62 protein-coding genes and 2 pseudogenes (1 of these 64 cut by a window edge) are annotated in these 55,055 nt (G+C 60.7%); 22 read left to right on the forward strand and 42 right to left on the reverse strand.

Translation table 11 applies throughout. The features are described 5' to 3' along the window. The 4 genes from ACFOSU_RS02900 to ACFOSU_RS02915 all read left to right on the forward strand — a co-directional run. On the forward strand, positions 1-276 hold the 3' end of the coding sequence (locus ACFOSU_RS02900) for an MFS transporter (RefSeq protein WP_380686276.1). 1,047 nt of this gene lie to the left of the window's left edge; the window shows 276 of its 1,323 coding nt (coding positions 1,048-1,323); the start codon falls outside the window, past its left edge; its stop codon occupies positions 274-276. A gap of 46 nt (positions 277-322) precedes the next feature. Beyond that, positions 323-1,222, forward strand: a complete 900-nt coding sequence (locus ACFOSU_RS02905) for a polysaccharide deacetylase family protein (RefSeq protein WP_380686278.1) — start codon at positions 323-325, stop codon at positions 1,220-1,222. A 78-nt stretch (positions 1,223-1,300) separates the two neighbouring features. Next, positions 1,301-2,434, forward strand: coding sequence for a M20 family metallopeptidase (locus ACFOSU_RS02910; RefSeq protein WP_380686280.1), 1,134 nt, complete (start codon positions 1,301-1,303; stop codon positions 2,432-2,434). 331 nt (positions 2,435-2,765) lie between these two features. Then, positions 2,766-3,011, forward strand: coding sequence for an asparaginase domain-containing protein (locus ACFOSU_RS02915; RefSeq protein ID WP_380686457.1), 246 nt, complete (start codon positions 2,766-2,768; stop codon positions 3,009-3,011). A 422-nt stretch (positions 3,012-3,433) separates the two neighbouring features. Here ACFOSU_RS02915 and ACFOSU_RS21025 read toward each other — a convergent pair. From ACFOSU_RS21025 to ACFOSU_RS03015, 20 genes and pseudogenes are all read right to left on the reverse strand, one after another. Beyond that, positions 3,434-3,690: pseudogene (locus ACFOSU_RS21025) on the reverse strand (Tn3 family transposase); the annotation flags it as partial. 51 nt (positions 3,691-3,741) lie between these two features. Further along, positions 3,742-3,939 (reverse strand): hypothetical protein, encoded by a 198-nt coding sequence (locus tag ACFOSU_RS02925; protein ID WP_348762101.1) that lies wholly within the window; start codon positions 3,937-3,939, stop codon positions 3,742-3,744. Between the two features lie 46 nt (positions 3,940-3,985). Next, positions 3,986-4,114 (reverse strand): hypothetical protein, encoded by a 129-nt coding sequence (locus ACFOSU_RS02930; protein WP_281273033.1) that lies wholly within the window; start codon positions 4,112-4,114, stop codon positions 3,986-3,988. A gap of 244 nt (positions 4,115-4,358) precedes the next feature. After that, positions 4,359-4,928 (reverse strand): DNA starvation/stationary phase protection protein Dps, encoded by a 570-nt coding sequence (dps, locus tag ACFOSU_RS02935; protein ID WP_380686283.1) that lies wholly within the window; start codon positions 4,926-4,928, stop codon positions 4,359-4,361. Positions 4,929-5,147: 219 nt separating this feature from the next. After that, entirely contained in the window at positions 5,148-6,317 is a 1,170-nt protein-coding gene (locus tag ACFOSU_RS02940) for an oxidoreductase (protein ID WP_380686285.1), read from the reverse strand. Between the two features lie 71 nt (positions 6,318-6,388). Continuing rightward, positions 6,389-7,102 (reverse strand): type 1 glutamine amidotransferase domain-containing protein, encoded by a 714-nt coding sequence (locus ACFOSU_RS02945; RefSeq protein ID WP_353251221.1) that lies wholly within the window; start codon positions 7,100-7,102, stop codon positions 6,389-6,391. 117 nt (positions 7,103-7,219) lie between these two features. Next, positions 7,220-7,786, reverse strand: coding sequence for a type 1 glutamine amidotransferase domain-containing protein (locus ACFOSU_RS02950; RefSeq protein WP_380686287.1), 567 nt, complete (start codon positions 7,784-7,786; stop codon positions 7,220-7,222). A gap of 190 nt (positions 7,787-7,976) precedes the next feature. Then, positions 7,977-8,978 carry a formate/nitrite transporter family protein gene (locus ACFOSU_RS02955; protein WP_380686289.1) on the reverse strand — a complete coding sequence of 334 codons (1,002 nt, stop codon included), beginning with the start codon at positions 8,976-8,978 and terminating at the stop codon, positions 7,977-7,979. Between the two features lie 111 nt (positions 8,979-9,089). Next, positions 9,090-10,085 (reverse strand): zinc-dependent alcohol dehydrogenase family protein, encoded by a 996-nt coding sequence (locus tag ACFOSU_RS02960; RefSeq protein ID WP_380686291.1) that lies wholly within the window; start codon positions 10,083-10,085, stop codon positions 9,090-9,092. 46 nt (positions 10,086-10,131) lie between these two features. Further along, on the reverse strand, positions 10,132-10,566 hold the full coding sequence (locus ACFOSU_RS02965; RefSeq protein ID WP_380686293.1) for an alpha/beta fold hydrolase: 435 nt from the start codon (positions 10,564-10,566) through the stop codon (positions 10,132-10,134). A gap of 10 nt (positions 10,567-10,576) precedes the next feature. Beyond that, positions 10,577-10,987 (reverse strand): GlcG/HbpS family heme-binding protein, encoded by a 411-nt coding sequence (locus tag ACFOSU_RS02970; protein WP_380686295.1) that lies wholly within the window; start codon positions 10,985-10,987, stop codon positions 10,577-10,579. 38 nt (positions 10,988-11,025) lie between these two features. Then, positions 11,026-11,592: a type 1 glutamine amidotransferase domain-containing protein gene (locus ACFOSU_RS02975; RefSeq protein WP_380686297.1), complete on the reverse strand. Its 567-nt coding sequence runs from the start codon at positions 11,590-11,592 to the stop codon at positions 11,026-11,028. A gap of 44 nt (positions 11,593-11,636) precedes the next feature. Further along, positions 11,637-12,164 carry a DsbA family protein gene (locus ACFOSU_RS02980; protein WP_380686299.1) on the reverse strand — a complete coding sequence of 176 codons (528 nt, stop codon included), beginning with the start codon at positions 12,162-12,164 and terminating at the stop codon, positions 11,637-11,639. Further along, positions 12,161-12,679, reverse strand: a complete 519-nt coding sequence (locus ACFOSU_RS02985) for a redoxin domain-containing protein (RefSeq protein WP_380686302.1) — start codon at positions 12,677-12,679, stop codon at positions 12,161-12,163. The genes ACFOSU_RS02980 and ACFOSU_RS02985 overlap by 4 nt, the downstream gene beginning before the upstream one ends. 31 nt (positions 12,680-12,710) lie before the next feature. Continuing rightward, entirely contained in the window at positions 12,711-13,004 is a 294-nt protein-coding gene (locus ACFOSU_RS02990) for a putative quinol monooxygenase (RefSeq protein ID WP_380686304.1), read from the reverse strand. 81 nt (positions 13,005-13,085) lie between these two features. Continuing rightward, complete coding sequence (locus ACFOSU_RS02995; RefSeq protein WP_380686306.1) at positions 13,086-14,231, reverse strand: glutathione-independent formaldehyde dehydrogenase; 1,146 nt, start codon at positions 14,229-14,231, stop codon at positions 13,086-13,088. A 399-nt stretch (positions 14,232-14,630) separates the two neighbouring features. Further along, positions 14,631-16,187 carry a sigma-54 interaction domain-containing protein gene (locus ACFOSU_RS03000; RefSeq protein WP_380686308.1) on the reverse strand — a complete coding sequence of 519 codons (1,557 nt, stop codon included), beginning with the start codon at positions 16,185-16,187 and terminating at the stop codon, positions 14,631-14,633. 4 nt (positions 16,188-16,191) lie between these two features. Continuing rightward, positions 16,192-16,818: an MEDS domain-containing protein gene (locus tag ACFOSU_RS03005; RefSeq protein ID WP_380686310.1), complete on the reverse strand. Its 627-nt coding sequence runs from the start codon at positions 16,816-16,818 to the stop codon at positions 16,192-16,194. Between the two features lie 303 nt (positions 16,819-17,121). After that, a complete protein-coding gene (gene nhaA, locus ACFOSU_RS03010; RefSeq protein ID WP_380686312.1) occupies positions 17,122-18,948 on the reverse strand; it encodes a Na+/H+ antiporter NhaA in 1,827 nt (608 codons plus the stop codon). Positions 18,949-19,447: 499 nt separating this feature from the next. Next, positions 19,448-19,846, reverse strand: coding sequence for a hypothetical protein (locus tag ACFOSU_RS03015; RefSeq protein ID WP_148045612.1), 399 nt, complete (start codon positions 19,844-19,846; stop codon positions 19,448-19,450). Positions 19,847-20,004: 158 nt separating this feature from the next. Between ACFOSU_RS03015 and ACFOSU_RS03020 the strand changes: the two genes are divergently transcribed. Continuing rightward, positions 20,005-20,646 carry a tyrosine-type recombinase/integrase gene (locus tag ACFOSU_RS03020; RefSeq protein ID WP_380686315.1) on the forward strand — a complete coding sequence of 214 codons (642 nt, stop codon included), beginning with the start codon at positions 20,005-20,007 and terminating at the stop codon, positions 20,644-20,646. Positions 20,647-20,881: 235 nt separating this feature from the next. Here ACFOSU_RS03020 and hmpA read toward each other — a convergent pair whose 3' ends face one another. Further along, positions 20,882-22,108, reverse strand: coding sequence for an NO-inducible flavohemoprotein (hmpA, locus tag ACFOSU_RS03025; protein WP_380686317.1), 1,227 nt, complete (start codon positions 22,106-22,108; stop codon positions 20,882-20,884). Between the two features lie 78 nt (positions 22,109-22,186). Here hmpA and ACFOSU_RS03030 point away from each other — a divergent pair, with 78 nt between their 5' ends. From ACFOSU_RS03030 to sugE, 6 genes and pseudogenes are all read left to right on the forward strand, one after another. After that, entirely contained in the window at positions 22,187-22,618 is a 432-nt protein-coding gene (locus ACFOSU_RS03030; RefSeq protein WP_380686319.1) for an RrF2 family transcriptional regulator, read from the forward strand. 41 nt (positions 22,619-22,659) lie between these two features. Beyond that, positions 22,660-22,977 (forward strand): carboxymuconolactone decarboxylase family protein, encoded by a 318-nt coding sequence (locus ACFOSU_RS03035; protein ID WP_380686321.1) that lies wholly within the window; start codon positions 22,660-22,662, stop codon positions 22,975-22,977. Further along, positions 22,978-23,895, forward strand: a pseudogene (locus ACFOSU_RS03040) (NAD(P)H-dependent flavin oxidoreductase); the annotation flags it as partial. It lies immediately after the preceding gene. Between the two features lie 54 nt (positions 23,896-23,949). Beyond that, positions 23,950-24,162, forward strand: a complete 213-nt coding sequence (locus tag ACFOSU_RS03045) for a hypervirulence associated TUDOR domain-containing protein (RefSeq protein ID WP_380686459.1) — start codon at positions 23,950-23,952, stop codon at positions 24,160-24,162. Between the two features lie 9 nt (positions 24,163-24,171). Next, positions 24,172-24,711 carry a DUF488 domain-containing protein gene (locus ACFOSU_RS03050; RefSeq protein WP_380686323.1) on the forward strand — a complete coding sequence of 180 codons (540 nt, stop codon included), beginning with the start codon at positions 24,172-24,174 and terminating at the stop codon, positions 24,709-24,711. A gap of 192 nt (positions 24,712-24,903) precedes the next feature. Beyond that, positions 24,904-25,224 (forward strand): quaternary ammonium compound efflux SMR transporter SugE, encoded by a 321-nt coding sequence (gene sugE, locus ACFOSU_RS03055; protein ID WP_380686325.1) that lies wholly within the window; start codon positions 24,904-24,906, stop codon positions 25,222-25,224. Position 25,225: 1 nt separating this feature from the next. Here the strand turns inward: sugE and ACFOSU_RS03060 are convergent, their stop codons facing one another. The 4 genes from ACFOSU_RS03060 to ACFOSU_RS03075 all read right to left on the reverse strand — a co-directional run bounded on the left by ACFOSU_RS03060 (position 25,226) and on the right by ACFOSU_RS03075 (position 27,847). Further along, a complete protein-coding gene (locus tag ACFOSU_RS03060) occupies positions 25,226-25,444 on the reverse strand; it encodes an acetyltransferase (protein ID WP_380686327.1) in 219 nt (72 codons plus the stop codon). 26 nt (positions 25,445-25,470) lie between these two features. Further along, a complete protein-coding gene (gene rnk, locus ACFOSU_RS03065) occupies positions 25,471-25,869 on the reverse strand; it encodes a nucleoside diphosphate kinase regulator (RefSeq protein WP_380686329.1) in 399 nt (132 codons plus the stop codon). Between the two features lie 230 nt (positions 25,870-26,099). Then, a complete protein-coding gene (locus tag ACFOSU_RS03070) occupies positions 26,100-27,386 on the reverse strand; it encodes a chloride channel protein (protein ID WP_380686331.1) in 1,287 nt (428 codons plus the stop codon). After that, positions 27,320-27,847, reverse strand: coding sequence for a chloride channel protein (locus ACFOSU_RS03075; protein WP_380686334.1), 528 nt, complete (start codon positions 27,845-27,847; stop codon positions 27,320-27,322). Before ACFOSU_RS03075 ends, ACFOSU_RS03070 begins: the two co-directional genes overlap by 67 nt. 159 nt (positions 27,848-28,006) lie before the next feature. Between ACFOSU_RS03075 and ACFOSU_RS03080 the strand changes: the two genes are divergently transcribed. The 3 genes from ACFOSU_RS03080 (at position 28,007) to ACFOSU_RS03090 (ending at position 30,438) form a co-directional block, all read left to right on the forward strand. Further along, complete coding sequence (locus ACFOSU_RS03080; RefSeq protein ID WP_380686336.1) at positions 28,007-28,684, forward strand: FadR/GntR family transcriptional regulator; 678 nt, start codon at positions 28,007-28,009, stop codon at positions 28,682-28,684. A gap of 3 nt (positions 28,685-28,687) precedes the next feature. Further along, positions 28,688-29,677 (forward strand): bile acid:sodium symporter family protein, encoded by a 990-nt coding sequence (locus tag ACFOSU_RS03085; RefSeq protein WP_380686339.1) that lies wholly within the window; start codon positions 28,688-28,690, stop codon positions 29,675-29,677. Between the two features lie 119 nt (positions 29,678-29,796). Further along, a complete protein-coding gene (locus ACFOSU_RS03090; protein WP_380686341.1) occupies positions 29,797-30,438 on the forward strand; it encodes a tyrosine-type recombinase/integrase in 642 nt (213 codons plus the stop codon). Between the two features lie 261 nt (positions 30,439-30,699). On the opposite strand, the gene cydB is transcribed toward ACFOSU_RS03090, so the two are convergent. Both cydB and ACFOSU_RS03100 read right to left on the reverse strand, forming a co-directional pair. Then, positions 30,700-31,707: a cytochrome d ubiquinol oxidase subunit II gene (gene cydB, locus ACFOSU_RS03095; protein WP_280637646.1), complete on the reverse strand. Its 1,008-nt coding sequence runs from the start codon at positions 31,705-31,707 to the stop codon at positions 30,700-30,702. Then, positions 31,704-33,098, reverse strand: a complete 1,395-nt coding sequence (locus ACFOSU_RS03100; protein ID WP_209065025.1) for a cytochrome ubiquinol oxidase subunit I — start codon at positions 33,096-33,098, stop codon at positions 31,704-31,706. Before ACFOSU_RS03100 ends, cydB begins: the two co-directional genes overlap by 4 nt. Before the next feature lie 196 nt (positions 33,099-33,294). Here ACFOSU_RS03100 and ACFOSU_RS03105 point away from each other — a divergent pair, with 196 nt between their 5' ends. Further along, positions 33,295-33,597: a metal-sensing transcriptional repressor gene (locus ACFOSU_RS03105; protein WP_209065014.1), complete on the forward strand. Its 303-nt coding sequence runs from the start codon at positions 33,295-33,297 to the stop codon at positions 33,595-33,597. On the opposite strand, the gene ACFOSU_RS03110 is transcribed toward ACFOSU_RS03105, so the two are convergent. From ACFOSU_RS03110 to ACFOSU_RS03120, 3 genes are read right to left on the reverse strand one after another with little or no spacing between them, the layout of a single operon-like run. Then, on the reverse strand, positions 33,594-34,013 hold the full coding sequence (locus ACFOSU_RS03110) for a DUF6691 family protein (RefSeq protein ID WP_348523053.1): 420 nt from the start codon (positions 34,011-34,013) through the stop codon (positions 33,594-33,596). The two genes, ACFOSU_RS03105 and ACFOSU_RS03110, sit on opposite strands and share 4 nt — an antisense overlap. A gap of 4 nt (positions 34,014-34,017) precedes the next feature. After that, positions 34,018-34,452: a YeeE/YedE family protein gene (locus tag ACFOSU_RS03115; RefSeq protein ID WP_209065012.1), complete on the reverse strand. Its 435-nt coding sequence runs from the start codon at positions 34,450-34,452 to the stop codon at positions 34,018-34,020. Between the two features lie 4 nt (positions 34,453-34,456). Then, positions 34,457-35,686 carry an NAD(P)/FAD-dependent oxidoreductase gene (locus ACFOSU_RS03120; RefSeq protein ID WP_209065010.1) on the reverse strand — a complete coding sequence of 410 codons (1,230 nt, stop codon included), beginning with the start codon at positions 35,684-35,686 and terminating at the stop codon, positions 34,457-34,459. Between the two features lie 120 nt (positions 35,687-35,806). Between ACFOSU_RS03120 and ACFOSU_RS03125 the strand changes: the two genes are divergently transcribed. Both ACFOSU_RS03125 and ACFOSU_RS03130 read left to right on the forward strand, forming a co-directional pair. After that, positions 35,807-36,673, forward strand: coding sequence for an MBL fold metallo-hydrolase (locus ACFOSU_RS03125; protein ID WP_353225992.1), 867 nt, complete (start codon positions 35,807-35,809; stop codon positions 36,671-36,673). An 83-nt stretch (positions 36,674-36,756) separates the two neighbouring features. After that, positions 36,757-37,227 (forward strand): Dps family protein, encoded by a 471-nt coding sequence (locus ACFOSU_RS03130; protein ID WP_380686345.1) that lies wholly within the window; start codon positions 36,757-36,759, stop codon positions 37,225-37,227. Positions 37,228-37,245: 18 nt separating this feature from the next. On the opposite strand, the gene ACFOSU_RS03135 is transcribed toward ACFOSU_RS03130, so the two are convergent. From ACFOSU_RS03135 to ACFOSU_RS03165, 7 genes are all read right to left on the reverse strand, one after another. Continuing rightward, entirely contained in the window at positions 37,246-37,800 is a 555-nt protein-coding gene (locus ACFOSU_RS03135) for a DsrE family protein (RefSeq protein ID WP_380686347.1), read from the reverse strand. Between the two features lie 355 nt (positions 37,801-38,155). Then, on the reverse strand, positions 38,156-38,950 hold the full coding sequence (dsbG, locus tag ACFOSU_RS03140) for a thiol:disulfide interchange protein DsbG (RefSeq protein ID WP_380686349.1): 795 nt from the start codon (positions 38,948-38,950) through the stop codon (positions 38,156-38,158). Beyond that, a complete protein-coding gene (locus ACFOSU_RS03145) occupies positions 38,947-39,804 on the reverse strand; it encodes a TlpA disulfide reductase family protein (protein WP_348767894.1) in 858 nt (285 codons plus the stop codon). The genes dsbG and ACFOSU_RS03145 overlap by 4 nt, the downstream gene beginning before the upstream one ends. Then, a complete protein-coding gene (gene dsbD / locus ACFOSU_RS03150; protein ID WP_348767895.1) occupies positions 39,804-41,669 on the reverse strand; it encodes a protein-disulfide reductase DsbD in 1,866 nt (621 codons plus the stop codon). The genes ACFOSU_RS03145 and dsbD overlap by 1 nt, the downstream gene beginning before the upstream one ends. A gap of 56 nt (positions 41,670-41,725) precedes the next feature. Then, positions 41,726-42,613, reverse strand: coding sequence for a heme o synthase (gene cyoE, locus ACFOSU_RS03155; protein ID WP_348767896.1), 888 nt, complete (start codon positions 42,611-42,613; stop codon positions 41,726-41,728). Positions 42,614-42,650: 37 nt separating this feature from the next. Then, entirely contained in the window at positions 42,651-44,288 is a 1,638-nt protein-coding gene (ctaD, locus tag ACFOSU_RS03160) for a cytochrome c oxidase subunit I (RefSeq protein WP_380686352.1), read from the reverse strand. Between the two features lie 48 nt (positions 44,289-44,336). Continuing rightward, on the reverse strand, positions 44,337-44,897 hold the full coding sequence (locus tag ACFOSU_RS03165; RefSeq protein ID WP_209064993.1) for a DUF2244 domain-containing protein: 561 nt from the start codon (positions 44,895-44,897) through the stop codon (positions 44,337-44,339). 80 nt (positions 44,898-44,977) lie between these two features. Between ACFOSU_RS03165 and ACFOSU_RS03170 the strand changes: the two genes are divergently transcribed. The 3 genes from ACFOSU_RS03170 to ACFOSU_RS03180 all read left to right on the forward strand — a co-directional run bounded on the left by ACFOSU_RS03170 (position 44,978) and on the right by ACFOSU_RS03180 (position 47,954). Then, a complete protein-coding gene (locus tag ACFOSU_RS03170) occupies positions 44,978-45,664 on the forward strand; it encodes a response regulator (protein ID WP_348767504.1) in 687 nt (228 codons plus the stop codon). Further along, on the forward strand, positions 45,661-46,980 hold the full coding sequence (locus ACFOSU_RS03175; RefSeq protein WP_348767505.1) for a sensor histidine kinase: 1,320 nt from the start codon (positions 45,661-45,663) through the stop codon (positions 46,978-46,980). The genes ACFOSU_RS03170 and ACFOSU_RS03175 overlap by 4 nt, the downstream gene beginning before the upstream one ends. A 254-nt stretch (positions 46,981-47,234) precedes the next feature. Beyond that, positions 47,235-47,954, forward strand: coding sequence for an OBAP family protein (locus ACFOSU_RS03180; protein ID WP_380686461.1), 720 nt, complete (start codon positions 47,235-47,237; stop codon positions 47,952-47,954). Positions 47,955-48,101: 147 nt separating this feature from the next. Here the strand turns inward: ACFOSU_RS03180 and ACFOSU_RS03185 are convergent, their stop codons facing one another. Genes ACFOSU_RS03185 through ACFOSU_RS03200 form a run of 4 tightly spaced genes read right to left on the reverse strand, consistent with a single transcriptional unit; the run spans position 48,102 to position 50,953 of the window. Next, on the reverse strand, positions 48,102-48,728 hold the full coding sequence (locus tag ACFOSU_RS03185; protein ID WP_348767506.1) for a class I SAM-dependent methyltransferase: 627 nt from the start codon (positions 48,726-48,728) through the stop codon (positions 48,102-48,104). 9 nt (positions 48,729-48,737) lie between these two features. Beyond that, on the reverse strand, positions 48,738-49,184 hold the full coding sequence (locus ACFOSU_RS03190; protein WP_348767507.1) for a beta-lactamase hydrolase domain-containing protein: 447 nt from the start codon (positions 49,182-49,184) through the stop codon (positions 48,738-48,740). 31 nt (positions 49,185-49,215) lie between these two features. Continuing rightward, positions 49,216-50,298 carry a c-type cytochrome gene (locus ACFOSU_RS03195; RefSeq protein ID WP_380686356.1) on the reverse strand — a complete coding sequence of 361 codons (1,083 nt, stop codon included), beginning with the start codon at positions 50,296-50,298 and terminating at the stop codon, positions 49,216-49,218. Beyond that, complete coding sequence (locus tag ACFOSU_RS03200; RefSeq protein ID WP_348767509.1) at positions 50,291-50,953, reverse strand: c-type cytochrome; 663 nt, start codon at positions 50,951-50,953, stop codon at positions 50,291-50,293. Before ACFOSU_RS03200 ends, ACFOSU_RS03195 begins: the two co-directional genes overlap by 8 nt. 120 nt (positions 50,954-51,073) lie before the next feature. Between ACFOSU_RS03200 and ACFOSU_RS03205 the strand changes: the two genes are divergently transcribed. Then, positions 51,074-51,895, forward strand: a complete 822-nt coding sequence (locus ACFOSU_RS03205) for a sulfite exporter TauE/SafE family protein (RefSeq protein ID WP_348767510.1) — start codon at positions 51,074-51,076, stop codon at positions 51,893-51,895. 175 nt (positions 51,896-52,070) lie between these two features. Then, complete coding sequence (locus tag ACFOSU_RS03210) at positions 52,071-54,401, forward strand: YecA family protein (RefSeq protein ID WP_380686358.1); 2,331 nt, start codon at positions 52,071-52,073, stop codon at positions 54,399-54,401. A 52-nt stretch (positions 54,402-54,453) separates the two neighbouring features. On the opposite strand, the gene ACFOSU_RS03215 is transcribed toward ACFOSU_RS03210, so the two are convergent. Further along, on the reverse strand, positions 54,454-54,801 hold the full coding sequence (locus ACFOSU_RS03215) for a hypothetical protein (protein WP_380686360.1): 348 nt from the start codon (positions 54,799-54,801) through the stop codon (positions 54,454-54,456). Between the last annotated feature and the right edge of the window lie 254 nt (positions 54,802-55,055).

Raw genomic sequence — 55,055 nt, forward strand, 5'->3', positions numbered from 1 at the left:
CAGTGTCTGTTCGCTCTCATGATTGCAATGTTCTCTGGTCCGGGGCCGGCGGCCATTGCAGAAATGTTTCCCACCCGTTCTCGCTCGCTGTGGATGTCGACCGGCTATAGCTTGGCAGTAGCGGTGTTTGGTGGCTTCGCTCCGCTGATTGCGACTGTGCTGATCGACGGAACCGGGATGGTGACGTCGCCGACGTGGTATCTGATGGCTGCTGCGCTGCTCTCCGGCACGGTGGTACTGCAAATGAAAGAAACGGCCCGTAGCGAACTTCGATAAATGCGGCCGCCGAATGTGTTGAATGATCGGGCGAGGAGATCAATCGATGAGTCAGAATAGTGAAGAAGCGCCATGGCAATGGGAAGAATCGGTTTGGCGCGAAAAGGTAGCGCAGGTGCGCGCGGGCGAGAGACTTGTGCCAACGCACTGGCCCGATGGCGCACGCTGCGCAGTGGCGCTGTCATTTGATAGCGATCACGAAACCACCGAGCTGCGAGATGGTGGCAAGTCCATCGGGCGTATGAGCTGGGGGCAGTCGGCCCAGCGGGTGGGTATTCCCCGAATTCTGACGCTTTTGGCAGAGCACGACATTCCGGCCACGTTCTTCGTTCCGGCGGTGGTGGCAAAGTTGCATCCCGAAGAGCAGCGCGAGATCGTGCGTTGTGGCCACGAAATAGGCTTGCACGGGTGGATTCACGAACTAAACTCAGTGCTTGAATACGCCGACGAAAAGCGGCTGCTCACTGCATCATCGCAAGTGCTTAAAGAGATTACCGGCGTGAGACCGGTGGGCATGCGCACGCCGTCTTGGGATTACAGCCCCTACACCCTACGCATCGCCGAGGAAATGGGCCTGCTCTATGATTCGTCGCTCATGGCGGATGAGCACTGCCATCGATTGTTGCGCGCCGGGCAGGCCTCCAGCGTGCTGGAGTTGCCGGTGGAGTGGGTTCGCGACGATGCGGTCTACTTCATGATGAACCGGTTCTCGTCGCTGCGCCCCTATACGGCACCAACCGATGTCTTCGACATTTTCCGGCGAGAGTTTGACGGTGCTTGGGAAGACGGCGGTGTCTTCCAGTTGACCATGCACCCACACATCATCAGCTATCGCTCTCGAATCTGGATTCTCGAACAGCTGATAGACCACATGAACAGACGAGGCCAAGTCTGGTTCGCGACGCATCAGCAGGTAGTGGAGTGGTGCCGTGACCACGCTGTTTGAGAATGACTGTTACACCACGCGATCACGACGCGTCGCCGATACCGTGGACAGATCCGAGACCGGAGCAAGCACTGAGCAATGAGCCAACTGAAGAAATATTTGGATGCCCACGAGACGGATATTGTCGGCGGTATCGAGCAATTCGTGACTCGCGAAACGCCATCGACCGATAAGGCGCGACTCGACGCATTCGCGACTTTCCTTGCTAAGTATGCTGCCGAGATCAGTGGCGGCAAGAGTGAGGTCGTGCCCGCGGAAAACAGTGGAAATAACGTCATACTGCGCTGTGGCGAGACTGACGCTACATCACCCGTGATGTTGGTCGGCCACTACGACACTGTCTGGCCGGTCGGAACGCTGAATACGATGCCGTTCTCGATCGACGACTCGATTGCCCGTGGACCGGGAATTTTCGATATGAAGGCCGGTCTGGTTCAGGGGCTATGGGCAATTCGCGCGCTGCGTGCGACCGATACACCGCACCGGCCGATCGTTTTTGTTTTCAATTCGGATGAGGAGATTGGGAGCCCGGAGTCACGTCCTCTCATCGAGCGTCATGCACGCGATGCCCACGCAGCCTTGGTGCTGGAACCCAGTTTTGACGGCGCGCTCAAGACCGAGCGTAAGGGTGTCGGACGATACACGATCAGGGTTCGGGGGCGGGCAGCACATGCTGGATTGGATCCGAAAGGTGGTGTGAGCGCGATCGACGAGTTGGCGCGTCTCACTCTCGCGCTTCACGAGTCCACCGATCTGAGCCTCGGTACTACAGTGAATGTCGGCGTCGTACGCGGCGGCTCGCGGTTCAATGTGATCGCAGAGTTTGCGGAAGCCGAAATCGATCTTCGGATTGCCACGATGGATGAAGCACAACGCATGGATGCGCTGATCAAGGCGTTGGGGCCACACCACGCCGAAGCCGAAGTCACAGCAGAAGGAGGCATAGTCTGGCCGCCCATGAAGCGCAATGCCAGTATCGCCCATTTGTTTGACGTCGCGTCCAATATTGCGAGCCATGAACTCGATCTGACGCTCGATGAGGCGTCAGTTGGCGGCGCGAGCGACGGTTGCACCTGCGCGGCGCTGGGCATCCCGGTATTGGATGGTTTGGGTGCGGTAGGCGCCGGTGCCCACGCCGTCCACGAACATATAGATATCCGGCATGTGTCCGTGCGCTCAGCGCTGGTTGCGCATCTTCTTAGCGAATTATGAATGTCGCACTTATCCTGACTTTAAGGTAGGCGCGAAATGAACTCCAGGCCGTGCAACCTGCTCGCCGTCCGGTCGTGTAAGGGATTCGTACTAGACGCGATTTAATTGTTCGCTTTGACGCGAAAGGGCAGTGATATACGTACCGCCCTCATGGCGAATAGGGGTGGTTTGCAAGTTCAGATTCTCGCGCTCCGAGATTGACGCCGGAGGGGCGCGGGAAATCACTGAGGAAGACTACGGCGACGAGTAGACGATGCGCCACGGACCGCCCATCTATAGTCTGGTTTCCACCTCGGTTGAGTATCCGCCAATGGCTAAAAGCGACATCGCCATGACTGATAAGCAGGTCGTCGTCCTCAGCACCGGCGGCACGATTGCCTCTCGCTACGACCCTGAAACCGGGCGTACGCGGGTTCTGTCCTCAGGGCAGGATCTGATCGCTGCGATCCCTGCGCTACATGTTGTCACAGGGCGGGCTGGCCGGTCTTATGCCGGCGTCACAGACCCAATGCGTAGGGATCAGCGCGCTCAACTGCCAAGTATTACAGGCGCGTGGTCTCCAGGTCGTGCGCGCTGATTTTCTCGATTGGTCCGACAGTCTGTACGACCGCATCCGGCCAGAAGCAGACATTGCTGGCGAATCAAATTAATACTCCAAGAAAGTTCTTTTGCTATGCAGCATTCAGAGACGATTAGCCCCTAATTCGCACAATACTTATGCGCCTTCGCGTGTAGTCACGAAAGTATTTGTTCTCCTTTTACGATCATTTCATCTATCGACAACGACGCTTCCGCTCGCCCTTGGTGACGATTGGGGTCACGAAGGCTGGTTAAGAGTTCGGCCAGCGACTTGCCGATTTGAGCGGCGTGAGCCCGACTCCACCATGGATTTATAGCCTCTGCTATATCCTCCTCAAGAAATCCACCGTCCGATATCGCGAATAAAAGCGCGGCTAGATGGGGTAGACCCAACAGTCGTGTCACCGGCCGCCATCTGAGTCAAAGCAAAGCCAGTCGAACGTTCATATCAAGCTCGAACCGCCCATACGAATTAACGTGCTCCCATATCAAAGGCGTCAGTGCCTCGTAGTCTCGCGGCGTGAATCGTCCCTGCCAGTGCGGTTGAGCCAACACTTTTGGATCATCAGGGTATTGACGCAGACCATGCAGTTCTGGATCAGATGGAGCGCAAGCATGCTGACCTCGTGATCTTCGCGGCGATTGCTGGCCATGTCGCCGCGACGTGCGAAGAACACTCGTTTCGGCCAGCTTGTTGCCGACAAAGCGCACACGGGTATAAAACGACGTCATCGCGTCTTCCACCCACTGCCGAGTCCCTTGCGCGTTGCTCCCCGGGCGGCGCGCATGTCGCGCATGATGCGGGCGAAATCCACGTCAATAGTGGACGTATCGACGTTGATGCCGAACTGCGAAGTGTTTTTGATCGCATCCACAGCGCGTGCCGACTGGATTAGGGTTTTGATGAGGATGCAGCTGAAATTCACGCAGGTGCCGCCGATGGCGTCGTGCGAATCATGAACAGGCTCTGAGCTAAAGTGATTTGTGCAAAGGCTCGAAGATATTCGCCTGGTTGGTTTCCCAATCCGCCTGATTGTCGAGTGTGGCGAGCGGCTGGATCATGTCGGTATCGAATGCCTTCTGGGCGGTGTCTTCGGCCACGCGCTGTCGCCAGTTGGCATTTGGTAGCGCCCCGCGCGCGACGGTGGCCAGGCTCGCGCCGCCGGAAGCGAGCTGGGCTTCGGCCTTGTCGGGATCGTCCAGCTCGCCGTTGGCGATTACCGCAACACACCGGCACCGTGTGCAGCTACGCCTGAAGGACGCTCGACTCGCCGGCCGCGTGGGCGGGCGACGACCCGAGCTCACTCGCCAGCAACAACAGGAAATCATTAGCTTGGTCGCCGAATCAGCTTATATCGACTCGCTCGCCCTGCTGGTGCGCCTCTACGAACCAGAGCCACTGGTCCACGCCGCGTGTTATTTCGGTCAAAATATCCGAACTGACGGCATCCTCGAGTTCGTCCATTTCGTCGATGCCGAGCCGCGCAGTGCGGGCGAATGCGGCAATCGCCGTGGACAATGCATCGACATGCTCATCGCTCGTTTCCAGGACCAATGGGTAGACGTCCAGAGCGGAGCGCTCGGCCACGACGCGGGCCGTGCCTTCGGCGATGCCGCCCAACTGCGCGATGCGCTCGGCAATAAGGTCGACGTAGTCTTCGACCGAGTCGTTGATCTCGTCAAAAAGCTTGTGGAGCGCGATAAAGTTCGCGCCCTTCAGGTTCCAGTGGGCTTGTTTGCATTGGGTCTGGAGGTCAATACAGTCGGCGAGCCGTTGATTGAGCAAGTCCGCGACCTGAGCCCGGGTCGCCGGCGGCAGGTCATTCTTGGTGCGATAGAGCTTGGTGTTCGCGGGGGTGCGCTCGGAGGGTGTGGCACCACCCGTGCGTGTCGATGCCGCTGTTTTGGTCGTCATAACGTACTCCTTTTGATATAGACCATGAAGTTCTGGTTCAGGTAGAGCGCAAGCATGCTGATCTTGTGATCTTCCCGGCGATTGCTGGCCATGTCACCGCGTCGGGCGAAGCACACTCGGTTTCGGCCAGCTTGTCGCTGACACAGCCCACACCGGTATAGAACGATGACGACGACATCGAAACGCTTGGGCTTAGCCACGGGCGCCGCCGTCTTGAGCTCAATCTGATTCGTGCAAAGGCTCGAAGATATCCGCCTGATTGGCTTCCCAATCAGCCTGATTGTCGAGCGTGGCCAGCGGCGACAGCATGTCCGGATCGAAATCGTTCTGCTTGCGGCCCTCGGTCATGCGCCGGGGCCAGTCGGCGTTGACCAATGCCCCGCGCCCGACCGCGACCAGGCTGGCGCCGCCGGACACGAGTTGGTCTTCGGCCTTACCGCCGTCGTGTAGTTTGCCGTTGGCGATCACCGCGATGCCGCCGCCGTGTTCGGCGGCCAGTTCGGCCAAGCTCGGGCCGTCGTCGGAAAAAGCCGGATCGACCGCGCCGGCGCCGGTGACGTGGATATAACTCGCGCCGGCCTCGGCCATGGCACGAAAAATCACGGCGGCGTCGTCCGGACCGTCCCAGCGATAATTCATGTCGGCGATCTTGGTCTGCGATAGACGCACGCCGACTGCGAAGTCGCGGCCCACCGCGTCGCGCACGCTTTGCACCACGCGCCGGACCATGCGCACGCGGTTGCCGATATCGCCGCCGTACTCGTCGTCGCGTTGGTTGTGATAAGCGGTGATGAACTCATCGAGCAGATAACCGTTGGCGCCGTGAATTTCCACGCCGTCGAAGCCGGTTTGCATCGCGCGCTGGGCCGCGGCCACGAAACCGTCGATCACCTCGATGATGCCGGTTTCGGTCAGCGCTTCGGGCACCGGATACGGCTCGCCGTTGCCGTGGTAGATCGGATTGGTTTCGCCATAGGGTGCAACCGCCGACGGCCCGACGTTCACGTCGGCATAGTCGTTGTACTGCGACTGCGCGCCGGCGTGCATGAGCTGCATGACGAACCGTGCGCCGGCGTCGTGGACCGCGTCGACCACCGGCTGCCAGGCCGCGGCGTGCGCCTCCGTGGCAATCCCCGGCTGGCGATAATAGCCGCGGCTGTAGGCCGTATCGGTGAACGTGCCTTCGGTAATCACCAGGCCGAAACCGCCGCGGGCATAGCGGCGGTAATACTCGACCATCTGCTCGGTCGGTCGGCCGTCGGGATGGGCGCTGGTGCGGGTCATCGGGGCCACCGTGGCGCGATTGTCCAGTGCCAGTGAATCGATGCGAATCGGCGAAAACAGGGTGGGGTAGTGTTCGCTTCCGGGTAGGGGCTGGGTTTGTGTCATGTTGATTTCTCTTGAGGAATTGCTCGACGAACTGCTTTTTCGTGCCTACTGGCGCGGCGGCTCGTTGGAGATCATCGTGCAGGCGCGGTATCGCGAGAACCGACGCGCTGACGGATCTGCTCGAGCAGCGCCTGCGCCGCGTCCGCCGAGGACGCCGGATTCTGGCCGGTAATCAGGTTGTTTTCGGTGACGACGTGCGACGCCCAGTCTTCGCCCTTGGAATAACGACCGCCGTTGTCCTTGAGCGAATCCTCGACCAAAAACGGCACCACGTCGGTCAGGCCCGCGCCTTGTTCCTCGCTGTTGGTGAACCCGGTCACGGATTTGCCTTTGACCAGTGGCGCGCCGTCGGCGTCTTTGGTTTTACGCAGCACGCCAGGAGCGTGGCAAACCAGGGCTAGCGGCAGGCCGGCGGCGTGGGTGGTTTCGATCAGGGCTATGGAATCGCTGTCCTCGGCCAGATCCCAGAGCGGGCCGTGGCCGCCGGGATAGAACACGCCGTCGAAATCGTCTTCGGCCACATCAGCCAGCTTGGCGGTGTCCGCCAGCGCGGCTTGCGCGTCGCCGTCTTGCTTGAAGCGCCGGGTGGCCTCGGTCTGGGCGTCTTCGCTGTCGCTGGCCGGGTCGACCGGCGGCTGGCCGCCGGCCGGTGAAGCCAGCGCCACTTCGGCTCCGGCGTCGATGAAGACATAGTAGGGTGCGGCGAATTCCTCCAGCCAGAAGCCGGTGGGCTTGCCGGTATCGCCGAGTTGGTCGTGCGAGGTCAAAACCATGAGTATTTTCATAATATCCTCTCGGGTGAGTCGGGGGTTACACTCCGGCAGCTCGCGCGCGCCGGCCCATCATCAATCAGGTAAACAGAGATTTTCGATTGGAGGGCCGGCAAGCCGGATTGGCGATCACTAACCGGTGGTCGACGGGCGATGCTTGCCTTCGGCGAATTCCTCGACCATCTTGGCGTTGAACGCCGGGATATCGTCGGGGCTGCGGCTGGTGACCAGACCCTGGTCGACGACCACTTCTTCGTCCACCCAGTTCGCGCCGGCGTTTTTCAGATCGGTCTGCAGCGTGTGAAATGAGGTCATGCGCTTGCCGGCGACCTGCTGGGCGTCGATCAGCGTCCAGGGCGCATGGCAGATCGCGGCGACCGGCTTGCCGGCTTCAAAGAACGCGCGGACGAACGCCAGCGCGGATTCGTCGCGGCGCAGGCTGTCCGGATTCATCACGCCGCCGGGCAGCAATAGGGCGTCATAATCGCCCGCATCGGCGCTGTCCAGCGTCACGTCGACGTCAACGCTGTCGCCCCAATCGGTGAATTTCCAGCCCTTGATGGACCCGTCCTTGGGCGCGACCACCACGGTCTCGGCGCCGGCGTCGATGAGGGCCTGGCGCGGTTCGGTCAGCTCGACCTGTTCAAAGCCGTCGGTGGCCAGTATCGCGATTTTTCTGCCGTTGAGTTCGTTGGACATCGTATGCTCCTAACTGGATATCAATGTTTTCCCCCGTTAAGGGGGTATGAGTGCCATTCGGGTCTGACCCCTTTTACCTCGCCCCTTTTATCTTCGCTTTCAAGACACCTCCCGCTTACAAGCACCCAGCTGAGAGCCGCGTGATCAATGGGGCGGCGCCCTCACCTGCGGCCGCCGCGGGTCGACGCACCTAGGAGGTGTCTCTGTCTACCTCACCGGTGGATTGCTCGGTGTGCGGTGCCCGCGGGCGTGGTGTTCCGAAAGGCCGCCCGCCTTTCCAGCTGAACAACATATCCCTCAAGCTCAGCACGCGGACCTCTGGGTAGCGATGCTGTTCGGATTGCACATAGCCAACCAGCGAGAAGGCGACAACGCCGCCTATTGTGTTGCCCAGACCCACGGGGAGCAGAAATCCCCAGGCAGCGGCGCCGAGATCGATCCCGCTGCGGAAGTAGAGGAAGAACACCTCGCAGGTCGAAGAGATGATGTGGTAGAGACCCGTTGCGGTAATGGTGAAGAAGACGAAGTAGATGATCAGCACGCGCGAGATCGTGTCCCGTGCCGCGAAGCTGAGCCAGACGAGGCCGGCGACAAGCCAGCCAGCGAAAAAGGCCTTGAAGAACACCGACCACCAGCTCGTCGCCATGCTGTGCTCCAGCAAGGTCGCCGCCGCGTCGCCTCCGGCCTCAGAAACGACCTCCGCCTCGGCCAAGATGAAGGCGCCGCCTATGGCGCCGAGCATGTTGGCTACCAGCACAACCGCCCACAGCCTAAGCAACAGCGGCAGGCTCGCCAACCTCGTAAGCACCAGCTTGACGGGCGGCAGCGTGTTTTCTGTATAGAGCTCGTACCTCCCTAGAACGATATAGAGAAAGCCGATCGGATAAAGCAGCGAGCCCAAGAACGGGTTGTCCGGGAAGGCCGCCAATCCCGTGGTAAGGCCGAGAAATGTCAAGGTTATCGCGAACCCCGCGGTCAAGCCGCTGAAGAACAATATTCGGATTCTATGCGCGATTTCCTCATCGGCGCTCGCCAACAAGCGTTGATGGATTTCCTCCCAAGAGAACCGGTCACCTGTCGCCCACCCAGCGATAGGTGCGCCTGATGCCGCGCTGTCGCGCTCGCGCACTTCGATCGGCTGTTTTTCGGATCGTACCTTCGACGGGCGGTCAGAGTGTCGCGTGTCGGTCATGAGCTTACGATAATTATCCAGGCTTACAATCCGGCGACCGGCACGCGTGCCGGCCGATTTGGAAACCCCATCGCCGAGGTGCCCGCGGCGAGCCGCGGGGGATTGGTGAATTTAGCCGCCGACCGTGACAACGATCTTGCCGAATTGCTGGTTGGATTCCATATACTTGTGGGCTTCGACCATGTCCTCGAAGTCGAAAGTCTTGGACACCGTGGCCTTGAAATCGCCTTTTTCCAGGCCGTCGGTGACAAACTTCTTGCCGCGCTCGAAGCGGCCGGCGTCGCCGATGACCTCGAAAAGGGTATAGCCGCGCATGGTTAGCGCCTTGTTCATACCCGCGATCATCGGAAACGGCGTCGGCTTGCCGGCCAACGCGCCATAGATGAATACGATGCCGCCGGCGCCCATGGCGTCGACCAGCGTTTCGACCTGCGGGCCGGCCACCGGATCGAAGACCATGCGCGCGCCTTTGTTACCGGTGATACGCATAACTTCGGCGACAATGTCCTGTTCCTCGGTCGCCACGACATGGGCGGCGCCGGCTTTTTTCAGGTCGTCGGCTTTGCCCGAAGTGCGGGTTGCCGCGATCGACACCGCGCCGACGCTATTGGCGATCTGAATGGCGGCCAAACCAACACTGCTGGAAGCCGCCGGAATGATGACGGCGTCACCTTTGGTGAGCTGGCCCAATTCGATGAGTGCGCCGTAGGCGGTCAAAAACGGCATCCACACAGCCGATGCCTGGACGGCGTCGAGACCTTTCGGCCGTGATGTGACTGCGTGTGCCGGCACAATCGCCTGTTCGGCGTAGAAGCTGTAGTGGTTCATCGAAAACGCCGGGATCACCGACACCGCGTCGCCTTCGGCCAGGCCTTCGACGCCGTCGCCGACCGCCTCGACGGTGCCGGCGCCTTCGTAGCCGACGCCGGCGGGCAGCTTCGGGTCTTCCAGATAGGCGCCTTGGCGAAACATCGCCTCGGCGCGGTTCAAGCCGATGGCCTCGACGTTGATACAAACTTCGCCGCGGCCGGGCGCGCCGATTTCGATGTCTTCGTATTGCAGAACGTCCGGGCCGCCGGTCTCGTGGAAACGAATAGCTCGGGTCATACGTGACTCCTTGTTGGGGCCTTTGGTGCTTTGCACGGTGCTGTGTTCAACCGTTGAGAAAAGCCAATAGGTCTTTATTGAGTTGCTCGGCGTGGGTGACGATCAGCCCGTGCGGCGCGCCGTCGTACTCCTTGAGCTCGGCGTTGCTGCCGATCGCCTTGGCGGCGGCGCGGCCGGTGGCGTCAATGGGCACGGTGGCATCGCCGGTGCCGTGCACCACCAGGGTGGGCACATTGAAGGCATCCATATCGGGCCTGAGATCGGTGCGGCCGAAAGCGTCCACGCAATCCAGCGTGGCCTTGGGCGATGCCTGCATGGCCATCATCCAGCTCCAGCGCATGACGCCATCGCTGACCCCGCCAGCCTCGGTATCCTGACCGTAGACGTCTTGGATGGGCGGGCGCGGCTCGGGGGTGCGGGGGATCGCGGCGGCGGGTTGGATACAAACTTCATAGCGTGCCTCGTGGGTATGTCGGTACAAAACTCGGTATTTAAAAAGCCTGGGCCGCCACCTCGGCGACGCTTTGGTCCTGGTCCCCGCTGCCGCCGCTTACGCCGACCGCGCCCACCACGCGATCTACGCCTTGCAGCGGCACGCCGCCGGCAAAAGTCATGACGCGGCCGTGGTTGGACATCTGGATGCCGAAAAACTGCTCGCCCGGCTGCGCGTTCGCCCCCAGATCCTTGGTCGACAGATCGAAGGCGCGGCTGGTAAACGCCTTGTTGATGGCAATATCGACACTGCCGATCCAGGCGCCGTCCATCCGCGCATGGGCAACTAGGTTGCCGCCGGCGTCGACCACCGCGATATTTACCGGCTGGCCGATCTCCTGGGATTTTTCGATGCCGGCGCCGATGACCCGCTGCGCGTCTTCCAGCGAAACGCCGTTGGCTTGGTGCATGACAATTCCTCCGATTGGATAAGCGGGATAGGCAATCGCTAACCGGTGGCCGACGCGCGATGCTTGCTTTCGGCGAATTCCTCGACCATCTTGGCGTTGAACGCCGGGATATCGTCGGGGCTGCGGCTGGTGACCAGACCCTGGTCGACGACCACTTCTTCGTTGACCCAGTTCGAGCCGGCGTTTTTCAGGTCGGTCTGCAGCGTGTGAAACGAGGTCATGCGCTTGCCGGACACCTGCTGCGCGTCGATCAGCGTCCAGGGCGCATGGCAGATCGCTGCGACCGGCTTGCCGACTTCAAAGAACGCGCGGACGAACGCCAGCGCGGATTCGTCGCGGCGCAGGTTGTCCGGATTCATCACCCCGCCGGGCAGCAGCAGGCTGTCATAGTCGCCGGCATCGGCGTCGTCCAGGGTCACGTCGACGTCAACGGACTCGCCCCAGTCAGTGAATTTCCAGCCCTTGACGGACCCGTCCTTGGGCGCGACCACCACGGTCTCGGCGCCGGCGTCGATGAGGGCCTGGCGCGTTTCGGTCAGCTCGACCTGTTCAAAGCCGTCGGTGGCCAGTATCGCGATTTTTATGCCGTTGAGTTCGTCGGGCATCGTATTGCGCCTGATTGAATATCGAAGTTTCCCCCGCCAAGGGTTTATGCGCCTGCCTTTGTTATGGCCTGCGACAACGTATCGAAGTCGAAGTCGCCGTCGTGGCGTACGCCGTTGATGAAAAACGTCGGCGTGCCGTTGGCGCCGGCGCGCACGCCGCCCCGTAGATCGGCTTGCACACGCTTGTTATAGACCCGTTCGTCAAGTTCGCGCGCAAAGCGCTCGGTATCCAATGCCAAATCCTCGGCGTAGCCTTTCAGGTCTTCGTATTCGAGGGCGCGCTGGTGCTTGAACAGGGCAGCATGCATCGCCCAGAACGCATCCTGCGCGCCGGCCGCTTCCGCGGCCTGGGCGGCCTGCGCGGCGTGCGGGTGCACCTTGTTTAGTGGCAGGTGGCGAAAGGCGAAGCGCAAGTCATCGCCGTAGTCTCGTCTTAACCGCTCGACGATCGGGTAGGCCTGGCCGCAGAGGGGGCACTCAAAGTCGCCGTATTCGATCAGGGTGACCGGGGCGTCATCGGGGCCTTGGGTATGATCGGTTTCGTCGATCGGGGTGAGGGATGAAGCGTTCATCGGGTGACCTCCTGTTCATCCAAGTCTTCGAGCGCGGCCAGGATGCCGTCGGCGCCGGGATCGACATCGATGGGCGAGACAGCGCTCCAGCGGATGATCCCGTCGCCATCGAGGACGAACAGCGCTCTTTCGGTCACGCCGTCGCCGTCGCGATAGACGCCGTACGCCTCGGCGACCTCGCCCTTGGGCTGGAAATCGGACAGCAGATCGAAATCCAGATTCTTATCCTCGGCGAACGCCTTGTGGCACCAGACACCATCGACCGAGATGCCGAGCAAGCGCGCGTCGAAGCGTTGGAATTCTTCCAGGATCTCGTTGTACAGCGCCAATTGGCCACCGCATACCGGGCTCCAGTCGGCCGGGTAGAACACCAGTACCACCGGCTGACCGCGCAAATCGCCCAGCGACAGTGAGTCGTCGGGCGAGCGCGCCAAGTTGAAGTCCGGAGCGCGCTCGCCGGGCGATAACGCCGACTCGGCGCCCGGCGTCGTTTGCGTTGACTGACGCGTACTCATGACATGGGCCTCCTGAAAACCGGCGCGCCGGCTATTTCGCCGCCAGCACGTCGACCTTGTTGATTTGCGGCTGCTCGGCAAACAGGTCCGGGGCCTGGTTCATCAGCGCCTTGGCGACCTCGCCGGCCAGGTGGGCATCGCGGCCGGACTCGTTGTCAAACGTGTCGAAGATGCCGTAGGACGCCGGCCCCAGCTTGACGGCGTACCAGGTTTTGGTGCCGGGTTCGTTTTGGACCAGTTCAAGGCCGCTTTCGAGAAAAGCCTCGACATCGGCTTCCTTGCCGGGTTTGGCTTGCAGCGGAACCCAGAGTGCTTTGCTAATCATGTTATTTCTCCTAGTCCATCGGTTTGCCAGGCCGCACGGTTACAAGACCGGCCCGGCCTGGGTGTATTAACGGACGCTCGATCAGGCCGCCGGCTTGAGCAGAATCTTGGTGTAACCGTCCTCGTGGGCATCGAAACGGCGATAGCCCTCCGGCGCGTCGGCCAGCGGCATCTCGTGCGAGACGATGAACGAAGGCTTGGCGACGTCGCGGTGGATGAGATCGCGCAGCTGGCGGTTATAGCGTTTGACGTTGGCCTGCCCGCAGCCCATTTTCTGGCCCTTGAACCAGAACTTGCCCATATCGAACGCAATTTGACCCTGGCGATGCATTTCGCTGTCGGCGCCAGGGTCGTGCGGCAGGAAAATGCCCACGGTTCCGATCTTGCCGGTAAAGCGAACGCTAGCCACGAGGTTGTTCAAGGTTAGATTGGGCTGTTCCTGGCCGTGGTGGTTGCAGCATTGATAGCCCACGCACTCGCAGCCCTTGTCTGCACCCCGGCCGTCAGTGAGCTCGAGTATCTGGTTGACGCTGTCGCCTTTGGAGTCATCGATGGGGATCGCACCCATCTGCTTGGCAAGCTTCAGCCGATCGGGTTCGCGATCGACGAGCATGACCAGCGATGCGCTTTTCAGAATCGCCGAATAGGCGGCCATCAGCCCGACCGCGCCGCCGCCGTAAATCACCACCGATTCGCCCGGCTGCAGGTCGGCCATTTCGGTGGCGTGCCAGCCGGTGGGGAAGACATCGGAAACCAGCGCGTAGTCGTTTTGTTTTTCGCTCGCATCCTCGGGCAGACGCAGGCAGTTGAAGTCGGCGAACGGTACGCGCAGATATTCGGCCTGACCGCCGGCGAACGGCCCCATGCCCGCGAAGCCGTAGGCCGCGCCGGCCATGTCCGGGTCCGGGTGTACGGTCAGACAAAACGCGGTGTTGCCCGCCTCGCAGTTCCGGCAGAACCCACAGCCGATATTGAACGGTAGCGAGACATGGTCGCCGACACGTATGCGCTCGACGCCGCCACCGACCTCGACGACTTCACCCATGTTCTCGTGGCCGATCACGCTGCCGGTTGCTAGATCCGTGCGGCCTTCATACATATGCAGGTCGGAGCCGCAGATATTGGTGGTGGTGATTTTCACGAGCACATCGGTGGGGCGTTCGATCTTGGCGTCGGCGACCTCCTCGACGGCAACTTCGTTCGGCCCTTTATAGACAACTGCTTTCATGGCGTGTGCTCCTTTCTCGTGTGTCCGCAACGCCATCCGAAGCGGGATGGATGGCGTTGAACACATAAGCAGCAAAGGGCGTGCCATCACCTGCGCTAACGCGGCGTACTATTATATAAGTTCATGTTTTAAAGTAAAATACCGAGCATTGTGGCCGTTGGTTCGATTTGCAGATACGACCGTAGGAGTGCCGAAGTGCCAATCATTCGGCAGAGGTGCCGGCTATTCGTCAGGCACCATCAGCCTGAACGCATTGTGTTGATTTACCGATGTCTTCGCTTGCGGCGGGCGCTTCAGCGATGGGGTTTCCAAAGGGGCGGGGGAGGCGTCGGTTTTGTCTTTTGGTCGACCGCGCGGCGGAAAGGCATTTGATTCGCGGGCCTGATTTTCGTGGTTTGGTCAACCTGGAGTCTGTCGCTCTATACCCAGTTTGCGCATCCGGTATTGCAGCGTCGTACGTTTCATGTCCAGGCGCGCGGCGGCGCCTTGAGGGCCACCGACCGTCCCGTTGCAGGCTTGCAACGCGGCCAGGATATGGTCGCGTTCCACGTCCCTCAAAGTTTTATTATCGCGCTCATGGACCGGTGATTCGGACGGTTGTTCTAACGTGGAAGGAGGCGGGCCGAGTTCGCTCAGCGGCGCATCGAGCCCCGCGCCCGACGACAGGATCACGCTGCGCTCGATGAAATTTTGCAGCTCGCGGATATTGCCGGGCCAGGCGTAGGCACACAGGGCGCGTAGGGTCGCGTTGGAAATATGCTGAACGGGTTTGTCGAATTGATGCGCGTACAAACGCGTGAAATGCTCGACCAGCGCCGGGATATCGTCGCTGCGCTCACGCAGCGCCGGCACCCGGATCGGGAACACATTGAGCCGATAGTACAGGTCCTCGCGAAAGGCGCGCTCAGCCACCATCCGCGCCAGATCCCGATTGGAGGCGGCCACCAGCCGGACATCCACGCGCTGGGTGCGGGTACTGCCCAGGCGCTCGAACTCGCCTTCCTGGAGCACGCGCAGCAACTTGGCCTGGAGTTCCAACGGGATATCGCCGACCTCGTCCAGAAACAGCGTGCCGCCATCGGCGAGCTCGAAGCGACCCACGCGCTGGGCTACCGCGCCGGTGAACGCGCCTTTTTCGTGGCCGAACAGTTCGGCTTCCAGCAACCCGGTCGGGATCGCCGCGCAGTTGAGTTTGACGAAGGCCTCGTCGTCGCGGCCGCTGCCGGCATGTACCGCGCGCGCGACGAGTTCCTTGCCGGTGCCGGTCTCGCCTTCGATCAGCACACACGCGGACGTCGGCGCGACCTGCTCGACATGGGCGAGCACGCCGGCGAGCGCCGTACTCTCACCGATAATATCGCCGTGGCGCCTTTCGTCGTCGAGTTGCTCACGCAGGTAGATATTGCGGGCGACCAGCGTATCGCGGCGGCGCTCGCTGGCCTCGGCGCGCTTTCGCGCCGCAAGCACCTCGGCGTGTTGCAGTTCCACCGCGGCCTGATTGGTCGCGACCCGCAGCAGCAGTCGCTCGGTGTCGTCGGGGAAATCCGTATTGCGCGAGGCCACGACAAGACGCGTCGCATGACCCAGCGGCAGCCGTGCCAGCGCCAGATCGCCTTCGTCCAACGGATGCGCGATGATCGCTTGGGTTTGCGTAGACTCGCCGGTCAGCCAGGCGTCGAGTCCTTCGGCCAGCCGCGCCGCCTGACGGCGATAACGCCTCGCCGTCGCGAGACGATAGACATCGACCGGCTTGGCCCCATCGGCCGGGGTAAGACGCGCGTAGGCCAACTCCAAAGGCATCAGGCGCATGAGCGCATCGAGCAATATGGCGAGCACGCGCTCGGGGCTTTGGTTTTGCCAAACCGAGGGCAGCGCGAGCACGCCGAGCAGGTCGCTGAGACAACTTTGCAGCCGTTGGACTTCGGTCGCGGATTCGTCGCGTACGGATGCGGTCACCGCCTTATCGAGCCCGCAACTCGGCGAGCATCTGCTCCGGCGGCACGAAAAACGGGTTTTCCTGCAGGGTTTCGCCGATGACCATGATCGGGTGGACACGCATGACATCGATTATCACGTCGGCGCGGAACTTGGCCAGATCGTAGACGCAAACCACCGGATTGCCCGGGTTGGGCTCGAGGTTGAAACGGGTCTCGTATTCGAGCAGATCCTGCGTACCCGGATAATCCTCCAACGCCCAGTCCATGCGCGAGACCAGCCGCGTACGCGCATAACCCTCGTCACGCGCTTGCGTCATATGCGCCAGCATGGTGTCGAGTACGCGCTGGTAATCGAACGTGCCGTCGGCGAAATAGATCTCGTCCCAGGTGTGTAGATCGAGTTGGCCGCGCTCGCGCGCCGCATCGACCGCGATATCCGCGTCGCGCAGATGGCCCAGATGATGATCGCAGCCCGCCGCACTTACGATATGAAACGCTTTCTCGCCGGCCTCGATACCCTCGCGGATGAACGGCGTCAACACACGGCAACCTTCGACATCGCTGTTAAAAAACGCGCACGCATGCAACACATCGCCCATCGGCGCGCCCGCGAGCGTGATCGGATTGCTGGATGGGGTCTGGAAGGTCATGCAAAGGCTAAAGGATTTCTATGAAAATCGAGTAAACGCGAATGACCAGCGGCTGTCTAGCCGTTTTTCTCGGAGATAATCGGTTTCACCCAACGTAATGGCCGGCGTCCGATTCCGCTTCGGAACGGATGAATAGCGCGTTACAGCATACTGCGAGCGTCTTTCTTAGCGTGGATCGAAGCGAGACCGGCCGTCAACCGGGGTACGAATCGGCGTGCCAATCGATACCTTCGAGAACAAGCGCCACCCGGTTTTGCGCCGAGTCTGGGCCGGTTACGTGGCGGATCGTCTTGTCGGTCGGGTTCAAGCCGACGGCGAGGGCGCGCCGCGCAACAGCCACGAGCCGAGACCGGCTGCGAGCACGCAGGCGACCATGACGCTGACCTTGGCCAGCGCCAGCGGGCCGGAATCGGCGAACGCCGCGTCGGCGATAAAAATCGACATCGTAAAACCAATGCCGCACAGGGCGCCCGCACCCGCGACCTGGCGCCAGCTGAATTCAGTGGGTTGATCCGCTAGGCCCGCGCGCACCGCCAGCCAGGTCGCCAGCGTAATGCCCAACGGCTTGCCGATCACCAGGCCCACGATCACACCCAGGCTGACCGGCCGTAAAAAATCGAGGGTGCTCGGCGCCACCGCGATACCGGCGTTGGCGAGCGCGAACAGCGGTAGTATCAGATAGGAAGACCAGGGCCGCAGATCGCGTTCGAGCCGCTGGGCCGGTGAAAGCAGCCGCCCGACCAGGCTTTCCAGCGCGCGCACCGTGGCTTGGTAGCGGCTTTGATCGTTGCTCGCCACCGGCGGCGCTTGCAGACTATCAAACAACGCCGTGCTCTGGCTGTGCAGGCCCGGCGTATTCGGCGGGCTGTGGGTGGGAATGGCGAAAGCCAGCAACACGCCCGCCAGGGTGGTATGCACCCCCGAATACAGCACCGCCAACCACAGGCCGATGCCCACCAGCGAATAGGGCAGCGGCCGGTAGACCCGCGCGCGGTTGAGCGCCAGCGCCGCGGCAAAACACAGCGCCGCTAACACCAGCCCCGCCACCGCGATGTCGGTGGTATAAAACAACGCCAGCACCAGAATGGCACCCACATCATCGGCGATCGCCAGCGTGGCCACGAACACCTTGAGCGCCAGCGGCACCCTGGGCCCCAGCATCGCCATGATGCCCAGCGCAAAGGCGGTATCGGTGGCCATCGGCACGCCCCAGCCCATGGCGGCCGGCCCACCCCAGTTGAACAACAGATACAGCACGGCAGGCGCGACCATGCCGCCCGTCGCGGCCGCCAGCGGCAGCGCGGCGCGGCGTGGATCGCTCATCTCGCCGGCGGTGATCTCGCGCTTGATCTCCAGCGTAACGACGAAGAAGAAAAACACGATCAGGCCGTCGTTGATCCATTGATGCAACGACAGCGGCAGCACGAAACCACCCAGACGTACAGCCATCTCAGTATTCCAGAGCGCGGTGTAGCTGGCCGCCCACGGCGAGTTGGCCCAGATCAGCGCCACCACGGCGCCCAGCAGCATCAAAAAGCCTGCTGAGGCTGATAGACCAGCGAAATCCTCGGCAAACTGCCGGACCCGTCCGCCCAGCGGCCGGCGCATCGTATCCAGCACCGACTCGTCGTCCCAGGGGCCGTCATAACGGCGCCCGTCGATGAAAAACGTCGGCGTGACGTGGACGCCGCTGGCCTGCGCGTGATCCAGATCGGCGCGCACCCGCGGTGCGTGGATCTGGTCGTCGAGCTCGCGCGCGAAGCGTTGCTGATCCAGTCCCAGCGTGGCGGCGGCGTCGACAAGGCTGTCGCGGTCGAGCGCATCCTGATTCGCGAACATATAGTCGTGCATATCCCAGAACCGGCCTTGGGCGGCGGCCGCTTCGGCGGCTTCGGCGGCCCGCTGGGCGTCGGGATGCAGCCGGGTATTGGGCAAGTGCCGAAAAACATAGCGGACCTGGCCAGGCAGATGTTGCTCGCGTATCCGCCGGATGCCTGCGTGCGCCCGCTGGCAATAGCCGCACTGGTAATCGCCGTACTCCAGCAGGGTTACGCCGGGGTCATCCGGCCCGTCCATATGGTCGCGTGCGGGATCCACCGGCGGGCTTAGCTGGCTCGGCTGTTCGGGCATATAACGAAGCGTACCGGACCCCAGCCAAAGACGCACACAAAAGCCACCGACAGACCATGGCTTTCGCATAATAATCACGCGCCCTGATGTCATGTGTCTGATCATCAAGCAATCGTGTCCTTATCCGGAACGCCGTTTTCGTAAGGTTAAAAGCGCCGCAACCGGTTGAGCTTCGTTCGGCCGACGGCGCCGTCGCGCTCTAGCCTTCGGTGCCACTGATAACCGCACACACGCAGATCAACAGCATCTTTTTCAATCGATAGCGTCGGTTTTCTCGATGCGAATCGTCGATACGGCCAGGCTCTACAACACGGTCACCGTGCTGACCCTGAGCGGCGCCGTCGTGGTTTATTACGTGTGCCTTTTGGGTTTGTTCATTCTCGCCGTATCCATCATTGTGCCCTCCAGCTTGCTGGAAGCGCGGTTGGGACATCCGATCGGGCTAAGCAATTACATCGTGCGTGGACCCGGACAAGTCCAAATCATAGGCCAGAAGTGTCTAATGGACCCGGACAAGTCCAGGGGTGCGTAGCTTCTGCGCACCTAAGTAGGACAACAGCGACTCCAACTGGTAGTGCATAGCGCGCTCGTCCCCATCGACGAACGCACGAACCGCGTCAGACCCGTGATTATCGATCTCTTGAAATAAGACGGTTTCGACTTCGTCGTTGATCATCTCGCCAAAGCGAGTGACGTACAGTTCGCTTTCCCAAAAACAGGCCTTGGCGGGGCGCATCCGAGGAGCGAAGACAATCGGCGTACCGTCCGGGCGCAGCTGAGGCTCAGAGATGTCGAGCAGCCAGTTCTGGTTCTGACCTAACTGAAACCCGTTCTGATACCAAACCGGCACGTAGTGGTTTTTACACGAAGGTTTTGGGCGCTTCGGCTTAGATGGCATTAGGTCACGTTCTGCCGCTCAATTTTCGATGCGGGCTAGTTAAGTTATATCCCGATGCTCTCACGCGAATTAAACCGATAGCAGTCCGCTTTGGGTCGCTACCTGATCACCAGCGATCGGTCGGATATTGACGGTTCCGTTCAGCAAAAGGAATCGTCATGGAGTATATCGACCAATGGGAAGGCGCTCATTCTAAAGGCCCCATCATTCCGTGGAACAAAGGCCGCTTAGTCGGCCCGAAACCACCGCTAAAGCTCAAGGAAATCTGGGGCATTCGGGTACGGCTACAGCTTGCGACCCAGACGCGGGGTCTTGCACTGTTTAATCTCGCTATCGACAGCAAGCTACGCGGGTGTGATCTGGTTAGGCTGAAGGTTCAAGAGGTCGCACACGGTGGTCGCGTACTGTCCCGCACCGCGATTGTTCAGCAGAAAACGGGCCGACCTGTACAGTTCGAACTGACAGAGCAAACGCGTACCTCGATCGAAGCATGGATAAGCGCTGTCGCGCTGCGAGCCACTGATTATTTGTTTCCGAGCCGGGTGTCGAGTTCTCCACATCTATCCACGCGGCAATACGCGCGAGTCGTTAAATCGTGGGTTGAGAGTATCGGCCTCGATCCTCTCGAGTACGGCACGCACTCGATGCGTCGCACGAAAGCGACGCTGATATATAGGCGAACACGCAATTTACGCGCCGTGCAGCTCTTGCTGGGACATACGAAGCTGGAAAGCACGGTGCGCTATCTCGGCATCGAGGTCGATGACGCGCTCGAGATGTCGGAACAGACGGAGGTATGACGTTGGCGCCGAACGCGCCAACTGCGCGGCTCGTTCGGCCCTACACGTATCGGCCAGAAGCGGCCGTCGTGATATCAATTCGGGGAGTTTTCTATGACGCAGGAAACTCTAGATGGGTGCGTTGCTTGATAGCCGCGCATGGTCGAGGTGCCGCGGGGGGGGGGGTGCCCCCCGCTTCGCAAGCGAACAAAGCCTGTAGTCGCAGAACCAATCGATGACTACAAACATGTTCTCATCAGGCGGCGAGTTTTCCGCCGGGACCGAAGAACTCGTAATACACATCCCGTTCGGGTACGCCACGCTCGTGCAGCAAATTATGGATATGTTCGAGCATTGGTGTGGGACCGCAGAAGTAATAGGCCGCTTCCTGTTCGCCGACCATCTCGTCGAGTAGCGTTGCGTCGATCAGGCCCTCGCTGTCGTGCAGCCCAACGGCGCGATCGGCCTCGCGAGGCGCGTTGTAGCGCACATGGGCGCTCAGGTTCGGATGCTCGGTCTTCAGCGCCTTCAGTTCGTCCGAAAAGGCCTGGACGGCGCCGTTGAGCGCGCCTTGAATGAAGATGATCGGACGCGCGCTGTCCGAGTTTTCGAGAGCGGCGTGGAGCATCGAGATCAAGGGCGTTACCCCCACGCCACCCGCGATGAACACCAGCGCCTTATTATCGTTATCAGGCATTTCGAGCGTGAACTCGCCGCACGGCGGGCTGAGTTCTACTCGATCGCCGATATCGATGCGATCGTGCAGATAGTTCGAGAAGATACCGTTCGGTGCCTGCGCTGCGGCTGCGGGTTCGCGCTTGACGCTGATGCGGTAGTAATCGCTGCCAGGCGGATTCGAAAGGCTGTAATTGCGCATGACCGCCTGGCCATTCGCGAGAGTCGCACGAATAGTGATGTACTGCCCCGGCGCATGTGCAGCCAAGGGTTGGCCGTCCAGGGGCTTGAGATAGAACGACGTGATGTTGTCGCTGTTTTTCTCGCGCCGATCAACGACGAACGACTTGAAGCCATGCCAGCCGTATACGTTGTCCTGGGTGCTGTAGATCTGTTCTTCACGGACGATGAATATGTCCGCCAGCACGGCATAGGCCGCTGCCCAGGCGTCGATGATATCGTCGGTCGCGGCTTCGCCGAGTACTTCGCGAATCGAGGCCAGAAGATTGTCGCCGACGATCGGGTAGTGCTCGGGCTGTATGTTCAGCGACGCGTGCTTCTGTGCGATCAGTTCGACGGCGTCGCCGAGCACGGCCGGATTATCGATATGCTGCGCATACGCCAGAATCGCGCCGGCCAAGGCGCGTTGCTGGCTCCCCGAACGCTGGTGCGCCGGATTGAAATAGTCCCGCACCTCCGGATTGACGCGAAACATCCGTTCGTAGAAATGTCGTGTCAGCGCTTCTCCGTGCGCCTGCAACACCGGCACCGTCTGTTTGATGATCGTTTTTTGTTGGTCTGTAAGCACCGTTTTCTCCAAATAGGTAAGTGACATGCCGATTTATAATTGGTATGTTATTTACCGAATTAAAAAAGTCAAGCAGTCATGCAACTGACAACACATACGGACTACTCCCTGAGGCTGCTGATTTATCTGGCGGTTCGAAACGAGGGCATGCCGGCTACGGTTCAGGCCGCGGCCGATCGCTATCGTATTTCTGCGAACCATATGGCGAAGGTGGCCCAGACTCTTGTGCTATATGGCTATATCAACAGCCAAAGAGGCCGCGGTGGTGGGCTGTCGCTCGCACAACCGGCGAGCCAGATCAATATCGGTGCGGTGGTTCGCCGTACGGAAAATCTCAGGCTGCTTGAATGCTTTGGCCCGAACTCGACCTGCCCGATCGATCCCGCCTGCCGGTTGAAGAATATTCTGGGCCGCGCGCAGACCGCGTTTCTTGAGGTGCTCGATGAGTATTCGCTGGATGCCCTCGTAACCAACGAAGACGAATTACGGATGTTGCTCGGCGGCGCGTAGGCGCCACGACGGTTTCGATTCACACCAGGCAGGAGCAGACCATGAGCCAAACACCGGGACAAAAGCGCAAGGAATTGACACCGACTGCCGAGCAGGCGTGGCGAACGTTCAGCAAGGCGGTATTTGCCGAGGGCGAACTCGACGCCAAGACCAAGCAGCTGATCGCCGTCGCTGTGGCGCACGTTACGCAGTGCCCTTACTGTATCGAAGGGCATGTTCCGGCGGCCAAGCGAGCCGGCGCGACCCAGGGCCAGGTCATGGAAGCGATCTGGGTGGCCGCAGAGATGCGGGCCGGCGGCGCTGTCGCGCATTCACATCTTGCGCTGGATGCCTATGACAGCGCCCCGGGTAGCGCATAGATGTGCAGCGCCTTGAAAGAACTGTTCGGTATCGAACACCCGATCCTTCTGGCGCCCATGGGCAACGTCTCGGGCGGTGCGTTGGCGGCTGCGGTGAGCAACGCGGGCGGTCTTGGCCTGATCGGCGCGGGCTACGGCGATGCGGACTGGCTGGATCGCGAATTTCAGAACGCAGGCGAAGCGAGAATCGGTGTCGGCTTCATAACCTGGGCGCTGGCGCGCAATCCGGCCCTGCTTGATCTGGCGCTCGCCTACGAGCCCGAGGCGGTGATGTTCTCGTTCGGCGACTGCACGCCGTTTCTACCCGCGGTGCGCGAGGCCGGCGCGAAGATCATCTGTCAGGTCCAGACATTGGCGCAGGCGCGTGATGCTGCGGCCGCCGGTGCGGATCTGATCGTTGCCCAGGGCACCGAAGCGGGTGGGCACGGCGGAACACGGTCCACATTGACGTTGGTTCCGGCTGTCGTGGACGCCGTGGTGCCAACACCGGTCGTAGCTGCGGGCGGTATTGCCGACGGGCGCGGGCTGGCTGCCGTATGCATGCTCGGGGCTTCGGGTGCGCTGATTGGCACGCGGTTTTTTGCCAGCGAAGAGGCGCTGGGCCATGGCAACGCGAAACGCTGCATTGTCGCTAGCCAAGGCGATGCAACAGTAAGAACGCGCGTGTTCGATATTGTGCGCGGCTATCCTTGGCCGGTGCATATCACCGGTCGCGTACCGATCAACCGCTTCTCGGAGCAGTGGCATGGACGTGAAGATGCGTTGTCCGCCGACCTGGCCCGTCAGCAGATGCGCTACCGCGAGGCCGAAGCCGCGGGCGATACCGATACCACGGTCGTGTTTGCCGGCGAGGCCGTGGATCTGATCGATACAGTCGAGCCGGCGGCAGCGATCGTCGCGCGGCTCGCAAGCGAGGCGTACCCAGCTGATGGGCATTCCTTCTACATCCGACGCGAAAATTGGGAGCGTGCGATGAGTCAGAAATTCAAGGTTGGCGATCATGTGGCGTGGAATTCCGAAGCCGGCCAGGTCAGGGGCTGCATCATCAAGGTCCATACGCAGGATTTCGAATACAAGGGCCATATGCGGCGTGCGTCTGCCGACGAACCGCAGTATGAGATCGAAAGCGACAAGACCGATCATATCGCGGCCCACAAGGAATCCGCGTTGACCCGGATCGAGTAAAACATCGCCGTGTCGAGTTCTGTCTTCTATACCGTCGGTCATTCGACGCGCACGCAGGATGAGTTGATCGACCTGTTGGGCGTGGGCGGCGTCGATCATGTCGTCGACGTGCGTGCCATGCCGCGTTCGCGCACCAATCCACAGTTCAATCACGATGTCTTCGCGAAAAGACTCGAGGCCTCCGGTATCGGCTATGGCCATAGTGATGCGCTGGCCGGCCTGCGCAAACGTTCCAAGACGGTCGCCAACGAGATCAACGGCTATTGGCGTAACCGCAGCTTTCATAACTACGCGGATTACGCGCTGAGCATGTCCTTTCAACAGGCGATCGGTTCATTGATCGAACTGGGCCAACGCCATGTCTGTGCGCTCATGTGTGCGGAAGCCGTATGGTGGCGCTGCCATCGACGCATCATTGTCGATCACCTGCTCCATCGCGGCGAGCGCGTCTTTCATCTGATGAGCAAGGATCGTATCCAGCCCGCCGAAATGACGTCTGCCGCACGTACCGGCGACAACGGCATGTTGATCTACCCCGCGGCTGAGTGAGTATCGGGCGGTTTCGCTAGTGCGCTAGCTCGGCGATACAGGTACGTAAACACCTCCAATCTGATAGCCGGACTGGCGTACCGAGCGTTGCGTACGGTCGAATGCCTGCCTACCCTGTGTCGCCGAGGCCACGACCTCGCCCAGCCTTGGGTCGGAAACGATCGGGACGACCCGGCACTGCAGGAGACACGCGTGCCCTGGATCATTCTGTTCGCCGCCGGCCTGTTAGAGATCGTCTGGGCGTTCTCTATGAAGCAATCCGCCGGCTTTTCCCGGCTCACGCCGACGCTCATAACGCTGGTTGCGATGGGTGCCAGCTTTGGTCTGCTGGCGATTGCGATGCGCACGCTACCGCTCGGCGCGGCCTATACGATATGGACCGGGATCGGCGCGGTGGGCGCGTTCTTCGTGGGTGTGCTGGTGCTCGGAGAATCGGCGAGCGCGCTGCGCATTTTGGCGCTGATCCTGATCGTGGCCGGCCTTGTGCTGATGAAACTCTCGTCCGAAGGATGATCTATCGCTGAGATGCGGGCAGCTGATCCGTCTTCTCGTCGGCTTTGGCGAGTGATTCCAGCGTTTCGTTCAAATCCAGCCGTCGTATCGCGCTGATCGCCACTTCCAGCGCGCCTTCGCCGCACAGCCCGGAGGTCGACGCGTCCTCGTAGCCGGCCAGTGCCGCTTCGATACAGGCATCGCGCACGCCCGCGGCGATTGTCAGCTCATCCGCGTTCATGATTAATTCCTTGGCGCGAGTCGCGCCTAGCGATGGCGGGCTTCGGGTTGATCGCGCACCTCGAGCACACGCAGCTTGAGCGTATCGCCGCCTGGCACCTGCCACTGGATCATCTGGTCGACCGCAAGGCCTAGCAAGGCGCTACCCACTGGCGCGAGTATCGATACCTTCCCGGGGCTGCCGTCCATATCCTTCGGATAGACGAGCGCGAGCTCGAAACGTTTTCCGCTGTCGACGTTTTCGAACGCGATAGTGGAATTCATCGTCACCACATCGGCCGAGATCTCGTTCGACGCTACGACATGAGCACGGCCAAGTTCAGCCCGCAACTCGGGTATGCCGGGCACGCTGTCGCCGGTTTTTTCGAGCAACGCGTCGATACGTTCGTAATCGGTTTCGGTAACGATGATCGGTGGCTGATCCATGAGACTGTCCGAAGCTTGTCGCGCCATCAGCGCGACGTTGAGTGGGCTAACCGGTTATTAAAGCATAGTACGAGCGGCGCCGGAACAAGGCGTCGACAGGCAGTATCGCGGGCGCCGATAGGTTCCGATCCGTCGGGTTTCGACCGTTGGGCCGCCATGAGCAGGCTTGCCGAGCGTTGGCGTGCCGCATGGCATGTCAGCTTCTCTGCATGCCGGGCGGCAATAGTCTGCTAGGTACCAGGCAAAGCAATGCCGTCTTCATGCATACCGCGCCGATGCGCGGCGATCACGGCGGCGCGATCGATATAGCCCACGAGTTTGCGATCGTCGGCACGGCTGACGACGGGCAGACGGCCAATATCGTGATAGAGCATTCGGCGCACGGCTTCACGTACCGTTTCGTCGGGATAGGCACGAGCGACATCGGTGGTGCATATCGTATACGCGGTCAACGGGTCGGTCGCTGATTCCGACTGAGCGCGGAGCACGTCGCTGCGGGTAAGGATGCCGATTAGGGTGTTGTCGGCGTCGACAACGATCAGTGCATCGCTATGGCTTTGTGCTCCGGCTTCCAGGCCCAGTCGGGTCGCGACCGATGCCAGGGACGCGTTCGCGTCGATCGGCTCGGAATGCGTCTGCATGACCGAAGCGATATCGGCGCGCTCGAGCGGGTCGACCTCGAATTCCTGGTTCACGCGCAGGCCGCGGCGTGCCAGTTTCTCGGTCATGATCGTAGTGCGCATGTAGAGAATGCTGATTCCGGTCGCGATCACGCAGACCAGCATCAGCGGCAGTATCGCGTCGTAGTTGCGGGTGATTTCGAAGGCGAACACGATAAGCGCGAACGTGGCGCGGGAAGCAGACGCAAACAGAGCCGCCATGCCCACCAGAGCGAAAGCCGCCGGCTCGAGCGGGGCGCCCGGCAATAGCGCGTTACCCACGATGGCGAACAGCGCGCCCAGGGCCGCGCCGGTCATGAACATGGGCGCCAGCAGCCCGCCGGATGTACCCGAGCCTAGCGACACCAGCAGGGCCGCGGTCTTGAATACGGCGATCGACAGCAGTGCGGCGACCGCGAACTCATTGTTGAGCACGCCCGTGATCAGGTCGTAACCCACACCCAGCACCTCGGGCGCGAACAGCCCGATCACGCCGAGGCCCAGCCCACCCAGGGCCGGGCGCCAGATATCGCCGATTGGCAGCGCCTCGAACGCGTCTTCGACCACGAACAGCAGCTTGCTGAAACCCACGGCAACAAACCCGGTCAGAATCGCGAACAGGACATACGCCGGGGCGTTAAACGGCAATCCGAAGCTCACGGCATCCATCGCGAACAGCGGGCCGTCGCCAATCAGGGCATGGCGCAACGCGGTGGCCACGGCCGTGGCGATGACCAGGGGTATGAACGAACGTGGCCGAAACTCGAACAGCAACAATTCGATCGCGAGAATCACGCCTGCGAGCGGGGTGCCGAAGATCGCGGCCATCCCGCCGGCCGCGCCACAAGCCAACAGCACCTTGCGCTCCGCTGCCGTCGTAGAAACCACTTGTCCGAGTAGAGAGCCCAGCGCGCCCCGGTCTGGATGATCGGCCCTTCGGCGCCAAAGGGCCCGCCGCTGCCGATCGCGACGACGGTGGATATCGGTTTGAAGATCGCGACCCGCAGAGAGATACGGCTGTCGCCGGTCAGCACGGCCTCCATCGCTTCGGGGATGCCGTGCCCCTTGATCTTGGGCGAGCCGTAGCGGGCCATCAGCCCGACAAGCAATCCACCAATGGCGGGCACGATGACGATCCACGCGCCAAGGTTATGGTCCGCGACGCTCGGCAGTTCAAATGAAACGGCTTGCATGAACGTGACGTTGAGCGCGAGCGCGATGAGGTTGAACAAGGCGTACGCGACTAGCCCCGCTAGCAAGCCGGCGACGCACGCAAGAACGGACATATGTACCGCGCGCAAACGGTCGTGGCGGCTCATGAAAGATCGATTGTTCACGGCGAGCGTAAGCAGAGGTTGAACGGATCGCGAATTCTGCCGGAGACAGATGTTAATTGCAGGTATTAATCGACAGTCCGTGGCGTTGCGCTTTCTTTTAAAAGGTAGGATGATTGGGTAATCGGTCATATCGGAGTGATCATGAAGTTGGCCCAAGTGCCGCGCGGCTCGCTCGTGGAGTCGGTGATAGACAGCCTTAGTGAAGCGATCGAGACGAGGCGGTGGCCCGTGGATGAACGCATCCCGACGGAGTCGACCTTGTCCGAGCAGTTGGGCGTGAGCCGGAATACGGTTCGAGAGGCCGTACGCGTGCTGGCGCATGTCGGTCTGCTTCAGGTCCGCCAGGGCGATGGCACCTACGTGCGCGCGCAATACGACCCGGGCGAAACCCTGCGCCGGATTGATCGAGCAGCCCTGCGTGATCGCATCGAAGTGCGGCTGACCCTGGAGGTCGAGGCCGCACGCTTGGCGGCCGCGCGACGGGATGATTCCGACCTGCGCGAGATGCGCCGCACACTCGATGCGCGCCGCGACGCCGGTATGGATCTGTCTCAGCGCATCGATCACGACGAACGATTTCATCACGCCGTAGTTGCCAGCGCGCGTAACAGTGCGCTCTCCGATCTTTACGCCTACTTTTCGCGCGCGATCCGGAACACGATCGAACGCACGGAGATAGATCTCGATCTGCCAGAGCCAACGCAGGCCGATCACGAAGCGTTACTGCAGGCGATCGAAGCACGCGATGCAGAAGCAGCCGAGTCGGCGGCCCGACATCTCTTAACGCCGTCGCTGACGGCCCTGACGCCGGAGCGTTAAGCAATGCGTCGCTATATCGATGGGTTCACGATGTTGTTGCTCGGAGCGATCGTGCTCGCCGCTTTTGTGCCCGCACGCGGCGACGCCGCGGACATGATGGGTGTGGCCGGGCAGGTCGCCGTCGCGCTGCTGTTCTTTATTCACGGTGCAGCGCTGTCGCGCGCCTCGGTCCTGACGGGCGCCGCGCATTGGCGGCTGCACCTGTTCATCTTCGCGATTACCTTCGTCTGCTTTCCGCTCGTCGTACTGCCTATATCGGGGCTGGCGCCGGTTTGGATACCACCCGAACTGGCACTCGGCTTTCTCTACCTCGGTGCCTTGCCCTCGGCGGTTTCTTCGTCGATAGCATTTACGGCAATGGCCGGCGGCAATGTGCCCGCGGCGGTCTGCAGTGCAGCGGCCTCGAACGTCTTCGGCATGATGATGACGCCGTTTCTGCTGATACTTCTTGCGCAGACTGCCGGCGGTGATGCATTCGCCGTGGGTGATGCCTTGCGGGATATCGTCGTGCAGCTTCTCCTGCCCTTTGCCGCGGGCCAGGCCATCAGGCCTTGGGTCGCCGGTTTTATGGACCGGCATGAGGCGCTGTCGTCACGCTACGACCAGGCAGTGATCCTGCTGATCGTCTACGCCGCGTTTTCCAAGTCGGTGGCCAGCGGTCTCTGGCAGGACCTGCCGCTGGCTGCGATCGTGCTCGCAATTGGTCTGTGTGCAGCCTTACTCGCGGTCATGATCGGTATTGCGATGGGCTTGTCGCGGAGACTTGGCTTCAACCTCGCGGACGAAACCGCAGCGGTATTTTGCGGCTCGAAGAAGAGCTTGGCGTCGGGCCTACCGATGGCGAACGTGCTGTTTGCCGGCAATCCGGCGCTCGGCATGATCGTGCTGCCCATCATGGTCTACAACCAGATCCAGATCGTGGTCGGTGCGTTACTTGCCAAAACCTATGCGAAACGTTTGCGACGTCAGGCCGCGAAGGAGCAGGACGCATAAGTTTCGTGCGGTGCGTTTGTGTGAAGGATTTACCCAGCGGGCGTGTCCGCTTTGGGTCGCTACCTGATCACGAGCGATCGGTCGGATATTGATGGTTCCGTTCAGCAAAAGGAATCGTCATGGAGTATATCGACCAACGGGAAGGCCCTCATTCTAAAGGCCCCATCATACCGTGGAACAAAGGTCGCTTAGTTGGCCCGAAGCCACCGCTAAAGCTCAAGGAAATCTGGGGTATTCGGGTACGGCTACAGCTTGCGACCCAGACGCGGGATCTCGCACTGTTTAATCTCGCGATCGACAGCAAGCTACGCGGGTGTGATCTGGTCAGGCTGAAGGTTCAAGACGTCGCGCACGGTGGTCGCGTACTGTCCCGCACCGCGATTGTTCAGCAGAAGACGGGCCGGCCTGTACAGTTCGAACTGACAGAGCAAACGCGTACCTCGATCGAAGCATGGATAAGTGCCGTCGCGCTGCGAGCCAATGATTACTTGTTTCCGAGCCGGGTGTCGGGTTGTCCACATCTATCTACGCGGCAATACGCCCGAGTCGTTAAATCGTGGGTTGAGAGCATCGGCCTCGATCCTCTCGAGTACGGCACGCACTCGATGCGTCGCACGAAAGCGACGCTGATATATAGGCGAACACGCAATTTACGCGCCGTGCAGCTCTTGCTGGGACATACGAAGCTGGAAAGCACGGTGCGCTATCTCGGCATCGAGGTCGATGACGCGCTCGAGATGTCGGAACAGACAGAGGTATGACGTTGGCGCCGAACGAGCCAACTGCGCGACTCGTTCGGCGCCTACACGTATCGGCCAATAGCGGACCTAATCAGGTCTCATGAAATAGTAGGCTGGGCCTCCTAGTCTGGCAGCAGTTCTAGTGTTCGAGCACGAAAAAGATCACCTCGCGGAACACATAGGCCGCCGTGCCCCAGACCAGCAGGCTGGCGGCGCCGATACCCACGAACCACAACAGACGGCGGCCGGTTTCATTCATGACGACTCCGACTTATCCGGCAGCTAGTGATAGCCCATGTCACGGCTGACCTTGCCCCGAAATATCCAGTACGACCACCCCGTATAGAACAGGATGAACGGCAACAGGATCACCAGGCCCACGAGCAGAAAACTCTGTGTTTCCGGCGGCGAGGCAGCGTTCCATATGGTCAGATGCGGCGGAATGATATGCGGCCAGAAGCTCGCCGCGAGCCCGCCATAGCCGACGATGAACATCGCCAACGAAAGCAGAAAAGGCGCGTACTCCCGCCGCCGGCTCACGCTCCAGTACAAGAAATACGACACCACGATCGCGGCGATCGGGAACGGCACCAGCAACAGCGCATGCGGGAAACCGAACCAGCGCTCGGCATAGTTGCCGTCGAGGAACGGCACATAGATGCTCACCACCGCCATGAACACGATCACGGCCGTCAACAGTACGCGCGACCAGCCATAGGCGCGCCGCTGCAACAGGCCGGTGGTTTTCATCACCACCCAGGTCGCGCCCAGTAGTGCATAGCCGGCCACGAGTGCAGCGCCGGTAAGCATCGTGAAGCCCGAAAACCAGTCGAACGCGCCGCCGACATACTGGGCGCCGTTGGCCTCGATGCCCTGCACGATCGCCCCGAGGGTTACGCCCTGGAAGAACGTCGCGATCACGGAGCCGAGATTGAACGCCAGATTCCAGCCGAGCTTGCGCCGCGCCTTGAAACGGAACTCGAACGCCACGCCGCGAAAGATCAACGCGATCAGCATGCCGGTGAGCGGCAGATAGAGCGCCGGCAACAATACCGTATAGGCCGGCGGAAACGCGGCCAGCAGCGCCACGCCGCCGAGCACCAGCCAGGTTTCGTTGCCGTCCCAGATCGGCGCGACCGAGTTCATCATGATGTCGCGTTCGGCCTCGCCATAGGCCACGCCGCAGAGGATGCCGATGCCGAGCACGAAGCCGTCCAGCAGCACGTACATGATCACGCCGAAGCCGATTATGCCGAACCAGATCAGCGGCAGGATTTCGATCAACGTCATGACTTCTCTCCCACCGGCTCGTTGGGATACGACAACGGCCGGGCCGGGGTCGCATACGGGTCGGGCACCGGGTGCGCAGGCGCTTTTTCAGGCCCGGTACGCACCACGCGCACGATGTAATACAGCCCGGCGCCGAAGACGATGCCGTAGACGATCACGAACGTGATCAGCGTCGCCAACACGCTCGGCGCGCCCACCGGCGAGAGCGAATCCGACGTGCGCAGCAGGCCATAGACGGTATAAGGCTGGCGCCCGATCTCGGTCGTGATCCAGCCCGCCAATACGGCGATGAAGCCCGAGGGAATCATCGCCACCAGATACCGATGATAGGCGCGCGAGTCGAGCAGCCGGCCGCGAAACGCCAGCCACAGCCCGAGCATGCCGGCGAGCAGCATGAGCAGGCCCAGCCCCACCATGATCCGGAACGAAAAGAAGATCGGCGCGACCGGCGGGCGCTCGCTTGGCGGGAAATCCTTGAGGCCGACCAGTTTGCCGTTCCATTCATGGGTGAGAATCAGACTGGCGAGATTCGGCACCGCGATCTCGTAGTGGTTGGTTTCGTTCTCGGCATCCGGCCAGGCGAACAGCGCCAGGGCGGCGCCTTCTTCGGTATCCCAATGCGCTTCCATGGCCGCGATCTTGGCCGGCTGGTATTCCAGCGTCTTCAGGCCGTGGAAATCGCCGGCGACGATCTGCAACGGTGTGACGATGGATACGAACGCCACACCCATGATCAGCATTACCCGCGAGGCCTCGTGGGCGGTGCCTTTCAGCCGGTACCAGGCGCCCACGCCCAAAATCACGAAGGCGGTGGTCAGATACGCCGCCAGCACCATGTGCACGAGCCGATACGGAAACGACGGGTTGAACACAATCGCCCACCAGTCGGTGGGATAGAACACGCCGTCGCGCAGCTCGTAGCCGGCGGGCGTATGCATCCAGGAGTTGGCCGACAGAATCCAGAACGCCGACAGCATGGTGCCGATCGCCACCATCGCGGTGGCAAAGAAATGCAGCTTCGGGCCCACCTTGTTCCAGCCGAACAACATGATGCCGAGGAAGGTCGCCTCCAGGAAAAAGGCCGTCAGCACTTCATAGGAGAACAGCGGCCCCAGCACCGGCGCGGTGGCTTCGGCGAACACCGACCAGTTGGTGCCGAACTGAAAGCTCATCACGATGCCGGAAACCACGCCCATGCCGAACGACACGGCAAAGATCTTCACCCAGAACTGGTAGAGCCGGCGAAACACGTCGCGACCGGTGAACAGGTGCATGCCTTCGCACATCGCCAGCCAGCTCGCCAGGCCGATGGTGAAGGCCGGGAACAGGATATGAAACGACACCACGAACGCGAACTGTATTCGCGACAGGATTTCCGGATCGAGAGCCATGCTTTTCACCTAGGAAGCTGCTTATCGAAGTATACCGAAGGGGGTATATAGCGTCACTATTCAATCGCGACTTAAATTACATGGCGGCTACGGAGAATAAGTCGGACCGCAGGAAGACGCTCGATTCAGATATGACGCACCAAGGAGGCTGTCAATGTATAATTTAGTAAGGCTTATTTCCTAGCTAGTAAACACAATGTCCGAAAATGCCGACATCCTTCCTTTCGACCAGGAATGGGAAGCCAGCAAGTCCGCACTCATTCGGCGTCTGAAACGCGTCGAGGGGCAAGTTCGCGGCTTGCAGGCTATGCTGGAACGTGATGCCGAATGCGAGGACGTAGCGGTTCAAATGACCGCTGCCCGCAAAGCGCTCGACCGTACCTTCTATAACATGCTGTCCTGCGTAATCGAGCGAGAGCTGTCTTGCCAGAAGCTTGATGCGGCCGATGCGCGCGAGCGTCTTAAGTACGCTACGGAGCTATTGTCACGCTACGGCTAGGTACGAGTTGCCGAAAGAAACCGATCGGCTAGCCACCCGCCCAATAATATGGCGGGGAGAAAGATAGCGGCTTCTCGAAAGTTGAATACCAAGGCTGCCAAGGCCGGTCCGGGGCAATAACCTGCTAGCCCCCAGCCAACTCCAAAGAGGGCGGCGCCCGATAGTAATCGTCGATCGATAGTCAGCGAGCTGGGTCGGTGGAATGTAGACCCGAATAGCGGGCGTATCCGTTTTCCCAAGAAAGCATTCGTAAGGCTGAATACGGCGAGAGCCATGGCCATGACCAGAGCAAGGCTCGGATCCCACCGGCCGACGGGATCCAGAAAAGCGAGCACTTTCTCCGGGTTCACCATTCCAGAAATCGTCAGCCCGATACCAAAGACCAGGCCGGACGCTAGCGTGATCACGTACTGCATCCGCTCAGCCCGTAAAAAGATGTCGCGTGATAACCGCTGTAACCACGCCGCAGATAAAGAAGACAAGGGTGGCAGCAATGGATCGCGTCGAACCGCGCCCAATTCCGCACACGCCGTGGCCGCTGGTGCAGCCTGACCCTAATCGTGTGCCCATGCCAACCAGCACTCCGCCCGCTATGAGCAGAGGCGTCGGAAAGTTCGTGCGTTCCGGCACGGCGTTCGCGCTGAATAGGGCGATTAGTACAGCGCCGCCGACTATGCCAACCAGGAACATACCTCGCCGCATACGGTCGTCCGTGCGACGCCTTACGACACCGTGCAAATGGCCGGAGATTCCAGCAATACGGCCCGTTCCGATCCATAGCAATGCCGCCGCCGCGCCGATAAGCGCCCCGCCGGCCGACGCAGTCAGCGGCGTGAAATCAAACACGTCGAACACGAAGTTATTCCGTTAGATCCGGGCGTGGCTTGGGTTTCGGCCAGTGCCAGTCCAGTCCGCGTAGCATGACCTGCCAGTACAAGGCCGGGAAAAATTGGCTTTTGACTGGCCAGTACATTCGCCGCGAAGTCCGCGGATCCAGTGGAAAACTAGAGACCACTTCACCACCGTAGCGGAACTCGGCCAGCATGACCTTGCCATGCGCGACCGTGAGTGGGCACGCCCCGTAACCGTCGTAAGCACGTTTTTTAGCCGATTCCCCCAGGGCCGCGCGCAGTTCAGCGACCACGACTGGGAACTGGCGGCGTACGGCGGCCATGGTCTTCGCATTGGGGGTGTCGGTGCAGTCACCCAAAGCCAGCACATTATCGTAGCGGGTATGCGTGAGCCGGTTCTTATCGACGGTGACCCAGCCGGCGTCGCCCGCGAGTGGACTTCCCTTGATAACGTCCGGCGCAGACTGCGGCGGCACCACGTGGAGCATGTCGAAAGCACGCGTTACTGGCCCATCGTCAGTCGAAAAGGTGGCTTCGTGCTTTTCACCGTCCACGGCCACTAGATTGTGTTTGAAATAGGGCGTCGCTCCATACGAAGCAATAACTTTATCGAGCTCCCGTGCATAGGCGGGGACCCCGAACATCGCACCGCCTTGATTATAGAACCCGATCTCCGCCGATATCCCGCGTTTGCGCAGCGTATCGGCGGTCAAGTAAAGCGCTTTCTGCGGAGCGCCGGCGCACTTGATTGGCATAGCTGGCTGCGTAAACAACGCCTTGGCGCCATGGGTCAGCGATTGGGCCAACTCGTGGGTATAGGGTGCGAGGTCGTATCGATAGTTCGAGGTTACGCCGTTGCGCCCCAGAGTCTCGGAGAGACCCTCAATGGCTTGCCAGTCGATCTGGAGGCCTAGTGCCACTACCAAAAAGTCATAGGTAACTGACTCGCCGGAGGCCAACTCGACGCGATTTTCGTCCGGTGCGAACGCACTGATCGTGGCCCGGATCCAGCGGGCCTTGTCCGGCATAACTTCTTCCTCGCGCCGCTTTGTGTCTTCGGCCCGCATGTCGCCACCACCTACGAGCGTCCAGCCCGGCTGGTAGTAATGCACGTCGCTCGCCTCGATTACAGCGACATCGAGTTGAGGCGATTGCCTCAGTAGGGCGGCGGCGACTGATAGCCCGGCTGTACCACCGCCCGCGACAACGACGCGATGATGGCTTGTGTTGCTCGACATGATTTACTCCGTCTTGCTACGTATACCCCTAAGGGTATAATAGAACCCGAAGGCATTTGCAAATAACCGATTCTTAGGTTGCTGCAATTCTGGTTTCCACAGATTAGAAGGAATACAACCATGGCGAGCGGCACTCCGGAAGTCGTCGGATTCTTCGACGAAAAGACTTTCAGCGTTCAGTACGTCTGTGTCGATACAGTCAGCAAACGCTGTGCGATCATCGACCCGGTACTGAACTACGACGAGAAATCGGCGAGCACGAGCACGGAATCCGCCGATGAGATCGCGGCGTTCGTGCAGTCGCGCGGGCTCACGGTCGACTGGATTCTGGACACACATCCGCATGCGGACCATCTCTCGGCAGCGATCTATCTTCAGGGGCTTTTCGACGCGCCGCGCGCGATCGGCGAGCACGTCATCGACGTCCAAAAGCTCTGGAAGAAGATCTACAACTTCGGTGACGACTTCAAAACTGACGGACACCAGTGGGATCGGCTTTTTGGCGATGGCGACACGTTCACTGTCGGCGAGCTTGAGGCGAGGGTAATGTATTCGCCGGGTCATACCCTGGCCTCGATCACCTACGTGATTGGCGATGCCGCGTTCGTGCACGACACGCTGTTCCAGCCCGACTTCGGTACCGCACGAGCAGATTTCCCAGGCGGCGATGCAGCCACACTCTATCGCTCGATCCAGGCCATTCTTGAGTTGCCGGACGAGACTCGCCTTTTCACCGGTCATGACTACATGCCGGATGGGCGAGAACCGCGCTGGGAGTCCACGGTGGGCGAACAGCGGGAGCGTAACCCGCATCTGCAGAACATGGACGAATCCGCGTATACGGCCTTGCGAAACAAGCGTGATGCGGAACTACCGCTGCCCGCGCTCATGCTCGCCGCGCTTCAGATCAATACGCGGGGAGGGCGCCTCCCTACGCCGGAGAATAACGGCACCGCGTACCTGAAGATCCCAGTGAACGCTTTCTAAAGAGAGCGAGGCAATGCGCAACGTTCCTCACCGACGAGCCGGAGCAAGTCGCACGCCTACTAATTCAGCATCTGGAGAACGATATGAGCTCGATTAACACCGGGATAGATGAAGCAGGTCGGATGAACACCGGCGAAGGTTTGAAAAAATTGCTCGCTGATTCTTATACGTTGTATCTGCAAACGCATAACTTCCATTGGAACGTGACCGGCCCGCGCTTTCGCGAGTTGCATCTTATGTTCGAGGAGCAGTACACGGAGTTGGCTGCGGCCGTGGACGAGATCGCGGAGCGCATACGCTCGCTCGATCAGGTCGCGCCGGGTACATATCGCCAGTTCTCGACTTTGAGCTCGATCTCCGAGGTCGAAGACGTGCCTAATGCAGATCGTATGGTCGAGGTTCTAGGTGCGGGACATGAAAAGGTCGTGATGACATGCCGGGATGTACTGCAACGCGCGCAGCATGCCGGTGACGAGTCTTCGGCGGCTCTTGTCTCTGATCGTATGCGCGTGCATGAGAAGACGGCTTGGATGTTGCGGGCGATGGCTAGCTAAGAGAGCGCACGAACATTCTTACTGGGGCACGACAGCGTAGCCGCGACTTTGAAAGATCACCAGATCGCTGAGCGCCGACAATGCAACATCGACCTCATTGTTGACCCATGACTGATCGAACGCATGCTTGGCGAGCGCCTGGCCGCAGACGTGCAGGGTAACGCCCGCCTTGCGTAGGGCGGCGATCAGCGCGGTGTTGGGGTTGGCCTGTCCGAACTGCTTCTCGTATTGGGCGTCATTCAGAATACCGGGTGTCGCTGGCCCGTGAACCACAACCACGAAGTCGAGCTTTTCAGCGGGCACGCCGGCCGATGCGAACACGTTCACGGCCCGTGCGACGCGTTCCAAGCCCGGGTTCAGCTGGTCGGGGCTCTTCGCTGCTTTGGTCACATCGAATACGGCTTTGTGCTCGGCCTTGACTGAGGGCTGATTGGCTGCTTCGGAGAGTGGTTTGATGCCGCCATAGCCTTCGATGGCCGGGTAGCGCCAGTCGCCCCCTGCGGCCAAGGCGGGGCCAACACTAGCCAATGCGACACTCAAGATGATGAGAGTTGTACGAAACATTGGGGTCATAACGAGCTCCTTTATGCGTTACTGAATGGTTGAACACTGGGCTGGGTGCGCTCGATCCAGTGCCTCCCAAGGCTCTGGGTCAATGTCAGTCCGGGTGTGCCGGATATCGGTTGATACGGCCACCCATGCGACTCCAAACCAGCCAGTCTTCGTTCGAACGTTAGGCGGCGCTCGAGAATTCGAACGACGGTGGCCTTAGCCGACGTGGTCGTATTTGCGTCGGTAGCAGTGGGATCATCGATTCGCTCACCCAACGCAGGAATGGCTTTTTGCTGCGCCGTGACTGCCGTTGGCAGGTGCAACGCGTCAGCTGAAGATGCCTCGATGACCACGATTGCCGCGCTGAACGCCCTGATCAGGGTTTGGGTCCCAGAATCTTCTCTACGTCGTCGCCGCGTGGCATGCCCTGTTTGAGTCCGATATCCCCGTTGGTCTTGCGATAGAGAATCGTCGGCGTGGCGAAATAGCCCAAGGCCTCCATGAGGGCGTTGTTGTCCTGGACCTTGTCGCGAGCGGCGTCCGAAATATTCTCGGTGACTTCGATACCGCCGCTGGCGTAGTTGCGCTCCTGGCGTTCCAGTGCACCCTCCGGATCATCAGCGCCGACGATCGTGGCGGCCTTCGGCACGCTGTCGGCTTTGAGAATACCGACCATGACGTGGCGGATCTGGACGTCACCCGCTTCCACCCAGGGGCGTGCTGTCTGCCAGAACTCGTTGCAGTAAGGGCAGTTCGGATCGGTGATCTCGTAGACGATACGGGGCGCGTCGGCGTCACCATCACGGACCCAAGTGGCGTCTTCCAACTGGTCCCAAGCCTTCTTGTTCTGCGGTCCCGACGATATACGCTCCAGAGGGTCGGCCGTCAGATTGTTGCCCTGTTCGTCGACTAGCGTGCCGAGTACTGCATGCTTGCCGTCCTCCGTTACATAAATCGCCATTGGCCGGCCCTGGACGGTAGCGGCGTATCCGGTCAGCCCGCTTGGGGCATCGAAAGAGCCGAGAATATTCATTCCACGATCCTCCATCGCCGCCACGGGCGCCGGTGAATCGGATTCTTCTTCGGGGGCGGCCCATGCGACCAGCGCGTACATGCCGATGGCGGTAGCGGTGATCGTCAGGATTAGAGATAGTCGTGCGGTTCTGGTCATGGTTGTTCCTCATCATCGTGAGAAGAAGCAGTGGGCGCCGTGTCGAAACGTTCGAGAGCGGCGGTGAGAGTCGCGCGCGACAGCTGGCCCAGATGGCTGTCGACCAAACGCCCGTCGCCGTCGTAGAACAGTGTCGTAGGCAATGCGGCTGATCCGGCCTGCTTGGCCAGATGCCCGCCCGAGTCGCGCAGCACGTGTTCGATGTGCAGATCCTGACTGTTCAGGAAACTCTGGATGGTGGGCGTTGCCTCGGCCTGGTTGGCGAACACGAACAGCACGTCGTCGCGCTCGTTCTGGGCGGCCTCAAGGACGGGCATCTCCGCACGGCAGGGCGGACACCAGGTCGCCCATAGATTGACCACCATCGGCCGGCCCTCGGCTTCGGCCTGTAGCGTAGCGAGATCGGTGGCGCGGCCATCCAGCGTCTGCAGCCGTGCCTCGGGCAGGCTCGCCGCCTGCTGTTCGATCAAGGTGAGCGCGCCGCCGGTCAGCCCCCAGGCGAGGCCGCCGGCGACCAGCGCGGCGGCCAGCGGTGCGCGCAGCAGCGGCCGGCGCCAGACCACGAAGCTTGCGTAGGCGGCCATGCCCAGCAGCCCGCCGATCGCATCGAAACCGCCGTCACGAATGTCGAAAATGCCCAGCGGCGCCGGGCGGTATTCGCCGAAATAGCGGATCACGAACACCAGCCGGGCCGCCACCGCGCCGGCCAGCGCCAGGTTGAACAGCGTGTCGGTGATCGGCACTTCACGCCGGCGCGCGGCAACCTTGCCGGCTATCAACGCCGTAATCAGCGCGAAAAGCATCAGGGCATGGGCGACCGAGATCGCCAGCGGGCCGAGGTTGAAGGACAGCATCAGGAATTCTCCAAGTCGTCACGTGCGCGCTCGAGGTGATCGAGGAAGGCCTCGGCGTCCAGCTCGCCGACGATGCGCGCGCTGCGGGCCTCTTCGCCGTCCGGGCCGATCAGCAGCAGGGTGGGTGGGCCGACGACGCCGTAGTGGCCCATCAGCGCGCGGTCGGCGGCGTCGTTGTCGGTCACGTCCGGGCGCAGCAGCTGCACGTCGTCCAGTGCCGCCTGTACGCGGGCGTCGCCGAAGACTTCGGATTCGATCACCTTGCACGAGATACACCAGTCGGCGTAGAAATCCACGACCGTCCAGCGGCCGTTTTCGCCGGCCTTGGCCACTTGCGCATCAAGAGCGTCGAGATCGGACACGGGCTCAAAACGGGCCATGAAGTCGTCTGTCTGCGCACCGGCTTCGCCGCCCGCGTCGGTCGTGTTCGCGGGCGCGCCGGCAAAGGCCAGCGGCCGCATCGGATCGCTGGCGCCACCGGCGGCGCCGATCACCAGCAGCGCGCCCCAGAGGCCGATCAGAAGGCCGGCTACGCGCGCGATCATCGCTAGCGGTAGCGTCGCCTGGGCGGCGCGCAGCGCGACCTGATAGAGCGTGGTGCCGATGGCGAGCAGCCACGCGCCCCACAGTCCGAGCATCCAGGGGGCGGGCGTCACGCGGGCGACGAACCACAGCGCCATGCCCAGCAGGACGAAACCGAACACCGCCTTCACGCCGTTCATCCACGGCCCCGGGCGTGGCAGGAATCGGGCCCCGAGGCTGCCGGCGAGGACCAGCGGCGCGCCCATGCCCAGGCCGAGCGCGAACAGCGCGCTGCCGCCGATTAGCACGTCGCCGGATTCGGCGATGAACAGCAGCGCCCCGGCCAGCGGCGCGGTCATACACGGGCCGACGATCAGCGCCGATAGTGCGCCCATGACCGCCGCGCCGCCGAGGCTTCCGCCGCGCTGGGCGCTGCTGGCGCGATCCAGCCGGTTACGCAGGGCCGCCGGCAGCTGCAACTCGTAGACGCCGAACATCGCCAGCGCGAGTGCCACAAACACGAGCGCGAATGCGCCCAGCACCCAGGGGGTCTGAAGTGCGGCCTGCAAGTTGGCGCCGGCCAGCGCCGCGGCGACGCCGAGTAGGGCATAGGTCAACGCCATCGGCAGCACATAGGCCAGCGACAGCGTCAGGCCGCGCCGGCCGCGCGCGCCGCTGCCCACGATCAAACTGGTCAGGATTGGAACCATGGGCAGTACGCAGGGTGTGAATACCAGCAGCAGCCCGAGCCCGAAGAACACCAGTAGCACCCAGGCCGTGTTGCTGTCTGACAGCTGCGCGGCCAACGACTGGTCCTCGCCGAGGGCGTCGGATTTCCCAGCTTTGGCTTGCGTCGTCGTAGTGCCGGCGCCTTCGTCGTTCGAGTCCACGGGGGCGGCCGTGCCGCCGCCCAAGTTGTAGTCGGCCAGATCCAGCGTTGCGCGCTGCGGTGGATAGCATAGGCCGGCCTCCGCACAGCCCTGCCAGGTCAGTTCGACGGTTTCAGCGTTACCGGGGTCGACGCGGACCGCGACCGAGTCGTGATATACCTCGGATTTGCCGAAGAATTCGTCCTCGATGGGCTGGCCGTGCGGCATCTCGACGGCGGCCACAGGTGCCGGTTTGCCGGCAAAATCGAATTGATGCCGATACAAATAGTAGCCGTCAGCGATCGTCCAGCTTACGGTCAGCGTGTCGTCCGCGTTGACCGAGACGTCATAAGTAAAGGCCTCGCCCACGGAAAGGAAATCGTTTGACGAAGCCGTACCGGCGGCCAGCGCACTGGGACCGCACAACAAAATCAAGACCACAATGGCCAGCCGACGATACGGGAAAAGAGTCATCTAACGCGCTCCTGTCTGCACTGATGCACAAGATAAGGACCGCGGTTAAGTCAGGATTAAAAAGCTTCTCGCATCAGCAACGGCGCTAGGTGATGATCCACCAGCAACGCCGTGAACAGTGCCATCAGGTAGAAGATCGAATAGCCGAAGGTGCGCATCGCCAGCCCCGGCTTCGGCGCGTATTTCAGCCGGATAGCGTAGATCAGGAACCAGCCGGACAGGCCGATCGCGCTGATCAGATACAACGGTCCGCTCATGCCGGTCGCGAACGGCAGCAGCGACACGATGAACAGCAGCACCGTATAGAGCAGCACCTGGGTACGGGTGTACTCGAGCCCGTGCGTAACCGGCAACATCGGAATATCGACCTCCGCATATTCGCGATGGCGCTCGATCGCTAGCGCCCAGAAATGCGGTGGCGTCCAGATGAAGATGATCAGGAACAGGATCAACGCGTGCACGTCGACTGTTCCGGTGACGGCGACCCATCCGAGCACCGGCGGAGCCGCCCCTGCCGCACCGCCAATGACGATGTTCTGTGGCGTCGCACGCTTGAGATAGACGGTATAGACGCCGGCATAGCCGACCAGCGTGACCAGCGTTAGCCAGGCGGTCAGTGGGTTGACCAGCCAGAGCAGGATCGCCATGCCGATCAGCCCGATGGCGGCGGCAAAACGCGCCGACTGCACCATGTCCAGATGGCCAGTGACCAACGGGCGCTTGCGGGTACGCGCCATGCGCTGATCGGCCTTGCGATCGAGCATCTGGTTAACCGCGGCGGCGGAAGCTGCCATCAGCCCGATGCCGAGCGTGCCGAAAAGAAGTGCATCGATCGGCACCATACCGGGCGTGGCCAGAAACATGCCCACCATCGCGGTGAACACGATCAGAAGCACCACGCGCGGCTTGCACAGCTCGTAGTAATCAGTAAGACGCGTAGGCATGCGCATTATTGAATCGATGCGCACGAAGAATAGCGCGCTACGCCAGCTCGCGCGGGTCGATCTTCGGCGGCTGCTCGAAGGTGTGGTACGGCGCGGGCGATGCCACTGTCCATTCCAAACCTCGTGCGCCTTCCCATACACGTCCGGTCGCCTTCTTCCCGGCGCCGCGCATGCACATGATCATGTTGTAGATGAACACGAACTGCCCGAGGAAGAACAGCAGTGCGCCCAGCGACGAGATCATGTTGAAGTCGGTGAACTGCACCGCGTAATCCGGGATACGACGCGGCATGCCGGCCAGACCCAGGAAGTGCTGCGGGAAGAACAGTACGTTGATCCAGACCGCACTCCACCAGAAATGAAACTGGCCGAGCTTCTCGTTGTACATCACGCCGGTCCACTTCGGGATCCAGTAGTAGATGGCTGCGATGATCGAGAAGATCGCGCCCGGCACCAGCACGTAGTGGAAGTGCGCGACCACGAAATAGGAATCGTGATACTGGAAGTCGACCGGGGTGAGCGCCAGCATCAGGCCCGAAAAGCCACCGATGGTGAACAGCACTACGAAACCGAGCGCGAACAGCATCGGCGTCTCGAAGGTCATCGAGCCACGCCACATGGTGGCAACCCAGTTGAACACCTTCACGCCCGTCGGCACGGCGATGAGCATGGTCGCGAACATGAAGAACAGCTCGGCCGAGACCGGCATGCCCACGGTAAACATGTGATGCGCCCACACGATGAAGCTAAGGAACGCGATCGAGGCCACGGCGTAGACCATCGAGTCATGCCCGAACAGCGCCTTGCGCGCGAACGTCGGGATGATGGTCGACACGATGCCGAAGGCCGGCAAAATCATGATGTAGACCTCCGGATGCCCGAAAAACCAGAAGATGTGCTGGAACAGGACCGGGTCGCCACCACCCGCGGCATCGAAGAAGGTCGTGCCGAAGAAGTGGTCGGTCAGCAGCATGGTTACGGCACCGGCAAGCACGGGCATGACCGCGATCAGCAGGTAGGCCGTAATCAGCCAGGTCCACACGAACAGCGGCATCTTGAGCAGCGGCATGTCCGGGGCGCGCATGTTCAGAATCGTGACCACGATGTTGATCGCGCCCGTGATCGACGAGATGCCGGCCAGATGGATGGCAAACACCATCAGCGGCAGCGCGTTACCGGTCTGCATGACCAGCGGCGGATACATGGTCCAGCCCGAAGCCGGCGCACCACCGGAAACGAACAGCGTGCCCAGCAGCATCGAGAACGCGAACGGCAGGATCCAGAAACCCCAGTTGTTCACGCGCGGCAGCGCCAGATCGGAACAACCGATCATCATCGGCACCATCCAGTTTGCAAGCCCCACGAACGCCGGCATGACGCCGCCAAAGATCATCACCAGCGCGTGCAGCGTGATCATCTCGTTATAGAAGCCGGGATCGACAAACTGGATGCCCGGCGCGAACAGCTCAGCTCGGATTATCAGCGACATCACGCCGCCGATGAACAGCATGGTCAGCGAAAAGATCAGGTACAGCGTGCCCAGATCCTTATGGTTCGTGGTGCCGATCCAGCGTTTCATCCACGGCCATACGCCATCGGCCAGCGTCATCGGCCCGTGGTGGTGATCGTCATGACCGTGGTGGTCGTGGGTTTCGGTCGGATTGACAGTACTCATCACAAACTCTCCAATTCGTAGCGCCCGACTTAGCTCGTTACTCCGTGACTAAGATTCGATCGAGCGAGCGGTAACCCACTCCTTTAGCCGTTCGGCCACCTCAGCCCGTTCCTCTTCAGTCAGGAGGGCCCCGATCTCGCAGCCGTGCCCGTGGCGTGTTACGAGAAGGCGCGACCGGCCATTTCGATGAACACTGCTGGAAAGCCGAACTTGTGTGAGTAGACGCGGAAATTCCCATTGGCGCTCGGGCTTAGCAGTACCCGCGACGATCTCAATACGTTCGTCGGTGATCGACACGATTTCCCGGTAGCTGTTCGCTTTAACGCTCGCATAGAGAGCGGTGCCGAGGGCCGCCATCTCAAGGCCGGCGAAGGGCAGAACTGGCCAGAGCCCTAACGTCATAAAAAACAGAGCGACAGAGAAAGAAACGCCGCACATGGCTAAGAAGCACCACTGTGCCTGTGCTCTCGTCAGCGATGCATTCGGGGCGATGACGAGACGACGGGTGGGCGTGTTGGATATTGCGTCGACCATAGCGATCTGGCTTCTATGGCAATATGGCTCGTGTTCAATAACATATACCCGTACGGGTATATAAACAATGGTCATGCAGGCAAACCTTTGCCCGCGGTTAATCCTCACTTCATCGGCTTCGGGATCATCCCAAGTACGCAAGAAAGAACTACTGAATGCATATACTTCTAATCGAAGACGATGCGCTAGTCGGGGCCGGTATTCGTTCTGCGCTCGAAACCGTTGGGTACACGGTCGATTGGGCGACAAGTGGGGAAGAGGCGCGGTTAGCTTTGAGTGCGGTGGCGAGCGATATCGCCATACTCGATCTCGGTTTACCGGATATGGACGGCGTCGCGTTATTAAGGGATTGGCGCAAGCGCGGTGTCGCGCTCCCAGTGCTAGTCCTGACAGCGCGTGATGGTCTGGCGGATCGTGTAACCGGGCTGCAAGCGGGTGCAGATGATTATTTACTGAAGCCCTTCGATCTCGATGAACTTATCGCGAGAGTACAGGCACTGCTAAGGCGGGCAGGGGGCCACGCCGGACCGATTGTCGAGCATGGTCCAATCACCCTCGATCCCACGACGCAAACAGTGTATTGCGAGGAGCGGGAGGTTGAACTCACCCGCCGCGAATATGCGCTCCTGTCCAAGCTTCTGCATGCCCGGCGATCAATTCTTACCGCTGAGCAACTTAAGGATGCCCTCTACGGTATTGAGGCCGAGGTCGAAAGTAATGCGATCAACGTCCATATCTATCATCTGCGGCAAAAGCTAGGCGCTGGCCTCGTGCGCACGGTGCGGGGCTTGGGTTATCGGTTGGGTAACGCTTCGGACATCGGTAAGCGGAGCAGGCCTTGAGTCTACGCTGGCGTCTTTTATTAACGCTGGGCCTGTCCTTTGCGGCGCTGTGGGGGCTCGTTGCCGTCTGGCTATATAGCGACTTGCAAGATCAGGTGCGCGATACATTGGACCAGCGTCTGGCTGCTTCCGCCCGGATGGTGGCGGGCCTGGTCGCCCAATTGCCCGACTCGGCCTGGCAAAATACGGGCGACCCTGTTCTTTCGGTACCGAGCAGCGCTGGCGTAGCGTGTCAGATCAATGCGCCCAGCGGACGCGTTCTGATGCGCACCCACGGCCAATTCGACGATGGCCTGGAGTCGCCGGCACCCGGTTTCACCGACCGCGATATCGACGGCGAACGCTGGCGCTTGTTCACCTACGTTCAGAACGGCGTGCATATCACTACCGCTGACCGACTCGTCGAGCGTAGCGCCCTCCAACGCAACGTGATCGCGGTCGCAGCTGTGCCCTTTGCCGTAGCACTGCTCGGCAGTCTGGTAGTGCTCTGGTTCGGTATAAGACGCGGACTCCGCCCGCTCGAGCGTTTGCGTGGTGAACTGTCCCGACGAGCGCCGGATACACTCACACCAGTCGAAATCGATGATGCGCCCACAGAGCTCCGACCTGCGGTCGATACGCTCAACCAGCTGCTCGTCCGAACCGGCGAGACGCTCGCCCGCGAACAGCGTTTCACCAGCGATGCCGCACACGAACTGCGCACTCCGCTGACGGCAATCAAGACTCATGTTCAGCTTGCCAAGCGGCTTGACGGAGATAAGGCTTACGCCGCGCTCGCGCAGGCCGAGGCCGGTATCGCGCGGCTGCAGCGCACGCTCGAGCAATTGTTACTGCTCGCACGGGTCGAGGCTGGTGAGTCGCATTTCGATATGGCGCAGGCGACGAGTTCGGCGATCGCAACCGCGGCGTTGGCTGATCTGCCAAACGGCGGGCGCGTGGGGATTCATGAGAATGGTGTGGCGATACCCGTTGCGGTGCCCAAAGCGTTGGCCACCGCCGCTCTGCGCAATCTGCTCGATAACGCGCTGCGGCATACGCGAGCCGATCGTGAAGTCTCGCTGGCCATTGAGGTCAAAGCGGCGCGCGTGACGTTCGTCGTTTGCGATCAGGGTGATTGGCCTGCCGATCGTGACACGCAACCCCTGACCCAGCGCTTCTGGCGTGGCGAGGCGACGCGCGCGGGCGCCGGCAGCGGTTTGGGTCTAACCATTGCTGCCGCGATTGCCCAGCGCTTTGCCGGCGAGCTCGTCTTCGAGCCACGTCCCGGCGGCGGCTTGGCGGTGCGTCTTTCCTGGCCCCGAGCGGCACCGTCTTAGACGTGACCGGCCGATGACTCAAGCCGATGTCCTCACCAAATGGATCGTATATCGAGAACCGATCTAGTCGTTCAAAGTGGCGTCTCAGAATAGGAGGCGCAGGGTTTTCCCGGATACAGTCCTTAGCGGCAAGACCTTATGTTGGGTCTGCGTAACATAGAGGCATCTAGGAGATAGTAGTGAGGAATTCGGCATTGCCTGACGTGGTGGGCGTTGCGGCGCTGAGCACGATTTTACTGGCCGGTTGCACAGGTATGGGACGTACTGGGCCCGCTGCGGAAGTCGATGGCAGTCCCGACAGCATGAAAACGAACGTGCTCGAGGCCGGTGCAGACGCGTTACAGACCGATGCGCCGACGGATCAACTCGATATTTATCTGGTCGGGTTCCACCCGATGAAGAACAAACCAGAAGAGCAGTTTGAGGCGCATCACTTTTGCCAGCAGGTGAACGAAGATTTCGCACAATGCTCGCTCTATGACGGTAATACGTCCCACGCGAACATGACGGGTATCGAATACATAATTTCCGAAAAACTGTTCAAGCGGCTACCGGAGAAGGAAAAGCAGTACTGGCATCCGCATAACGGTGAAATTCTTTCGGGCCAGCTTGTCGCGCCCAATCTTCCCGAAGCGGCTGACCACGAGCTGATGAAGGAGAAGATGAACAGCTACGGCAAAACTTGGCATACCTGGAATACAACGCATAGTGCTGAAGGAAAGGTGCAATTACCCTTAGGCGAACCGTCTCTGGCGTGGTCGTTCAACCGCTTCGGTGAGCCCAAACCTGGGTTGGTCGAGGATCGTGATAAGCGAATGAATATCGATTCGGCCGACCGTCGGCGGAATCGGCAGGATCTGCTGCCTTTGGCGAAACCGCAGCAGGGCGTGGATGTGCTCAAAGGGCAGTTTCCGCGAGGCGCCCAGGCGATCCCGGGTGTCGAAGATAAGTCGTCAAACGCGCAATCGCAGTGAATGCATGCAGATCGAGGGGCTGAGCCTTAGGCCCTCGATCATTTTCGGGTGCCTGTCGAAGCCTTACGGTTGGGGAGCGGGGACTTTATTCCCGTGCAACGCGTGACCTCGTATCGCCAGGGCGCAACGTTTGTATCCAAATAGCGCTTATTTGGCGGGGTGTTTGCTAGCGAGCCCACGGAAGTGCCAAGTGAGTGGTTTCGGCCCCTGGATATAGCCGGCGTCGAGCGTGTCTATGGAAAAGCCTGCGTCGGTCAGTAACTCGGGTACGTTGCGATCCAGGTGACAACCGCCTGCAATATGCCGCCACGCCGGCGTGAGGCGCTGCTGCCAACGGGCCACTTTCGCCTCCGGCGAGCGGCCATGCTCGCAGAACAACATGGTGCCGTTCGGTTTGAGCACGCGGCGCATTTCGCGCAGGGCTAAGGACGGATCGGGAATACTGCACAGGCTATAAGTCACCAGAACGGTGTCGAAATGATCGTCTTCGGCCGGTATCTGTTCGGCGCTAACGGCCATTAGCGATACGGATAGGCGCGTTTCGGACAGCCGGCGCCGCGCACGCGGATGCATTTCAGCCGCGGGATCAAGCCCGACGATCGTATCCACGTTCGCTGGGTTGTAGTGGGGCAGGTTACGGCCGGTCCCGATACCGATTTCGAGCACACGCCCGCGCGCCTGAGGAACCAGACGCGCGCGTTCACGCTCTACGGCAGGCAGGCCGCACGCGCAATCAAGCACGTGCGGCAGGATATAGCGGTTGTACAGACCCATGCGGCAGACTCAGTCGAGTTTCTTTTGTATCGCGGCGAACAGGGGCGACTCGGGGTTTAGGCCCGCATCCAAGCCGACCTGAAGCGCTTCGTCCGCGTTTTTACCCTGAAGGTAGCGTGCACGATAGGCCATAAGCCCGCCCACGCGGTTCGAGCTCCCGCAATGCACGATTGCCGGGCGCTGATCCTCTGCGAGTGCTGCGTCAAGCGTGCGCGCACTCGCGTCGTTGATGTCCTCGGGGCCGGCGACAGGAATATGAACGTAATGCATTCCTGCATCGGCTATCAGCGCGGCTTCATCGAACTCATCGAATTCGCCGGCGGGCCGCAGATTGACGACGGTTCGCACACCGCCAGCCAACGCTTCTTTCAGCTGTGCCGCTGACGGCTGGCCGGCTGCGACCACGTTGTTCTCAAGCGGGTGGGCATTGGCTATGTTCGAAGCGTAATCGGTCATGGGGTCTCCTTCGGTTCGAATGCGCGATTGGTCACGGCTGGTTCACCTTGGCGGCCGTTCCCGAGGGTGGGGCATTTTGACCGAGCACGACGCCGTTCACGGTCTGGCCGTACATCGAGTGCTCGCCGTGATATTGCTCCGCGGTCTCGCTGACCGATCCGGTGAAACGCGGATCCTGCGGGCGCTCTTGGCTATCGATAAATCGGGCCACATCCCAAGCCTGTTGATCGGATAGCGTCGCCGCGCCCAGCGGCATGTTGGCCTTGATGAAACCGGCGGCGGTGTTCACGCGATGCATGCCCGCGCCCCAGTTGTAGGAGCGCGGTCCCCACAGAGGCGGAAACGCCAGACTGCCGTCCGCCGCTCGCTGACCTTGCCCGTCACTGCCATGACACAGGGCGCAGTGGTCGGCGAACACCTGTTTGCCGCGTGTGAAGCTTGGTGGCTGTTCGGGGGCCTCGAGTTCGGGATAGCCGCGCCCCGGGAGATTCTTGGCAACCGGCGCGCCGCTGGCCAGCCAATAGGCATAGGACTCGAGCGCGACGAGCACCTCGTCACCGCGCGGCGGCGGTGTGCCGTTCATGCTGTAGCGAAAACAGCCTTGGATACGCTCGGCGAAATCGTTGACGTGCTTGTTCTTGCCACGATACGCGGGGTACATCGCCCACGCCGCCCAGAGCGGCGCGGAATCCGGCCGACGGCCTTCGTCTAGATGGCAATTGGCACATTGCAGGTCGTTACCGACGAATTGATCGGCGTGCTGCTGCGTGTCGGTGAAGATGTCGCGGCCTTTACGAACCATGGCGCCGAACTCGTCGTCCGGGATCTCGCTGCGTGCGGGTGGGGCAAAATCGTCAGCCGCACTCGCAGCGCCGGGCTGCGCCGCGCCCGGAAGCGGTTCGCTTCTCTCGGACGCCGCGTTACCCGATACAGCCACGTCCTCAGATTTCGTGGCGCTCTCTGTCGTGTCGCCTCTAGCTGCGGGAGCGGCGTTCGCAGTTTTTGCCTGTGCTGGCGTCGGCGCGCTCTGATCCCGCGTGCCAACCCAGAAAATAACTGCGGCGAGCATGGCAAACGACACCGCGACCGTTAAAAGCGGAATACGATTACTCATGATCTAGCCCCTTGGCGGGTGCCGGTGATTGCGCAGCGAAGTATTGGGCGACTGGCTTGATATCCGATTCGTCCAACTTAGCGGCGATCGACGCCATCAAACCCATGGGCCCGCCGGGTCGCTTGCCATTGCGCCAGGCCCGCAACTGACCTTCGAGATAAGCTGCTGGTTGGCCGGCGAGGGCGGGGAAGTGCTCGCCCACACCCACACCCGCCGGGCCATGGCATTGGACACACGCGGGAATATCGTTCGCCCAACGGCCATGTTCCGCGAGCTCGGCGCCAGTATCGGGTGGGTTATCCGATTGTCCTTTGCTTGCCTGCGCGCCTTCTGCGGAAAGCTGACTGTAATAGGTGGCCATCGCGCTTCGCTGGTCCGTGGACAACGCACTAGCAATCGGCTGCATGACCGCATTCTCGCGCGCGCCGCTGGCGAAGGCGTCGAGCTGCGCCTCGAGATAGGGCGCGCCGAGCCCGGCAAGGCGGGGAAAGCCGGCGGCCGCATTGCCTTCGCCATGCGCGCCATGGCAGCTACTACAGGGCGCGATGTTCTCGCCGAGGCCTTGATTCGCTATATCGCTTGGACTTGCCTGTACCCAAGGCGAGACCGATAGAAGCCACACAAGCGCAGAAAGGGTGCATTTACGTATTGCCATTGTTAGAGCCTCCGCTTGGACCATTACATCGTACCCCTACACGTATCTGTATACTACCGAGGCATAAAGATAGAGCAATTAGTTCTATAGAAATTGATATCCAGATGGTGGATGAGCGCCATGAGTGTGATTTTCGGAGTTCTTGTAGGCCTTGCCCTTGGCCTGACAGGCGGAGGCGGTTCGATTTTCGCAGTGCCGCTATTGATTTACGGCCTCGGCGAACCGGCGCAGGCTGCGATAGCGGTATCGCTCGGCGCAGTCGCAATTACCGCGGCGTTTGGCGCAGCAGAGTCTTATTGGCGGGGCTTAATCGAGCTCAGGGCAGGACTCATCTTTGCAGTGGCAGGAGTTGCGACTGCGCCCGTCGGGGTCTATCTGGGCGATCTAGTTGACGAAGCTACGATTACGGCGCTATTCGCTGGCGTGATGATCCTCGTGGCTACAAGGATGTTTCGAAGCGCGCGCCGTGCGGGTGATGACTCGAAAGTCGTACGGGCGAGGCCGGCCGCCGACGCTCATGACGACCCGGGCACCGTTTGTCACTACAGCCGCGATGGCCAACTCCGGCTGAACGCGCCATGTAGCGCAGCGCTTGTAGCCGTCGGAGTTCTCGTCGGTGTCCTCTCCGGCTTTTTCGGCGTGGGTGGCGGCTTTCTAATCGTACCGGCGCTGATCATGATCACCGAAATGGGAATTCACAGAGCGGTCGCGACTTCCCTTTTGGTGATTACGCTTATTGGGTTATCCGGACTCACATCAGCGGTTTTTTCCGGTCGTGATATCGACTGGGCACTGACCGGCTTATTCATACTCGGTGGTGTTTTGGGCATGATCGGAGGCCGTACGTTGTCACGGTATATAGCTGGTCCGTCGCTGCAACTGGCTTTTTCGATCGCCATGCTGCTCACTGCCGGCTACATGATCCTCAAAACGTTCTCGTAATTCAGGAATTACACTAGACCAATGGCCGCATTCGGCCAGAAGCTGCCGTTCGTTGAATCGAAGAATCGCGACTTACGCTTGCTGTGCCTCACGCGGCATTGCTAGCGGTTAGCCGCAACAAGCCTAAGTTGTATCGTGTAGCACTTTCGTCGCAATAGATCAGGAATAGGCTGCAATGGACGAGGAGCAACGCAAGGAGGCCGCGACCTCCGTGCTGGGAGATATGCAGGCCATAGCCGCCAAGATGCGCGCACTGATCGTCGCCATGCCCGCGCATGATCTACTCGGCTATATCTACGCTCAATACATGATGAAAGCGATGGCGGAACAAAACGCCACCGAAGAACAACGCGAACCCGATGGCCCAGATAATCTCATCAACGAGAACCAATTCCTGCTGGAATACGTGCACGCGGTTCTTGCGTCAGATACTGCTCCTGCTGATGTGACATTCGACGAAGCTCAGTGCGCCGAGCTGTATGAACTTGGTCGCAAACTGCGAGAGCAGGCCATTTTATTCGCTATGATCACGTCCTCCGATAGCAAAGACGGCGTCTTCGGTCCCGACACGGCCGACATTGAATACCACGCGAAATCCACCTGGCTCATGCTACGCGGGAACCGCTACCAGGTTTTGGAAGGCGATTTCTATCGCTACGTTCTGGCGCCTCACAATAGTATTCTTAAAGAAGTATACGGCGTGAGCGCCGCCGATATCGCGGAAGGCTTTCAGGCCATGGCCGACGCCACGCGGTCTGGGCATGCCGACGCAATTATGGAGATGATGACGCAGTTTGAGGCGGCACAGGCATTCGCTGCGGCGGCGGGCAGGCCTCTGGCAAATGTCATGGAGGAGTGGGTTAAGGCCAATGCAGAACAATCGAACGCCGCCGGGCGTGCCATGGATGACATTTTTCGTGGCGGCGTCGCCAATGTGAGCCGTCACACGAAGCTGCCGCAGGCGCTGTTAGCGGACTTGGCGTATCGACGTGGAGAAGAAACTGAGTTCTTCGCTGCAGGCGATTTTGCGGGGACACCCTACCGGACTCTGCCTGCTCGGAAGAAGCCCTTAATCCAGCTAGGATCGGACTACTACGCTGTCGATCCTTGCTTCACTCGCGATGCAGGATACCGCGCGCTTCTCTACAACCTTCTTCAGCGAAAGCCGGGTTACAAGAGGAGCTTTGAAAGTCGGCAGAAAAAGATGAGCGAAGCTGCCTTCGCCGACATTCTCTCCGCCCAACTTCCTAGCGCGACAATTTTTCAGGAGGTCTACTACAAGGACCCTGTCAGCAAGCAGTGGTTCGAAAACGACACCCTCATCTTGATCGATGACGTGCTGTTTCTTGTTGAAGCTAAGGCTGGCGCAGCTGCCACTATCGCGTCGCCAGCGCTGGATTTCGGTCGCCACGCACAATCTGTGCAGGATTTGGTGCTTAAGGCCTTTAAGCAGTGTGAGCGCTTCTTCAATTATCTGAGTTCGGGGGATGAAGTGTCCCTCTACCACCTGATTGACGGCAAATATGAAGAGTGGGGTCGCGTCCGCAGCTCCGACTATCGCGTGATGGTTCCGGTCGGGCTTACGGTGGAGTCGTTCTCGCCCTTTTCTGCATATTGCAAGGAGCTGTCGCAGGTTAAGCCGCTACTTGGCAAGCATGCGTTCGTTTCGCTGTCGATCGACGACTTGTTTGTGCTCAAGCGTCTCCTGCCTACACCGGGTGAGTTCGCTCATTACATGGAGGTGCGGCAGGCCGTGGCCGGGATTCGCCGGGCTCATCTCTTCGACGAGTTCGACCACCTTGGCGCATACCTGAAGAAGAACCGATTCGATCAAGATATTGCCTACCAGCTAAAGGGTAGCAAGGTGAACATGCTTGTCTGGGACGGCATGAGCGACATAGTCGACAGGTGCTTCGAGGGTGAAGACTGGGAAAGTGAGCCGCTTCCGACGCAGGACTTCCCGGAGGAGGTGCTGAAGCTGCTTGCGGCGCTTGACGCTATCCGAGCATGCGGGTGGCTTTCAGCTGAAAGCCACATTCGTGACCTGGGAGAAGATGGGAGAAATAATCTCGCTAAGATGCTGACTGGCCTTCGTCAAACCCTGAACGTACATCCCGCTCGCTATTTCCTTTTGTCCGGGGGGCGCGAGCCGCTGTTCGTTTGGCTTCAACGACACGGCCACCAAATTGAATGGACCAAGGTCAACGACAAAGCGAGCGCAACAGCGTTGTCTGTCAGAGCTTCTAACGTCATCGGCGTTGTGGCAGAGGTTGGTACCGATGGGAGCTATCGCGGGGCACAGTCCTTCGCTGTTCAAATACCGACGGTGCGAACGGAAAAGCACGCCTACATTTACGAAGATGCCGCACGAATGGTTCAACGCGGGCAGTTGAATCTCAACAGACCGAAAAACGTAGTTCGCCCCGCGAAGGCCCGTAAGTTGGGGCGGAATGATCCTTGCCCTTGCGGCAGTGGCGTAAAGTACAAAAAATGTCATGGTCGCTAAGGACGACCCCCGAATGACAACCATCTCGCGTCCAGCCTAGTTTTGGGGGCAGCTAAGGAAATTTGCGTCGATTATCGCGGCAGATTCCAGCACTTTGAGACTGAGACAGGGCGGGCGTGCCCGCGTAGCTTGACTCGTGTAAGCCGCGATCGGCAAAGGTGGAGGCTTTTCCGGATACGAAGACGGACATCGCCAGGGCCTGACGGATTTGCGCAGAGATATTGGGCAACCATAGTTCCCCGATGAGCAGCGCGAGGTAAGCATCCATCGCACTGATCGGAGTGAGGTCCGCAAGAAGGGCCTCAATACTGCGATCTAATTCCTTCGCGCTTTCGCTGACAGAACACTGCGGCCCTTGAGTTATCCGGCGGTGTGGCTTCTTGGGCTTGCGCTTAGACATCGTATTCTTCCGCCTGAGATGGGTCACTCGAGCCTGTTATCGATTGAGCCCTCCGACGCAATCGCCATATCACTATTGTACGAACGGTGATTTTTCACATTTGTCCGAGCCACACGTGTTGCAACCATTTGCTGTCGGCGGTGGACTCGGCGGCAGAAATTGGCGGGGCCATGAGGGCGTCGTCTAGCCGCGCCGCTATTTCGGACAAGGCGGCTCGTGTTCGCAGGTAGTGTCGACCAAGTTGCGGAACGCAT

It is taken from the genome of Salinisphaera aquimarina, from assembly GCF_042643355.1.
GTDB lineage: Bacteria > Pseudomonadota > Gammaproteobacteria > Nevskiales > Salinisphaeraceae > Salinisphaera > Salinisphaera aquimarina.

Excerpts from the sequence above, each read along its gene's own strand:
- ACFOSU_RS02955 (WP_380686289.1), bottom strand. The coding sequence starts at position 8,978 with ATGACCGACACGCGACACTCTGACCGCCCGTCGAAGGTACGATCCGAA.
- nhaA (WP_380686312.1), bottom strand. The coding sequence starts at position 18,948 with ATGCCCGAACAGCCGAGCCAGCTAAGCCCGCCGGTGGATCCCGCACGC.
- ACFOSU_RS02995 (WP_380686306.1), bottom strand. The coding sequence starts at position 14,231 with ATGAAAGCAGTTGTCTATAAAGGGCCGAACGAAGTTGCCGTCGAGGAG.
- ACFOSU_RS03090 (WP_380686341.1), top strand. The coding sequence starts at position 29,797 with ATGGAGTATATCGACCAACGGGAAGGCCCTCATTCTAAAGGCCCCATC.
- ACFOSU_RS03015 (WP_148045612.1), bottom strand. The coding sequence starts at position 19,846 with ATGCCATCTAAGCCGAAGCGCCCAAAACCTTCGTGTAAAAACCACTAC.
- ACFOSU_RS03165 (WP_209064993.1), bottom strand. The coding sequence starts at position 44,897 with ATGACCATTGTTTATATACCCGTACGGGTATATGTTATTGAACACGAG.
- ACFOSU_RS03060 (WP_380686327.1), bottom strand. The coding sequence starts at position 25,444 with ATGAACGCGGATGAGCTGACAATCGCCGCGGGCGTGCGCGATGCCTGT.
- ACFOSU_RS03125 (WP_353225992.1), top strand. The coding sequence starts at position 35,807 with ATGGCGAGCGGCACTCCGGAAGTCGTCGGATTCTTCGACGAAAAGACT.
- cyoE (WP_348767896.1), bottom strand. The coding sequence starts at position 42,613 with ATGCCTACGCGTCTTACTGATTACTACGAGCTGTGCAAGCCGCGCGTG.
- ACFOSU_RS02940 (WP_380686285.1), bottom strand. The coding sequence starts at position 6,317 with ATGACACAAACCCAGCCCCTACCCGGAAGCGAACACTACCCCACCCTG.
- ACFOSU_RS02905 (WP_380686278.1), top strand. The coding sequence starts at position 323 with ATGAGTCAGAATAGTGAAGAAGCGCCATGGCAATGGGAAGAATCGGTT.
- dsbG (WP_380686349.1), bottom strand. The coding sequence starts at position 38,950 with ATGACCAGAACCGCACGACTATCTCTAATCCTGACGATCACCGCTACC.
- ACFOSU_RS03110 (WP_348523053.1), bottom strand. The coding sequence starts at position 34,013 with ATGCAGTACGTGATCACGCTAGCGTCCGGCCTGGTCTTTGGTATCGGG.
- ACFOSU_RS03035 (WP_380686321.1), top strand. The coding sequence starts at position 22,660 with ATGAGCCAAACACCGGGACAAAAGCGCAAGGAATTGACACCGACTGCC.
- ACFOSU_RS02975 (WP_380686297.1), bottom strand. The coding sequence starts at position 11,592 with ATGCCCGACGAACTCAACGGCATAAAAATCGCGATACTGGCCACCGAC.
- ACFOSU_RS03045 (WP_380686459.1), top strand. The coding sequence starts at position 23,950 with ATGAGTCAGAAATTCAAGGTTGGCGATCATGTGGCGTGGAATTCCGAA.
- ACFOSU_RS03100 (WP_209065025.1), bottom strand. The coding sequence starts at position 33,098 with ATGGCTCTCGATCCGGAAATCCTGTCGCGAATACAGTTCGCGTTCGTG.
- ACFOSU_RS03200 (WP_348767509.1), bottom strand. The coding sequence starts at position 50,953 with ATGGCAATACGTAAATGCACCCTTTCTGCGCTTGTGTGGCTTCTATCG.
- ACFOSU_RS03145 (WP_348767894.1), bottom strand. The coding sequence starts at position 39,804 with ATGCTGTCCTTCAACCTCGGCCCGCTGGCGATCTCGGTCGCCCATGCC.
- ACFOSU_RS03180 (WP_380686461.1), top strand. The coding sequence starts at position 47,235 with ATGGGACGTACTGGGCCCGCTGCGGAAGTCGATGGCAGTCCCGACAGC.
- rnk (WP_380686329.1), bottom strand. The coding sequence starts at position 25,869 with ATGGATCAGCCACCGATCATCGTTACCGAAACCGATTACGAACGTATC.
- dsbD (WP_348767895.1), bottom strand. The coding sequence starts at position 41,669 with ATGACTCTTTTCCCGTATCGTCGGCTGGCCATTGTGGTCTTGATTTTG.
- ACFOSU_RS03190 (WP_348767507.1), bottom strand. The coding sequence starts at position 49,184 with ATGACCGATTACGCTTCGAACATAGCCAATGCCCACCCGCTTGAGAAC.
- ACFOSU_RS02985 (WP_380686302.1), bottom strand. The coding sequence starts at position 12,679 with ATGAGTACGCGTCAGTCAACGCAAACGACGCCGGGCGCCGAGTCGGCG.
- ACFOSU_RS03075 (WP_380686334.1), bottom strand. The coding sequence starts at position 27,847 with ATGAGCCGCCACGACCGTTTGCGCGCGGTACATATGTCCGTTCTTGCG.
- ACFOSU_RS03120 (WP_209065010.1), bottom strand. The coding sequence starts at position 35,686 with ATGTCGAGCAACACAAGCCATCATCGCGTCGTTGTCGCGGGCGGTGGT.
- ACFOSU_RS03085 (WP_380686339.1), top strand. The coding sequence starts at position 28,688 with ATGCGTCGCTATATCGATGGGTTCACGATGTTGTTGCTCGGAGCGATC.
- ACFOSU_RS03195 (WP_380686356.1), bottom strand. The coding sequence starts at position 50,298 with ATGAGTAATCGTATTCCGCTTTTAACGGTCGCGGTGTCGTTTGCCATG.
- ACFOSU_RS02945 (WP_353251221.1), bottom strand. The coding sequence starts at position 7,102 with ATGAAAATACTCATGGTTTTGACCTCGCACGACCAACTCGGCGATACC.
- ACFOSU_RS02970 (WP_380686295.1), bottom strand. The coding sequence starts at position 10,987 with ATGCACCAAGCCAACGGCGTTTCGCTGGAAGACGCGCAGCGGGTCATC.
- ACFOSU_RS02980 (WP_380686299.1), bottom strand. The coding sequence starts at position 12,164 with ATGAACGCTTCATCCCTCACCCCGATCGACGAAACCGATCATACCCAA.
- ACFOSU_RS02960 (WP_380686291.1), bottom strand. The coding sequence starts at position 10,085 with ATGACCCGAGCTATTCGTTTCCACGAGACCGGCGGCCCGGACGTTCTG.
- ACFOSU_RS03080 (WP_380686336.1), top strand. The coding sequence starts at position 28,007 with ATGAAGTTGGCCCAAGTGCCGCGCGGCTCGCTCGTGGAGTCGGTGATA.
- ACFOSU_RS03005 (WP_380686310.1), bottom strand. The coding sequence starts at position 16,818 with ATGACCTTCCAGACCCCATCCAGCAATCCGATCACGCTCGCGGGCGCG.
- ACFOSU_RS03105 (WP_209065014.1), top strand. The coding sequence starts at position 33,295 with ATGTCCGAAAATGCCGACATCCTTCCTTTCGACCAGGAATGGGAAGCC.
- ACFOSU_RS02910 (WP_380686280.1), top strand. The coding sequence starts at position 1,301 with ATGAGCCAACTGAAGAAATATTTGGATGCCCACGAGACGGATATTGTC.
- ACFOSU_RS02950 (WP_380686287.1), bottom strand. The coding sequence starts at position 7,786 with ATGTCCAACGAACTCAACGGCAGAAAAATCGCGATACTGGCCACCGAC.
- ACFOSU_RS02990 (WP_380686304.1), bottom strand. The coding sequence starts at position 13,004 with ATGATTAGCAAAGCACTCTGGGTTCCGCTGCAAGCCAAACCCGGCAAG.
- ACFOSU_RS03170 (WP_348767504.1), top strand. The coding sequence starts at position 44,978 with ATGCATATACTTCTAATCGAAGACGATGCGCTAGTCGGGGCCGGTATT.
- ACFOSU_RS03130 (WP_380686345.1), top strand. The coding sequence starts at position 36,757 with ATGAGCTCGATTAACACCGGGATAGATGAAGCAGGTCGGATGAACACC.
- ACFOSU_RS03205 (WP_348767510.1), top strand. The coding sequence starts at position 51,074 with ATGAGTGTGATTTTCGGAGTTCTTGTAGGCCTTGCCCTTGGCCTGACA.
- ACFOSU_RS03185 (WP_348767506.1), bottom strand. The coding sequence starts at position 48,728 with ATGGGTCTGTACAACCGCTATATCCTGCCGCACGTGCTTGATTGCGCG.
- ACFOSU_RS03210 (WP_380686358.1), top strand. The coding sequence starts at position 52,071 with ATGGACGAGGAGCAACGCAAGGAGGCCGCGACCTCCGTGCTGGGAGAT.
- ACFOSU_RS03135 (WP_380686347.1), bottom strand. The coding sequence starts at position 37,800 with ATGACCCCAATGTTTCGTACAACTCTCATCATCTTGAGTGTCGCATTG.
- ACFOSU_RS03020 (WP_380686315.1), top strand. The coding sequence starts at position 20,005 with ATGGAGTATATCGACCAATGGGAAGGCGCTCATTCTAAAGGCCCCATC.
- dps (WP_380686283.1), bottom strand. The coding sequence starts at position 4,928 with ATGACGACCAAAACAGCGGCATCGACACGCACGGGTGGTGCCACACCC.
- ACFOSU_RS03030 (WP_380686319.1), top strand. The coding sequence starts at position 22,187 with ATGCAACTGACAACACATACGGACTACTCCCTGAGGCTGCTGATTTAT.
- ACFOSU_RS02915 (WP_380686457.1), top strand. The coding sequence starts at position 2,766 with ATGACTGATAAGCAGGTCGTCGTCCTCAGCACCGGCGGCACGATTGCC.
- ACFOSU_RS03215 (WP_380686360.1), bottom strand. The coding sequence starts at position 54,801 with ATGTCTAAGCGCAAGCCCAAGAAGCCACACCGCCGGATAACTCAAGGG.
- cydB (WP_280637646.1), bottom strand. The coding sequence starts at position 31,707 with ATGACGTTGATCGAAATCCTGCCGCTGATCTGGTTCGGCATAATCGGC.
- ctaD (WP_380686352.1), bottom strand. The coding sequence starts at position 44,288 with ATGAGTACTGTCAATCCGACCGAAACCCACGACCACCACGGTCATGAC.